Here is a 57,671-nt window from a genome sequence, read left to right on the forward strand (position 1 = left end):
CAGCCGGTGCGCCGTCGGTCGTGGCCGGAGCGGCGGCAGCCACCTCGTCCTCGTCCTCGTCGATCGAGGCATCCATGCGCTCCACCGCCTGCAGCTTCTCGTCCTTGGACAGGCGGATCAGGGTCACGCCCTGGGTGTTGCGGCCGACGCGGCTGATTTCCGAGCCACGCGTACGCACCAGGGTGCCACCATCGGAGATCAGCAGGACTTCGTCGCTGGAGCCCATCAGCACCGCGGCGACCAGCTTGCCATTGCGCTCGGTGGTCTGGATGCCGATCACACCCTGCGTGCCACGGCCCTTGCGCGGGTAGTCCGGCAGCGGGGTGCGCTTGCCGTAGCCGTTCTCGGTCGCGGTCAGGATGTACTGCACACTGGCGTCGTCGGCGCCGTCGATCACCGCATCGCCCGTGGCGGCGGCTTCCTCGACACCGTTGTCGTCCTCGTTCTCGTCCTCGATGCCACCGGCACTTTCGGCCACGATCAGGCTGACCACTTCCTCGCCGGCCGGCATCTTGATGCCACGCACGCCGGTGGCGGTACGGCCCATCGAGCGGACCTTGTCCTCACCGAAGCGCACGGTCTTGCCGTTGGAGGCGAACAGCAGGATGTCACGCTGGCCGTCGGTCAGGCCAACGCCGACCAGAGCATCGCCCTCGTCCAGGTTGATCGCGATCTTGCCGCGCGCCAGACGGAAGGCGAACTCGCCCAGCGGGGTCTTCTTGACCGTGCCGTTCTTCGTGGCGAAGAACACGAACTGGCCATCGGCGTACTCGCGCACCGGCAGCACGGCCTGCACGCGCTCGCCGGGTTCCAGCGGGATCCAGTTGATGATCGGACGGCCGCGGGCGTTGGAGCCAGCCTCGGGCAGCTGGTAGACCGGCAGCCAGAACACCTTGCCCGAACTGGTGAAGGTCAGCAGCGTGTCGTGCGTGTTGACCAGCCACAGCTGTTCGATGAAATCCTCTTCCTTGGTGGACGCTGCGCTGCGGCCGCGGCCACCACGGCGCTGGGCGCGGTACACGCTCACCGGCTGGCGCTTCACGTAGCCGGCATGCGACACGGTGACCACCACGTCTTCCGGCGCGATCAGGTCGAGGATATCCAGGTCTTCTTCGCTGTGGCGGATTTCGGTACGACGTTCGTCGCCGAACTCGGCCCTGACACTGATCAGCTCTTCACGGATCACCTGCAGCAGGCGATCGGGATCTTCCAGGATGTGGATCAGCCCGGCGATCACTTCCAGCAGCTGCTTGTATTCCTCGGTCAGGCGGTCCTGCTCCAGCCCGGTCAGGCGGTGCAGGCGCATTTCCAGGATCTGGGTGGCCTGGATCTCGGTCAGCTGGTAGCCGCCTTCGATCAGGCCCACGCCCTTGGGCAGGTCATCCGGACGCGAGGCTTCGGCACCGGCAGCGCCCAGCATCGAACCGACCAGGCCCGGCTCCCACAGGCGCGCGAGCATGCGCTCGCGGGCTTCGGTGGGGTTCGGCGAGGTCTTGATCAGCTCGATCATCTCGTCGATGTTGGCCAGCGCGACGGTCAGGCCTTCCAGCACGTGGGCACGGGCACGCGCCTTGCGCAGCTCGAATACCGTACGGCGGGTGACCACTTCGCGGCGGTGGCGGACGAACGACTCCAGCATCTGCTTGAGGTTCATCAACTGCGGGCGGCCATCGACCAGCGCCACCATGTTGATGCCGAACACCGATTCCATCTGCGTCTGCTGGTACAGGTTGTTCAGCACAACCTCGGCAGATTCACCGCGCTTGATTTCGATGTAGATGCGCATGCCGTCCTTGTCGGACTCATCGCGCAGCTCGCTGATGCCTTCGATCTTCTTTTCCTTGACCAGCTCGGCGATCTTCTCGATCAGACGCGCCTTGTTCACCTGGTAAGGAATTTCGGTGACGATGATCGACTCACGGCCGTTGTCGGCCACTTCGATATCGGCCTTGGCACGGATGCGCACACGGCCGCGGCCGGTGCGGTAGCCGGCGACGATGCCGGCGGTGCCATTGATGATGCCGGCAGTCGGGAAATCCGGGCCCGGGATGTACTCCATCAGGCCGTCGACATCGATTTCCGGATTGTCGATCAGCGCGATGCAGGCGTTGATCGATTCGGTCAGGTTGTGCGGCGGGATGTTGGTCGCCATGCCCACCGCGATACCGGCCGAACCATTGACCAGCAGGTTCGGGAACCGGGTCGGCATGACCGTCGGCTCCAGTTCCTTTTCGTCGTAGTTGGGCTGGAAATCGACGGTTTCCTTGTCGATGTCCGCCATCAGCTCATGCGCCAGGCGCGACATGCGCGCCTCGGTGTATCGCATCGCCGCAGCGGAGTCACCGTCGACCGAACCGAAGTTACCCTGGCCATCGACCAGCATGTAGCGCAGCGAGAACGGCTGTGCCAGACGCACCAGCGTGTCGTACACCGACTGATCGCCATGCGGGTGGTACTTACCGATGACGTCACCGACGATACGCGCCGACTTGAAGTAGGGCTTGTTGCTGTGCGCGTTCAACTCGTTCATCGCGAACAGCACGCGGCGATGCACCGGCTTGAGGCCGTCGCGCGCATCCGGGAGCGCGCGGCCCACGATCACGCTCATGGCGTAATCGAGATAGCTCTTGCGCATCTCGTCTTCCAGGTTGACCTGGATGATTTCCTTGGCGGTTTCTGCCATTCGGGTTCCGTTGTCTGGTAGCGGTCCAGTCCGGCGCAGCCCTCTGCGGGAGGGGGTCGCGCCGGAACCTCGATTCAACCTGTGGATACTACCACAACAGGCCGTTTTCCGCCTCCCTTTACGGGGATTTTACCGGCACAAATCAGGAACTTAGGGCCCCATGCCGCCCCTGTAGAGCCGAGCCCATGCTCGGCTGCGGCGGATTCACTGGCTGAGCCGAGCGTGGGCTCGGCTCCACAGACATCCGCGACCCTGCCCGCCTCAGCCGCCGAAGGCGGCACGCATGTTGTCAGCGGTCGGGTTCAGGATCACCCCGCGCTCGGTCACGATGGCATCGATCAGTTCACCCGGGGTGACGTCGAACACCGGGTTCCAGGCGGCAATGCCTTCGGCCACGGTGCGGGTCCCGCCCACGCCATACAGCTCGCCCGGGTCGCGCTGCTCGATCTCGATCTGGCTGCCGTCCACGGTGTCCATGTCCACGGTCGAGGACGGCGCCACCACCATGAACCTGACCCCGTGGTGGCGGGCGGCGATGGCCAGCTGGTAGGTGCCGATCTTGTTGGCGGTATCGCCATTGGCGCAGATGCGGTCTGCACCGACGATCACCCACTGCACCGCGCCGGTCTTCATCAGGTGCGAGGCGGCCGAATCGGCAATCAGGGTGGCGTCGATCCCATCCTGCTGCAGCTCCCACACGGTCAGGCGTGCACCCTGCAGCCACGGCCGGGTCTCGCCGGCGAACACGCGGGCGATGCGGTGCTGGGCCATGCCGGCACGGATCACGCCCAGTGCGGTGCCGAAGCCTGCGGTGGCCAGCGAGCCGGTGTTGCAGTGGGTCAGCACGCCGCTGCCGGCGTCGATCAGGCCCGCGCCCAGCGCGCCCATGTGGCGGTTGGCGGCCAGGTCTTCCTCCGCGATGGCCTGCGCCTCCGCTTCCAGCAGAGCCTTCCAGTCGGCGCCGGCGGCGTTCAGGCAGCGACGCATGCGCGCCAGCGCCCAGGCCAGGTTGACGGCGGTCGGGCGCGACGCGTTCAGGCGCTGCAGCGCCGGTTCCAGCTGCTGCAGCGCGTGCGCACCGTCTGCGGCCTGCACGTCACGTGCGGCCAGCACCACGCCCCAGGCCGCGGCAATGCCAATCGCCGGTGCACCACGCACGGTCAACGCGTGGATGGCGGCGGCAACCTCGTCACTGTCATGGCAGACCACATGCTCGACCACGAACGGCAGCTTGCGCTGGTCCAGCAGTTGCAGGGCATCGCCGGTCCACAGGATCGGGCGGATGTGGTCGTAACGGGCGTAGTCGATGTCGGAGGCAGTGTTCATGGGCCCATTGTAGGGCCACGCCCCGCGCGGTTGGAGCCTGCCCGGGCTCAATTCACCGAGAATTCGGCGCGGCAGCCGCCGTCCACCCAGATCCCGTTGCGGTTCCAGCCCCAGGTGTTGCCTTCCTCGCACGGGGTGCTGGACAACTGTTCGGTGACGACGGCGCCGACCGAAATGCTCGCGCCACAGAAGCGGCGCTTCTTCGACTTCGACTCGCAGGTCAGACGGCGTGGCACGTCAACAAAACGGCCGTCCTCGTCAGCCACTTCGAAATCCCCCTGGCAGCCGCGGCTGGTCCACACTTCGTTGCGCTTGTAGCCCCAGCCCTGCCCTTCCCGGCACGGCAACGCCGACAGTTGGCGCAGCAGGCGTACCGGCGCCCCATCCAGGCGCACCGGACAGCTCTGAGGACGACCGTTGGATTCGCAGCGCACCACGCGGCGAACCAGGCGTTTGCCTTCATTCGCTGCCGGAATGGGCCCCGCGGCGCGGCGCGCGCGGAACTCGGCGCGGCAACCCAGGGTGACCCAGACACCACTGCGGTCGGTGCCCCACTCGCTGCCACGGATGCAGCTGCTGTTGGAGAGCTGGCGGACAAGGTCGATGCCATTGCTGACATCGATATCGCAATGCACCCAGCCCATGTCGCGCGATTCGCAGGTCACCACTTCGCCGTCATACCCCACCTGCTGGGCAGACGCCGACGACGGCAGCCAGGCACCCCACAACGCGATGGAGTAGACCGGAGCCGCGACAACCGCAAACCACTTGACCAATGCCTTCCCCAACAGGAGTGGACGAATTCCGATGCGAGTGTCCCGCATCTGCCGTGATAAGAGCATCATCCTGCTTACCGAAGCAAGCACGGAAATGCGGCAATCCGTTCAGTCTTCGATGTTCAGAAAACCCTGAAGATCAGGCGTGGGCGAAGTCATAGGCCAGCACGTCGGCGATGCGTGGCGTGCGGTTCATCGCCATCAGCAGCCGATCGACACCCACCGCCACACCCGCGCAGGCCGGCATTGATGGGAGTGCGGCCAGCAGTGCCTCGTCCAGCGCAGGCTGCACCTGGCCGCGTTCGTGCCGGCGCTGCAGGTCACGCTGGAAGCGCGTGCGCTGCTCCTGCGCATCGTTCAGTTCGTGATAACCGTTGGCCAGTTCCACCGCGCCCAGATACAGCTCAAAACGCTCGGCCAGCGGAGGCGTGCCGGCGCGGATGCGGGCCAGCGCCGCCTGGCTGGCCGGCCAATCGTGGACCACGGTCATCACCGTGTCATCGAAGTGCGGCTGGATGTGATGGGTCATCAGCAGGTCCAGCCAGTCGTCGCGGGTCAGCCCTACCGGGTCGATGTGCACGTCGCCGAGCGCGGCGCGCAGCGCGGCTTCGTCAGCCTCGAACGGGTCCACGCCCACATGCTGCTGGAACAGTTCGCGGTAGCTCAGCACGCGCAGGGTCGCACTGCGCCCGACCAGGGCCAGTGCCTGACCGACCAGCTCGGCGGTCTCCTGCACCAGCCGGTGGTGGTCCCAGCCGACCCGATACCACTCCAGCATGGTGAATTCCGGGTTGTGGCGACCACCCGCTTCGCCGTTGCGGAACACCCGGCCCAGCTCGTAGCAGTCGCCCACACCTGCCGCCAGCAATCGCTTGAGCGGGTACTCCGGCGAGGTGCGCAGCCAACGGCGACGGCCACCGGCATCGACATGCCCGGTGAAATCGGTATGGAAGCTGTCGATGTTGGGCTCGGTGTTGCCTGCAACCGACAGGATCGGTGTTTCCACCTCCAGCACATCGCGCTCGGCGAAGAAGCGGCGCACCAGCGCATTGAGCGCAGCGCGCTGCTGCAGCGCGTGCAGCAGGGCCTCACTCACAGGATGCCCTCCGGGCGCGGGTGGTCCAGCGGCAGGGTCAGCAGATCGCGGGTGTCATCGATGTATCCGCTGGCCAGGTACAGGCGACGGGCGAGCTCGTTGTGGTGGTTCACTTCCAGGCGCAGGCGGCTGACGCCACGGCCACGCGCGCGCTGTTCGCAGATGGCCAGCGCCTGCTTGCCGCGGCCACGACCGCGCGCACGATGGCTCAGGTACAGCTCGTCCAGCAGCATGAAGTGGCCGCCCTGCTCCAGGCTGAAGCCCATCGCGATCACTGCGTAACCAACCACCTCGCCCGCCTCGTCCAGCCACAACAGCACTTCGCCGTTGCGTGGGTCGGCCAGCAGTGCATCCACGCCGCGACGCACGCGCGCGTCATCGAAGTCGATCTTGTCTTCGGCATAGAACTCGCGCATCAACGCGATCAACTGCTCTTCGTCGGCGCGGGTGGCCAAGCGGAAATCCAGCGGGGCGGTCTGCATCGGTATTCCTTTGTGTTTCATGCCGGGCGCGAGGCACCCGGCGGGGTCATCATTCGTGTTCGGCAAGGTAAGCCAGCAGGCGGTCTTCGTCCCACACGGGCACGCCCAGCGATTGCGCCTTGTCCAGCTTGGAGCCGGCCTCGGTACCGGCCACCACGAAACTGGTCTTCTTCGAAACGCTGCCGGAGACCTTGGCACCCAGCGCTTCCAGGCGCTCCTTGGCGGCATCGCGGGTGAGCTGGGCCAGGGTGCCGGTCAGCACCACGGTCTGCCCATCCAGCGGGCCGGCCACGATCTCGGCCAGCGCCGGCGCCTTGGCCAGGATCTGCTGCATCGCCTTTTCGGCCACCAGCAGCATCGCGCCATGGCCTTCGGCGTCCAGCCACGCAGCCAGACCGCGTGCGGTGTCATCGGGCAGGCCGGCGTTGACGAACTGGCCATGCTCGGCGTCGAGCACGGCCTGCGCGCCAGGCAACGCAGCCACCAGCTTCTCCGCACGCAGGCGGGTGATGCCGGGGATTTCCGACTCGACCAGCAGCTGCGCCAGATCCAGCCCTTCGCGCAGCTTGGCACTGGGCGCATGCACATCACTGATGCGCACCTGGCCGACCTGCAGCAGGTCATCGATGGCCTGCTGGTTGCCCTGCTGCTCGAAGAAATGGCCGAGCGAGCGCGCTACTTCGCCACCGATGTCCGGCACACGCTTGAACAACGGCCACGGCAGGTGGCGGATCAGCTCCAGGTCACCGAACCACTGCGCCAGCGCCTTGGCCGTGCTTTCGCCCACATGCTCGATGCCGAGCGCGAACAGCAAACGCTCCAGCGTGGCGGCACGACTGGCGTCGATCGCCGCGATCAGGTTGTCGGCCCACTTGGTGGCGATCTTCTTCGTGTTCCATTCGAAGCTGGCGGGCTGCACCAGCGCCTGCGCGCGCCAGCCCGGATCGTTGCCGTCCAGCTTGAGCACCGCATTGAGCACCGCACCACTGCCTTCGGCGGACAGATGCAGCTTCAGCGCAGCAGCCAGTGCGGAAGGGTCCTCGGCATCCAGCACAAGCTTCAGGTGCAGCAGCTGGTCACGGTTGAGCCGGTACAGGTCGGCCACACTCTTGACGATGCCGGCGTCGACCAGGGTTTCGATGTACTTGTCGCCGAGGCCATCGATATCCATCGCACGACGCGAAGCGAAATGGGCAATGGCCTCCTTGCGCTGCGCAGGGCAGGACAGCTCACCCGAACAGCGCCATGCGGCGGCACCTTCCTCGCGCACGATTTCCGAGCCGCACACCGGGCAACGCGTCGGCATCTGCCACGGCGTGGTGCCCTGCGGGCGGCGATCGAGGATGACGCTGACCACTTCCGGAATCACATCGCCGGCGCGGCGCACGATCACGCTGTCGCCCACCCGCACATCCAGGCGTGCGATCTGATCGGCGTTGTGCAGGGTGGCATTGGACACGATCACGCCGGCCACAGCCACCGGCGCCAGTCGCGCGACCGGCGTGGCGGCACCGGTGCGGCCGATCTGGATCTCGATGGCCTCCACCGTGGTGCTCTGTTCCTGCGCCGGGAACTTGTGCGCGATGGCCCAGCGCGGCGCACGCGAGACGAAGCCCATCGCCTGCTGGCCCGCGCGGTCATCGAGCTTGTAGACCACGCCATCGATATCGAACGGCAGGCCATCGCGGCGCTCACCGATATCGCGGTAGTAACCCAGCAGGCCGTCGGTGCCTTCCACCACCTTGCACAGCTCACTGACCGGGAAGCCCCAGGCACCGAGCTGGGCCAGGGTGCCCGAATGGGTGTCCGGCAGCTCGCCGCCCTGCACTTCGCCAGTGCCGTAGGCGAAGAAACTCAGCCTGCGCTGCGCACTGATCTTCGGGTCGAGCTGGCGCAGCGAACCGGCCGCCGCATTGCGCGGATTGGCCAGCACCTTGCCGCCCTGCAGGCGCGCACGTTCGTTGTAGGCCTCGAAGTCGGCACGGGCCATGTAGACCTCGCCGCGCACCTCCAGCACATCCGGCCAGTCCCTGCCGTGCAGACGCTTGGGAATGTCACCGATCTCGCGCAGGTTGGCGGTCACGTCCTCGCCGGTACTGCCATCGCCACGGGTCGCGCCGAGCACGAAATGACCATCCTCATAGCGCAGGCTGATCGCCAGGCCGTCCATCTTCGGCTCGGCCGAAAACTGCAGGCTGCGGCGGCCCAGGCGCTCATCGATGCGGCGCACGAAATCGGCCACTTCCTCGTCGCTGAAGGCATTGGACAGCGACAACATCGGTACCGCGTGGCGCACCTCCGGGAAGCGGCCGGAGGGGCGCGCACCGACCTGCTGGGTCGGGCTGTCGGCACGGGCCAGTTCCGGGTGTTCGCGCTCCAGCGCTTCCAGCTCGCGCACCATCCGGTCGTAGTCGACGTCAGGGATCTCCGGCGCGTCCAGCTCATGGTAGGCGCGGTTGGCCTGGGCGATCTGCCGGCGGAGGTCTTCGGCGCGTTCGGCGGGGCTGGGGCTCATCGGGATCCGGTGGTTCTGGGATAGCCGGGAATTCTACCGCGCCCGGCCGTCAGGCCCGGTAACGGCCCTGCCTTTTGTGGAGTCGAGCCATACTCGACTGGCGCTTCGCTCTGGCAGGCGCCAAGCACTCCCCCGCTCCAGCAGGTGCCAACCTTCTTCCCAGCTCCGGTAGGTGCAAACCATGGTTGGCACGTCTGTGATCGAGCACGGCTCGACGCTGCAAAAGCAGCTTGCCGCCCATCCCCACCAGCGCTAGCGTGCGACGGTCTGCCCTTCGGAATCCTGCCCGTGACCCTGCCTGCTTCCCGTCGACGCTTCCTGCAACTGGCCGGTGCCGGCCTCGCTGTCGCCGGCAGCGGGCTGCCGCAGCTCGGCCATGCCCAACCCGCGACAGCCGCCGCCCCTGCCGAAGGCGCGGTGCTGCTGAATTTCAACGAATGTCCCTACGGCCCCTCGCCCGCGGCCCAACAGGCGGCACGCGACAGCATCGCCGGTTGCGGCCGCTACCGTTTCGCACTGGCCGGTCAGGTGCGCGACGCCTTCATCGAACAGGCGCGCATCCCGGCCGATCATGTGCGGCTCTATCCGGGTTCCAGCGAACCGCTGAACCGTGCCGCCGTGCTGTGGACCGGCCCGCAGGCGGGACTGGTAGTCGCCGACCCGACCTTCGAGACGCTGGGCGAGGTCGCCACCGCCCACGGTGCGCACGTGCAGAAAGTGCCGCTGCGCGACAACGGCGCACATGACCTGCGTGCGATGGTCGCCGCCGCACACGCACGCCCGACAGGACTGCTGTATGTGTGCAACCCGAACAACCCCACCGGTTCGATCAGCCCGCCGGATGAGCTCGCCTGGCTGCTGGCCCACAAACCCGCATCCACCCGCGTGCTGTTGGACGAGGCCTACCTGCAGTACAGCGAACAGCCGAGCCTGATCGCACAGGTGGCGCAGCGCGATGACCTGATCGTGTTGCGTACGTTCTCCAAGCTGTATGGCATGGCCGGCCTGCGCCTGGGCGTGGCGGCCGCGCATCCCGACCGCCTTCGCGAACTGGCCAGCCTGGGCGACAACCCACTGCCGGTGCCGGCGCTGGCCGCTGCACTGGCTAGCCTGCGCGATCCGCAGTTGATTCCGCAGCGCCGCCTGCAGAATGCCAAGGTGCGGCAAGCCACCATCGCGTGGCTGGGCAAGCGTGGTTTCAGCTGCGTGCCGTCGGAAGCGAACTGCTTCGTGGTCGACGTCCAGCGCGATGGCAGCGCGTTTGCCAAGGCGATGGCCGACAAAGGCGTGGTGATCGGGCGCAGCTGGCCGATCTGGCCACAGCGCGTGCGCGTGACCGTCGGCACCGAAGAGGAGATGGCCGCGTTCCGCCATGCGTTCGCGAAGGTGGCTGGCGTCCCGGCCTGACCCTGTTGGTGGGGGCGAACCTTGGTTCGCCCCATCCACGCATGGCGTGGATCTACTGTTGTGGGTGCCGACCGTTGGTCGGCACACCGAAAAAAGCACTTACCAACGCGGGGTCTTGGTCAGCGGCGGCGCCTGGTGCTGACGGTCGTAGGCGCGCAGCTCGTCACGGATGTGCGCGATGCGCTGGCGGCCCAGGGCGTTGCGGCTGTCATCCAGCACCACGCCATCCAGCAGCTCGGCCATACGCTGCACGGTCGGCAGCATCTTCTCCCAGGCGTCCAGCGCGGTCAGCGGCGCCGGCAGGGTCAGGAAGAAGGCGATGGCCGGGGTTTCCATGGCGCGGATGTTGGCCATGTCGAAGCTGCCCGGCTTCATGATGCTGGCCATCGAGAAGATCGGGCCGCGCTCGGGGTGGCCTTCCACCAGACGGTGGAACACGTTCATGTGGCCGAACACCAGGCCGGTCTTTTCCGCCGCCACCACGATGTCCTCGCCACGCAGCTGTTCGCCGGCGCGGGCGGCCACGAACAACGAGACGATCTTGTCGAAATCCTGGGTGGCACGCTTGCCGAGGTCGCTGGCGCCCGGGTCGGTTTCGCCCAGGCCGAGTTCGGCCTGCTCGCCTTCCGTACCCATGCCCGGTTCGACGCGGCCATCGGGCACGGTGACGCCGTCTTCGCCCAGCACCGGCTCGCGGCGCTCGCCGCTGGTCGGTTCCGCGCCTTCCACGCGGCGCCCCTGGGGCTTCTTTTTCGGACGGCCAAACAGGAAGATCGCGGCGATCAACAGCAGGCCGGCGGCCAGGATGCCGATGCGCAACAGTGCCGTGTCGGACATTCGATAGGTTCTCCGGCTAGTTCATTCAGGTAACTAGGATGGCACGTCAGGCCGCGCCCGCCAATCGCGCGGCTTCTTCCAGGTCTACGCTGACCAGGCGGCTGACGCCCGGCTCGCGCATGGTCACGCCCGACAGCTGGTGCGCGGCCTCCATCGTCGCCTTGTTGTGGCTGACGAACAGGAACTGCACCTTTTCGCTCATTTCCTTGACCATGTTGGCCAGGCGGCCGACGTTGGCTTCATCCAGCGGCGCGTCCACCTCGTCCAGCAGGCAGAACGGCGCGGGATTCAGCTGGAAGATGGCGAACACCAGCGCCACCGCGGTCATCGCCTTCTCGCCGCCGGACAGCAGCGAGATGCTGGACACGCGCTTGCCCGGAGGACGCGCCATGATGGTCACACCGGTGTCGAGCAGGTCTTCACCGGTCAGTTCCAGGTAGGCGTGGCCGCCACCGAACAGGCGCGGGTACAACGCCTGCACGCCAGCGTTGACACGATCAAAGGTGTCCTTGAAACGACCGCGGGTCTCGCGGTCGATCTTGCGGATGGCGTCTTCCAGGGTTTCCAGCGCGGTGGTCAGGTCGGTGTGCTGCGAATCCAGGTAATCCGAGCGCTGCGAAGCCTCGCCGTATTCGTGGATGGCGGCCAGGTTGACCGGCTCCAGCCGGCGCATGCGGCCGTCGATCTGGTGAACGGCCTGCTCCCAGTCGCCCAGGCGGGCATCCTCGGGCAATGCGTTGAGCACGTCCTGCAGCACGAAGCCGGCCTTCTCCACCGCCGCCTGCAGGGTCTCCGCGCTGAGCACCAGCGCCTGCTGGTCCAGCTTGCGCTGCGAAATGCGCTCGCGCTGGGCCAGCGCCTGCTCGTCACGCTGGTGGCGGGTCTGTTCGTAGTTGCGCAGCTCGGCGTCGATGCCGTCCAGCAGCGTGCGCGCCTCGGTCAGCACGCGATCCGCGCGCACGCGCTCTTCCAGCGCGTTCTGGTGCTCGGCCTGCAGCGATTCGACCGGCGAATCGCCTTCATCCAGCTGCGAATGGAGTTCGCCCAGGCGCGAATCCAGCTGCCCGCGCTGGGTGCCCATGCGCTCCAATGCCTGGCTCAACGAGGCGAGCTGCGCCCGCTGTGATTCCAGGGTCAGCGCCAGCGAGTGCGAGCGCTCACGCACCGCGCGTGCAGCATCGCGCGCCAGGTCGCGGGCCTCGGTCAGCTGGCGGCGCTCGCCCTCCAGTCGCTGCCGGGTCGATTCCAGGTCGCCCATGCTGCTGACCGCGTTCTCCAACCGTGAGCGCGCTTCACGCGCCTGCTCGTTGTTGGCTTCCAGCGTTTCCTGCAACTGCTTCAGCTCACCTTCGATGCGGTCGATGCGCGTGCACGCCGCTTCCACCTTGCCCTGCTGGCCCTGCAACTGGCCCGCTAGTTCAGAGACCGCACGATGGGCCTGGTACAGCGCACGCTGCGCGTCTTCGCGCTGCTGCTCGGCGGCGTGCAGCTGCTCACGGAATCCACTCAGTTGTTCTTCCAGCTCGGCCTCGCGGTCCTGCAGCTGCTCGATCTGCTCACGCAGTTCATTGATCTCACGCTCGCGCAGCAGCGCGCCCTGCTGGGCTGCACCGGAGCGCGATACGCGCAGCCAACCCTGGCCCAGGCGCTCGCCGCTCTGGGTGATGATCGAATCGCCTTCCGGAAGGCTGCCCTGCAACGCCTTCGCTTCGGAAAGGTCCTTTGCTGCATGCAGGTGTGCCAGCAGGCGACGGATCGCTGCCGGGCCACGTACGCGGGCGGCCAGCGAGGTCGGTGCGACCTTTAGGTCCGCGCCATCGTTGGCAACCAGCGCGATGTGGCCCTCGCCCAGTTCGCCGAGGGCATCGACCAGGCTGGCCGGATCATCAACCAGCACGCCTTCGATCAACTGGCCGAGCGCGCTTTCCACCGCATTTTCCCAGCCGGCATCAACGTCCAGGCGTTCGCCGACACGCGCCGCCGAATCCAATCCACGCGCCTTCAGCCAGGCCACGGCCGCGCCCTGCTCCTGGCCCAGCACGGCCTGCTGCAGGGTTTCCAGCGAGGCCAGGCGGCCACGCAGGCCGTTGGCCTGCTTGCGCAGTTCGGCCAGTTCGTTCTGGCCATTGCGCTGCTGTTCCTGCACCGCCGCCACGCCCTGCTTGCGCAGTTCGACGTCTTCGCTCAATTCATCCAGCGCGGTCTTCTGCGTGTCGTGCTGCAGGTGCAGCTGCTCGAAGGTTTCTTCCAGCGCATCCACGTCCAGGCCGGCGCGCTCGGCGGCCAGGGCTTCACGACGCCGGTCGGCGTCAAGGATCTGCTTGTCCAGATAGTCCACGCGCGTGCGCTCGACATCGCCGGCGCGCGAGGCCTCCGAACTCTGCGAGGTGTGCTGTTCCCAGCGCTGCTGCCAGCTGGCCAGCCGGTCCTCGGCCTCGCGCAGGCTTTCCTGCTTGATCTCGCTCTCTTCCTGCAGCTCCTCCAGCTGCGGGGTGGCAGCCTCCACCGCCTCGCGCAGCACCCTCAGCTTGGCCTCGTCGCCGCTGATGTGCTGGCCCAGTTCGGCCAGCGCCTGCTGCGTTTCATCGCGCGCCTTGTGCAGGCGCTGCGACAGCTCGCGCTGGTGCTGGATCTGCTGCTCCAGGCGGGCCAGCGTGCTGCCGACCTGGTAGACCGCAGCCTGCGCGGTGTTGAGCGCGTCGGCGGCCTCTTCGCGCCGCGCACGCGAGGTCTCGATGCGGGCCTCGGCATCACGCTGGTCGGCGATCAGCTGCTGCAGCTTGGTCTCTTCCTGCGACAGGCCTTCGCGCAGCTTCGACAGGCGTCCGTCGAGACCACGGAATTCCAGCGCCTTCCACTCGGCATCCTTGACCCGGCGCTCTTCCTGCAGCGCCTGGTACTGCTCGGCCTGCTTGGCCTGGCGCTTGAGGTGTTCGAGTTGCTTGCTGATCTCGTCGCGCAGGTCGCCCAGCCGGTCCAGGTTCTCGCGGGTGTGGCGGATACGGGTCTCGGTTTCCTTGCGGCGCTCCTTGTACTTGGAGATGCCCGCCGCCTCTTCGAGGTACACGCGCAGGTCTTCCGGGCGCGCTTCGATGATCTGGCTGATCATGCCCTGCTCGATGATCGAGTAGCTGCGCGGGCCCAGGCCGGTGCCGAGGAACAGATCGGTGATGTCGCGGCGGCGGCACTTGGTGCCGTTGAGGTAATAGTTGCTGGTGCCGTCGCGGCTGACCGTGCGCTTGACCGAGATTTCGTTGAACGAGGCGTACTCGCCGGAGATCGTGTGGTCGGAGTTGTCGAAGATCAGCTCGACCGTGGCCTGCGAGACCGGCTTGCGGGCATTGGACCCGGAGAAGATCACGTCGGTCAGCGAGTCGCCACGCAGGCGGCTGGCCGAACTCTCGCCCATGACCCAGCGCACGGCGTCGATGATGTTCGACTTGCCGCAGCCATTGGGCCCCACCACGCCGGTCATGTTGGTCGGCAGGTGCAGGGTGGTCGGATCGACGAACGACTTGAAGCCGGACAGCTTGATCGTGGAAAGACGCATAGGGGTTCCGGACTGGGGCCGGCAAGCGGCCTGCGTTTACCCTCCAAGTCATTGATCCTGTTGGGATCGATGCCCGTGGAACGGGTGTGACGCCCTGAGTATACCGATGTGGCCGTGTTCTACGAATGGGCGTGGAACATTGTCCAGCCCCACCCCGCCGGCCGAGCGTGGCCCGACACCACGAAACGGAGCCATAAAACAAAACGGGCACCCTTGCGGGCGCCCGTTCTGCGGTGATTCCAGGCCTTTCGGCGTGGGATCAGGCTTCGGCGACGACGACGACCTTGACGGTGGTCTCGACGTCGGCGTGCAGGTGGATCAGCACGTCGTATTCGCCGATGTTGCGGAAGGCGCCTTCGCCCAGGATGACTTCGCTCTTGCTGACCGGCAGGCCGGCAGCGGTGAAGGCATCGGCGATTTCGCGGGCGCCGACCGAGCCGTACAGCTTGCCTTCGGTCGAAGCGTTGGCCGGGATGGTCACGCTCGCGCCTTCCAGCTTGGCCTTGCGGGCGTCAGCGTCGGCGTGGATGGCCTGGGCCTTGGCTTCGTACTCGGCGCGCTTGGCTTCGAACTCGGCCTTGTTGCTCTCGGTGGCCGGAACGGCCTTGCCCTGCGGCACGAGGAAGTTACGGCCGTAGCCGGGCTTCACGTCGACCAGGTCGCCCAGGTTGCCGAGGTTGGTAACTTTCTGCAGGAGGATCAGCTGCATGGTATTGCTCCAGATGAGTTATTCGTTAGCGAGGCGATGCCCCGCAACAAAGGCTGTCCGAATAGCTGGCACAGCGGGGGCGGCACCGGGCCGCCCCGCCGGGCATCAGACGTCGTGGTTGTCGGTGTACGGGATCAGGGCCAGGAAGCGAGCGCGCTTGACGGCGGTCGCCAGCTGGCGCTGGTACTTCGACTTGGTACCGGTGACACGGCTCGGCACGATCTTGCCGTTCTCGGTCAGGTACTGGCGCAGGGTGTTGAGATCCTTGTAGTCGATCTCCTTCACACCTTCAGCCGTGAACTTGCAGAACTTGCGGCGACGGAAGAACTTGGACATGGGAAGGCTCCTTAGGCGGCGGAAGCGGCGTCGTCGCCGGCTTCGTTGTCAGCGGTGGTGGTGGACTCGCCTTCTTCGTCGTCACGACGACGGCGCTCACCGCGCTCCGGCTTGTCACCCTTCTCGTCCTTGCTCTTCATGATCAGCGACTGCTCGGTGTCAGCCTCGTCACGCTTGATGACCAGGTTGCGCAGCACGGCGTCGTTGAAGCGGAAGCTTTCGGTCAGCTCGTTCAGCACGGCCTGGTCGGCTTCGATGTTCAGCAGCACGTAGTGGGCCTTCACCAGGTTCTGGATCGGGTACGCCAGCTGGCGGCGGCCCCAGTCTTCCAGACGGTGGATGGTGCCGTTGCCGTTCTCGACCAGCGACTTGTAGCGCTCGATCATGGCCGGGACCTGCTCGCTCTGGTCCGGGTGGACCATGAACACGATTTCGTAATGACGACTCATGTTTTTTCTACCTTTCGGATGTGGCCTTGCGGCCGGACAGCCCCCCGCCGTTGATACCGCGGTGGGGCAAGGATTCCCGCCAGGAAGGCAGGAAGCCGCGCATTATGGCGCAGATGGGGTGGCCGGGCAACCGGGGTGCCCTGGAGCTCCTGAACCGGGGTGCCCTTCACCCGTACCGACCAAGGTCGGCAACTCCCCAGGCGGCCCTCAGGCCTTGTCGGCGTCGGTGGTGAAGCTCTCGCCGCAGCCACACTCGGCGGTGGCATTCGGGTTGCTGAACGTGAAGGTCTCGCTCAGGCCGTGCTTGCCGAAGTCGATCACGGTGCCGTCCACCAGCGCCAGGCTCTTGGCATCGACGTAGATCTTCACGCCGTCCTGGTCGAACACGGTATCGCCCTCGCGCTCGTCGCGGGCCAGGTCGGTGATGTGACCCCAGCCCGAGCAACCGGTCTTGGTCACGCCGAAACGCAGGCCCAGCGCGCCGGGGGTCTGGGCGACAAAGCGCTGCACGCGCTCGAAGGCAATGGGGGTCAGGCTGACGGCCATGGGGCTACTCCAGAGGTACGGGGACATTATAAGGAGCCGTTGCCGCGAAAAATGCCTCGCAAGCAGAACGCTGCAACCGGTAAACTCCCGTGTTCACAGATCGAGTCGATCAGCAGAGGATTCAAGTCATGACGGTGGTCAGCGTTGAACATGCGCTTGCCGGGAAGATCCCGGAAGGCGGCGAAGTCACGGTACGCGGATGGGTGCGCACGGTGCGCGGTTCAGCGAATCTGGCTTTCGTGAATGTGAGCGACGGCTCCTGCTTCGCCCCGATCCAGGTCGTGGCCGGCGACGGCCTGGCCAACTTCGACGAGATCAAGCGCCTGACCAGCGGCTGCTCGGTCATTGCCACCGGCACCCTGGTGAAGTCGCAGGGCAAGGGCCAGTCGTTCGAGATCCAGGCCAGCGCACTGGAAGTGGTCGGCTGGGTCGAAGACCCGCTCACCTACCCGATCCAGCCGAAGCCGATGTCGCCGGAGTTCCTGCGCGAAGTGGCACACCTGCGCCCGCGCACCAACCTGTTCGGCGCGGTCACCCGCATCCGCAACTGCCTGGCCCAGGCCGTGCACCGTTTCTTCCACGAGAACGGCTTCAACTGGATCAGCACCCCGATCATCACCACCTCCGACGCCGAAGGCGCCGGCCAGATGTTCCGCGTGTCCACCCTGGACATGGTGAACCTGCCGCGTGACGAGAAGGGCGCGATCGATTTCAGCCGCGACTTCTTCGGCAAGGAAACCTTCCTGACCGTGTCCGGCCAGCTGAACGTCGAGGCCTACTGCCTGGCGCTGAGCAAGGTCTACACCTTCGGCCCGACCTTCCGCGCCGAGAACAGCCACACCACCCGCCATCTGGCGGAGTTCTGGATGATCGAGCCGGAAATCGCCTTCGCCGACCTGGCCGAAGACGCGCGCCTGGCCGAAGAGTTCCTGAAGTACCTGTTCCGCGCGGTGCTGAACGAGCGCAGCGACGACCTGGCCTTCATCGCCGAGCGCGTGGACAAGAACGCGATCACCAAGCTGGAAGATTTCATCAACGCGCCGTTCGAGCGCATCGACTACACCGATGCGGTCAGCCTGCTGCAGAAGTCCGGCAAGAAGTTCGACTTCCCGGTCGAATGGGGCCTGGACCTGCAGACCGAGCACGAGCGCTGGCTGACCGAGGAACACGTCGGCCGCCCGGTGGTGGTGACCAACTATCCGGAGCACATCAAGGCCTTCTACATGCGCCTGAACGACGACGGCAAGACCGTGGCCGCGATGGACGTGCTGGCCCCGGGCATCGGCGAGATCATCGGCGGCAGCCAGCGCGAAGAGCGCCTGGACGTGCTGGATGCGCGCATGGCCCAGTTCGGCCTGGATCGTGAGCACTACAGCTGGTACCGCGACTTCCGCCGCTATGGTTCGGTGCCGCACGCCGGCTTCGGCCTGGGCTTCGAACGCCTGGTGGTCTATGTCTGCGGCCTGTCCAACATCCGCGATGCGATCCCCTACCCGCGCGCCCCGGGCAGCGCGGACTTCTAAGCCCCACACGATCACGGAGGTACCGCTCCCATGACCCTGTTCTTCGCCCTCTGTTTCGTCGGCGTTGCAGTGGCCGGGTTCAGTGCCTTCGTGATCTTCTGGCCGCTGACCCTGGTGCACGTGCGCGACCGCCACCCGGCGCTCGCCGAGCGCTTCGGCAGCGGCGCCTTCCTCAAGCCCGATGCCCTGGCCTGGCTGCTGCGCCGCGACTATCGCCAGCAGCCCGACCGCTCGCTGTCCGGGCTGGCGACGCCGGCCTGGGTATCGCTGCTGACCCTGCTGGCCGGACTGGGCATGGCCGCCCTGCTCTGGCTGGCCTCGCTCTGGTAACACATCCATGAATGACATCACCGCCTCGCGCGACAGCTGGTGGCTGGCCAGCCTCGGCAACACCCTGATCTGGGCGCGGCTGCGCGTGCGCCCGGCCGGCACCGCCGAAGTGCTCGACAGCGATGGCAACACGCTGAGCTATGACAGCGAAGACACCGCCCGTTCGCAGTTGTTCGACGCCGAGTTCGTCGAGTACGACGGCCTGGACGAGGAGGACGCGCTGGTGCGCGGCTTCAGCCTGCACGAAGTGCAGCCGCCGCAGGCCGACAGTGACGAGGGTCTGCGTGGCCGCATGATCCAGTCGCTGGGCGGGCGCGCCTGACCCCTGCATGTTCACCCCGCGCGCCTTCGCCGAGACCGACCTGCTCTGGCTGGACCGCCTGCTGGCGCGCGACCCGTTCGTCACGGTGCTCACCGTCGGCAGCGATGGCCTGCCGGAGCTGACCCGGATGCCAGTGCTGTACCGGCGTGACGGCGACCAGATCGAACTGCGCGGCCACTGGGCCCGCGCCAACCCGCAGTCGCGCCACAGCGGCGCGGCCAAGGTACTGGTCGATGGCCCACACGGCTACGTCTCGGCCAGCTGGTATCCGGACAAGGAACCCGCCGCGCGGGTACCCACCTGGAACTACGCCGCTGCCGAGCTGCGTGGCCAGCTGCAGACCTTCGACGACGCTGATGCGCTGGCCGAACTGGTTGGCGCGATCAGCGACCGCTTCGAGGCCAGCGTCGGCCAGGCCTGGCAGTTCGATGCCACGCGTGCCGAACACGGCCCGGAGCTGCGCGCCATCGTCGGCTTCCGGTTCCAGGTCGAGCAGGTGCAACTGAAGCTCAAACTGAGCCAGAACCATCCCGACGCCAACCAGCGCGCGGTGATCGCCGAACTGGAACAGCTGGGCACACCCTCTTCCATCGAGTTGGCGCAGTGGATGCGCTGGCACCGCGAACAGGCCGCCCGCAGCGACTGAACGCCCAAGATTCCCGCAACGACGCAGCCGGATGGCTGCGGCGCGCCCCCACCCGACGCCAGGGACCCTTACATGAAAGACATCCACAAACTGCTGCAGAACAACCGCGACTGGGCCGACCGCATCGAAAAGGAAGACCCCGAGTTCTTCCACCAGCTGGCCAAGCAGCAGCACCCGGAATACCTGTGGATCGGCTGTTCCGACTCGCGCGTTCCGGCCAACCAGATCATCGGCATGGCGCCGGGCGAAGTATTCGTGCACCGCAACGTGGCCAACGTAGTCGCCCACACCGACCTGAACTGCCTGAGCGTGGTGCAGTACGCGGTGGACCAGCTGAAGGTGAAGCACATCCTGATCGTCGGCCACTACGGTTGCGGCGGCGTGCATGCCTGCCTGCACAACACCCGCGTCGGCCTGGCCGACAACTGGCTGCGCCACGTCGGCGACGTAATGCAGAAGCACACCGGCATCCTCGATGCGATCGACACCGATGAGCTCAAGCACGCGCGCCTGTGCGAACTGAACGTGATCGAGCAGGTTGCCAACCTGTGCCGCTCCACCATCGTGCAGGACGCCTGGGCCCGCGGCCAGAAGCTGATGGTGCACGGCTGGGTCTACAGCCTGAAGGACGGACGCGTGCGCGAGATGGGCATCGACGTCGGTTCGCAGGAAGAGCTGCAGCCCGCCTATGAAAAGGCCCTGTCCTACGTTCCGCGCAAGGGCAAGCGCGACTGATTCCCTACGGAAGACCACCATGCTCGCTTCGCCGATCAACCTGCACGCCTGGATCGAAGAACACCGCCACCTGCTGAAGCCGCCGGTGGGCAACAAGATGATCGACAATGGCGACTTCATCGTAATGGTGGTGGGCGGGCCGAATTCGCGCACCGACTATCACTACGACGAAGGTCCGGAGTGGTTCTACCAGCTCGAAGGCGAGATGGTGCTGAAGGTGCAGGAAGACGGCGCGGTGCGCGACATTCCGATCCGTGCCGGTGAGATCTTCCTGCTGCCGGCGAAGGTGCCGCACTCGCCGCGGCGCCCGCCCGGCGGTATCGGTCTGGTGGTCGAGCGCAAGCGCCTGCCGCATGAGATGGACGGCGTGATCTGGCATTGCGAACGCTGCAACCACAAGCTGCACGAAGAGTATTTCGCGCTGCTGAACATCGAGACCGATCTGCCGAAGGTGTTCGCGCGCTACCACGCCAGCCTGGAGCTGCGTACCTGCAGCCAGTGCGGGCACGTGGATCCGCTGCCGACGCCGGCGGCGGGCTGAGCCCCGAACGGTAGTCGCCCACCTTGGTGGGCGCTTGCTCGCTCCTGCCCTGGTAGATGCCCGGCGCTTGCTCGCTCCCGCTCTGGTAGATGCCCACCTTGGTGGGCACTTTCTTGTACGTGCGCCAACCAAGGTTGGCGACTACCGGATCACACGGCGCTGGTGCCGGGCCGGCTGCTACCGGGCCATGCCCCAGGCGCTACACTGGCGGTCCCGTTGCAGCCTGTTGCCCGACCATGTCCGACCTGCTCAGCCGCACCCACGCCATTGCCCTGGACGCCGCCGATGCGCTGCGCCCGCTGCGCAATGAATTCCTGATTCCGCGCCACGGTGGTGGCGAGCAGACCTACTTCGTCGGCAACTCGCTGGGCCTGCAGCCGCGTGGCGCGCAGGCGGCCGTGCAGGAAGTGATGAAGCAGTGGGGCGAGCTGGCGGTGGAAGGCCACTTCACCGGCCCCACGCAGTGGCTGTCCTACCACCGCCTGGTGAGCGCGCAGCTGGCCCGCGTGGTCGGTGCGCTGCCCAGCGAAGTGGTGGCGATGAACACGCTGAGCGTGAACCTGCACCTGATGATGGTCAGCTTCTACCGGCCCACGGCCGAGCGCCCGGTGATCCTGATGGAAGCCGGCGCATTCCCGACCGACCGCCATGCGGTGGAGGCGCAGATCCGCTTCCATGGTTTCGACCCGGCCGAGTGCCTGGTGGAAGTGCAGCCGGACGAGGTCAACGGCACGATATCGCTGGCAGCGATCGAACGCGCCATCGCCGAACACGGCCCGCGCCTGGCGCTGGTGCTGTGGCCGGGCGTGCAGTACCGCACCGGCCAGGCCTTCGACCTCGATGCGATCACCCGTGCCGCCCGCCTGCAGGGCGCACGCATCGGCTTCGACCTGGCGCACTCGGTCGGCAACCTGCCGCTGCGCCTGCATGACATCGCACCCGATTTTGCCGTGTGGTGCCATTACAAGTACCTCAACAGCGGCCCGGGCGCAGTGGCTGGCGCCTTCGTGCACGAGCGCCACCACCGCGATACCTCCCTGCCGCGCTTTGCTGGCTGGTGGGGCCATGAAGAGTCCACCCGCTTCCAGATGGCACCGCAGTTCACCCCGGCCATCGGCGCCGAAGGTTGGCAGCTGAGCAACCCGCCGATCCTCGGCCTGGCGCCGCTGCGGGCCTCGTTGGACCTGTTCGAGCGCGCCGGCATGGAGGCGCTGCGCAGCAAGTCACTGGCGCTGACCGGCATGCTCGAAGCGCTGGTGCGCGCGCGCCTGTCCAGCGTGCTGGACATCATCACCCCGGCCGAGCCGCAGCGCCGCGGCTGCCAGTTGTCGCTGCGCGTGATCGGTGGCCGCGAACGTGGCCGCGCACTGTTCGAACACCTGCGCGGCATCGGCGTGCTCGGCGACTGGCGCGAGCCCGACGTGATCCGCATCTCGCCCACGCCGCTCTACAACCGCTACCTGGACGTGCATCACTTCGTCGAGGAAGTGGAAGCCTGGGCCGGCCTCTAAGCCGGCCTCTCCCCTACTGCTGGACAGTTCGTTGATCGCACACGCTTCCCGCTCGTTGAGCATTATCGGTGCCGGCCTCGCCGGGTCCCTGCTGGCCATCCTGCTGTCACGCCAGGGCTGGCGCATCACCCTGTACGAACGCCGCGGCGATCCGCGCGTGGCCGACTACGAGAGCGGACGCTCGATCAACCTGGCGCTTGCCGAGCGTGGGCGCAACGCGCTGCGCCAGGCCGGTGTGGAAGACGAGGTCATGGCGCGCGCGGTGATGATGCGCGGCCGCATGGTGCACCCACGCGACGGCGAACCGCAGCTGCAGCGCTATGGCCGTGATGACAGCGAAGTGATCTGGTCGATCCACCGCAGCGACCTGAACACCACGCTGCTGGAACTGGCCGAACAGGCCGGCGCCACCGTGCACTTCCATCGCCGCCTGCATACCGTCGATTTCGATGCCGGCTACGCGCGCTTCATCGATGACCGCGACGACAGCCCGCACGACATCCACTTCGACACCCTGATCGGTGCCGACGGCGCGGGCTCGGCACTGCGTGCGGCGATGAACCGCCGTGCACCGCTGGGTGAGGACATTGCCTTCCTCGACCACTCCTACAAGGAGCTGGAGATCCCGCCGGCCGCCGATGGCAGCTTCCGCATCGAGCGCAATGCGTTGCACATCTGGCCGCGTGGCCACTACATGTGCATCGCCCTGCCCAACCACGAAGGCACCTTCACCGTCACCCTGTTCCTGCCCAACCAGGGCGACCCCAGCTTCGCCACCATCAACACCGGTGCGCAGGCCGAGGCGCTGTTCGCGCGCGAGTTTGCCGACACCCTGCCGCTGATCCCGAACCTGCGCGCGGACTGGGAACAGCACCCGCCAGGCCTGCTCGGAACACTCACCCTGGAACGCTGGCACCAGCAGGGCCGCGCCGTGCTGATCGGCGACGCTGCGCATGCGATGGTGCCGTTCCACGGCCAGGGCATGAACTGCGCGTTCGAGGACTGCGTTGCGCTGGCCCGTCACCTGATGGAGGCCGATGATCTGGAGGGTGCGTTCGCCGCGTTCGAAACCGAGCGCAAGCCGAATGCACGTGCCATTCAGCAGATGGCGCTGGAAAACTACCTGGAGATGCGCGACCGCGTCGCCGACCCGGCCTTCCTGCTGCAGCGTGAGCTGGAACAGGAGCTGCAGCGTCGCTGGCCGACGCGCTTCGTGCCGCACTACACCATGGTCACCTTCCTGCACACGCCGTATGCCGAAGCGCTGCGCCGCACCGAACTGCAACGCAACCTGCTGGCGGCAGCCACCGAAGGTCACGATTCACTGGACAACATCGACTGGGCCGCACTGGAAGCGCAGATCCACGCGCAGCTGCCGGTCCTGGAGGGCGCGCACTGATGGCCGACAGCTTCCTGTTCTACGACCTGGAAACCTTTGGCCAGGACCCGCGACGCACGCGCATCTCGCAGTACGCCGCGATCCGCACCGACACCGACCTCAACGAGATCGACACCCCGGTCAGCTTCTTCGTGCGCCCGGCCGATGACCTGCTGCCCTCGCCGATGGCCACCCTGGTGACCGGCATTACCCCGCAGCAGGCGCTGGCTGAAGGCATCAGCGAGGCCGAAGCCTTCGACCGCATCAACGAACAGCTGTCGCGCCCCGGCACCTGCGCGCTGGGGTACAACACGCTGCGCTTCGACGATGAATTCGTCCGTTACGGTCTGTTCCGCAACTTCCACGACCCGTACGAACGCGAGTGGCGCAACGGCAATTCGCGCTGGGACCTGCTGGACATGCTGCGGTTGATGCGCGCGATGCGCCCGGACGGCATCCAATGGCCCCTGCGCGAAGATGGCGCCACCTCGTTCAAGCTCGAACACCTGGCCGAGGCCAACCACGTGCGCGAGGGCGATGCGCACGAAGCACTGTCCGACGTGCGTGCCACCATCGGCATGGCACGGCTGTTCAAGCAATCGCAGCCGCGGCTGTGGGAGTACGCACTGAAGCTGCGCGACAAACGCTTCGTCGGCGGCCTGCTGGACGTGGCCGCGATGAAGCCGGTGCTGCACATTTCCATGCGCTACCCGGCCAGCCGCCTGTGCGCGGCACCGGTGCTGCCGCTGGCCATGCACCCGACCATCAACAACCGGGTGATCGTGTTCGACCTGGAAGGCGAGATCGACGATCTGCTGGAACTGCCGACCGACGTGATCGCACAGCGCCTGTACATGCGCGCCAGCGATCTGCCCGAAGGCGTCGCACGTGTACCGCTGAAGGAAGTGCATCTGAACAAGGTGCCGGCGCTGATCGCCTGGAACCACCTGCGCGCCGATGACCACGCGCGCCTCGGCCTGGATGTGACCGCGATCGAAGCCAAGGTGGAACGCCTGCGCGCGTTCGCCCCGCAGCTGGCCGAAAAGGCCCGGCAGGTCTACAACCAGCCCCGCGCCGCCACCGTGGCCGACGTCGATGCCTCGCTGTACGACGGCTTCCTCAGCAACGGTGACAAGCCGCTGCTTGCGCTTGCACGCACCACCGCGCCCGAGCAGCTGGCCGCGCTGGAAGGTCGCTTCCGCGACCCACGCCTGCCGGAGCTGCTGTTCCGCTACCGCGCGCGCAATCATCCCGACAGCCTCGCGCCGCCTGAACGACAGCGCTGGCAGGATTACCGCCGCCAGCGCCTGCTCGGAGACGGCGGCCTGGGCGAACTCAACCTGCCCCAGTACCAGCAGCAGCTCAATGCACTGGCCGCCGAAGCGCCCGATGACACCCGGCGCCAGGCCCTGCTGCAATCGCTGCGCGACTGGGGCCAGCACCTGCAGGAGACGCTGTGAGCACTTATTTCTCGGACGCCAGCTTCAAGTTCCTGCGCAGCCTTGCGCGGCACAACGACAAGGCCTGGTTCAACGATCACCGCCAGCAGTATGAAGACCATGTCCGGCAGCCATTCCTGCGCCTGCTGGGTGACCTGCAGCCGGCGCTGGCCGAGATCAGCGAGCACTTCCGCGCCGATACCCGCGGCGTCGGCGGCTCGCTGTTTCGCATCCATCGCGATGCGCGCTTCTCCAACGACAAATCCCCGTACAAGACCTGGCAGGGTGCACGCCTGTTCCATGAGCGCCGCCGCGAAGTGGCCGCGCCCTCGTTCTACGTGCATCTGCAGCCGGGCGAGAGCTTCGTCGGCGCCGGCCTGTGGCATCCAGAACCCGAGACGCAGCGCCGCGTGCGCCACTTCATTCTCGACAACCCCGGCAGCTGGAAGGCCGCTGCGCATGCCCCGGCGCTGCGCAAGCGCTTCGATTTCGAGGAGAGCGAGAAGCTGGTACGGCCGCCGCGCGGCTTTCCGGCAGACTTCGAGTTCATTGACGACCTCAAGCACCGCAACTGGGTGATGTGGCGCTCGCTGGACGACGCCACCATGACCGGCCCGCGCCTGCTGTCCACGCTGGGCAAGGACCTGGCGGGGCTCGGCCCGTTCGTTGACTACATGTGCGCGGCGCTGGACCTGGAGTTCTGAGCCGCATCACCTGCCGTTCACCACTGGCTGCCTTACTTGCGGCAGTCTGGACAGCATGAAGAAGCTCACTGCACTGGCTGTGCTGCTGGTCCTGGCCTTGGCTGCGTGGTGGTTCGGCGGCCCGTACATGACCGTGCACGGCCTGTCCAAGGCCATCGAAGAACGTGACACGGCGCGACTGCAACGCTATGTCGATTTCCCTCGCGTGCGCAGCAGCCTGCGCGCGCAGCTCAACGACTATCTGGTCCGCCAGGCCGGCCCGGATGTAGCGGCCAGCCCGTTCGGCGCCCTGCTCTACGGGCTGGGCGACCAGCTCGGTGGTGCGGCGGTGGAGACGATGGTGACCCCGACCGGCATCGGCGCGATGCTGCAGGGCCACGTGCTGTGGAAGCGCGGCCGCAATGAACTGCAGGGCGGTGATGCCTTCGGCGCGACCGAGCCGGCACGGCCATTGAAGAACGCCGAGCATCACTTCGAAGCGCTGGACCGCTTCGTGATCGACGTCGATCGCGGCCCCGACCAGCCGCCGATGAAGGTGGTGCTGGAACCGCAGGGCCTGCGCTGGAAGGTGGTGGACCTGCAGTTGGGGATGTCGGGCAGCCCGTGACGGGTCATGCCCTTCGACGGCGCTGCTTTCGGTAGGTGCCCACCTTGGTGGGCATGGATCCAGGACGGCGCCAACCAAGGTTGGCGACTACCGCGGTACAGCGCTCTGGTAGATGCCCACCTTGGTGGGCGCCGATGCATGGCAGCGCCAACCAAGGTTGGCAACTATCAGGCCCTACCCCTCGTTGGCGACACCATGCGGCACATGGCCGGCGGCCACATGCTCGCGGGCGCTGTCGATGTTGTGCTGCGAATCATCGAAGAAGATGTCGGCGCCGAACGCCTGCAGGAACGGTCCCTTGTGGCGGCCACCGAGGAACAGCGCTTCGTCCAGGCGCACGCCCCACTCACGCAGGGTGCGGATCACCCGCTCATGCGCCGGCGCCGAACGCGCGGTGACCAGCGCGGTGCGGATCGGTGCACTCTCGCCGGCCGGGAACACTTCCTGCAGCGTGTGCAGCGCCGACAGGAAGCCGCGGAACGGGCCGCCGCTGAGGGGTTCGCGGGCACGCTCGCGTTCATGGCGGCCAAACGCTTCCACGCCCTGCTCGCGCGAAATGCGCTCACTCTCATCGCCGAAGATCACCGCGTCACCGTCAAAGGCGATGCGCAGCTGGCCGGCCGGGCGACCGGTATCGATCTGGTCGGCCGCTGCCGCAGCGGTCTCGCCCGGCGGCTTGGGCAGGATGGTCGCCGCCGCGATGCCATGGCGCAGCGCGCTGCGCACCGATTCCGGGTTGGCCGACAGGAACAGGTCAGTGCCGAACGGCTTCACGTACGGCCAGGTCGGCTCGCCGGCGGTGAACGTCGCACGGATGATGCCCAGGCCGTAATGCTGGATCGAGTTGAAGATGCGCAGGCCGGTATCGGCCGAGTTGCGCGACAGCAGGATCACCTCGACCCGCGGGTTCTCCGGGCTGGCGCCCTGGTTCAGCGCCAGCAGCTTGCGCACCACCGGGAAGGCCACGCCGGGGCCGAGGATGTCGTCCTCATGCTGGCGCTGGAATTCGGCATAGGCCGCCACGCCATCGCTCTCGAACAGCGCGTGGCTTTCCTCGAGGTCGAACAGCGCGCGCGAGGTCACCGCGACGGTCAGCAAACGGGGGGAGTTGTCGCCCATCGGTGGGGGTCCTTCAAGCGGTCGGCAGGGCCGGCCGCCTATTGTCCTCAAAAAACGAACTGTTCGCTCAGGATCCGGTCTTCCAGGTTGTGTTCCGGGTCGAACAGCAGGGTCACGCGGCGGTCCTTCGACTCGCGGATGGTCACTTCGACCACGTCGCGGGTCTCGTGCGAATCAGCGGTCACGCTGATCGGGCGCTTGTAGGGATCGAGCACGCGGAAGCGCACTTCGGTGTCGGCCTTGAGGATCGCCCCGCGCCAGCGTCGCGGCCGGTACGGGGCCAGCGGCGTCAGCGCGATGGTATGCGAGCCCAGCGGCAGCACCGGGCCATGCGCGGAATAGTTGTAGGCGGTGCTGCCGGCCGGAGTAGCCACCAGCACGCCATCGCCGATCAGTTCGGCCACGCGTTCCTGGCCGTTCAGGTCGATGCCGATATGCGCGGCCTGACGGGTCTGGCGCAACAGCGAGACGTCGTTGTAGGCCAGCGAGCCGGTACTGGTGCCCGATTCGGTTAGTGCCACCATCTCCAGCGGACGCAGGTTGGCCGGTTCAGCACGGGCGATGCGCGCCTGCACGTCATCGTCGCCGCGGTACTGGTTCATCAGGAAACCGACCGTGCCCAGCTTCATGCCGAACACCGGCTTGCCCAGGTGCCCATGCCGGTGCAGGGTCTGCAGCATGAAACCATCGCCGCCCAGTGGGCACAGTACATCGGCCTGCTCGGGCGTGTAGTCGCCATAGCGCGACACCATGGCCGCGCGGGCCATCTGCGCGGGCTCGGTGGTGCTGGCCAGGAAAGCGATGCGGGGGGTGTCGCTCATCGGTGGATCCGGGTGGGTTTGATGGAGAGCATAACCGAGCGCCGGGAGTTGGACCCCGTGGGGCGGATGACCGGCATATCCGCCGGGACACGCCGTAAACCCATCCCTGGGGGCTCCATCGCGCCATCCATGGCGCTCACGGTCCCGGCGGATATGCCGGTCATCCACTTGGCAGATTCACGGCCGGCGTCGGGTCAGGTGGTCGCAAAGATCAAGGGCAGAAACAGAACGGCCCCGCTTTCGCGGGGCCGTTCCGGTTCACGCATGCCAGGCGTGGCCCGGCTCTACATCACTCACGCGCCGTGTGCCGCCAGCTGGCCCAGGCGCTGGACTGCGACCGAAACGGTCGGGTAGTCCAGGGTCTTCTGCTCGGCCAGTTCGGCCAGCATCGCCAGGGTGAAGCGCAGGCTGTTGTCGTCACGGCCCATCCAGGCTGCGACCTTGGCCTCCGCGCTGCTGCCCTTGGTGCCCAGCACCTGGCCGGCCAGGTTGCGGTGGTTGGCCGCCAGCTCGTCGCGCAGCACGCCACGTGCCACGGCGTGCCAACGACCGTTGACCTCCAGCGCATCGACCTGCTCGAACAGCCACGGCAGCTGCAGGGCATCGCCCAGGCGGAAGTGGACCTTGGACACGTCCACCGGCTTCAGCTTGCGGGTGCGGGCCAGTTCGATGATGTCGAACGCCGGCTCCAGGAAGTGCAGTTCGGCCAGCTGCTGCGCCAGCGCGGACGGCAGGCCCTTTTCCTTCCACTCGGCCACCAGGGATTCGTAGGTCGGACGCTGCGAATCCGGCAGCACACCCGAGGCAACGCGGATGTCGTTGAACGGGCCCTGGTAGCGGTTGACCGCTTCGGTGATGCCCGGCATCGCGCCCGGGCGCGACAGCAGCCAGCGCACGAACGAACGCTGCAGCTTCCAGATCACTTCCAGTGCGTCGATCTGCACCGACTCCGGCACCTTGCCGTCGAGGGCATCGATCTGCGCCCACAGCGCGCGCGCATCCAGCGTTTCGCGGCTGATGGTGTAGGCCTTGGCGACCTCGGCGATGGAACGGCCGGTGTCTTCCTGCATGCGCATCAGGAAGGTGGCGCCCATGCGGTTGATGGTCTGGTTGGTCACGGCCGTGGCGATGATTTCGCGCTTCAGGCGGTGACGCTCCATCGCGTCGGCGTACTTCTTCTGCAGCGGGGTCGGGAAGTAGCGCTGCAGCTCCTTGGACAGGTACGGATCTTCCGGGATGTCCGAATCCAGCAGCTGGGCGAACGCCACCAGCTTGGAATAGGACAGCAGCACCGACAGTTCCGGACGGGTCAGGCCCTGGCCGCGCGCCTTGCGCTGGGACAGCTCGGCGTCGGACGGCAGGAACTCGATCTGGCGATCGAGCAGGCCCTGCTGTTCCAGGGTACGGATGAAGTGCTGCTTGGAACCCAGGCGCTTGACCGCCATCCGCTCCATCAGGCTCAGCGCCTGGTTCTGGCGGTAGTTGTCATTGAGCACCAGCTCGGCGACTTCATCGGTCATCGAGGCCAGCAGCTTGTTGCGCTGCTCGACGGTCAGCTTCTTGGCCCGCACCACATCGTTGAGCAGGATCTTGATGTTGACTTCGTGGTCGGAGGTGTCGACACCGGCCGAGTTGTCGATGAAGTCGGTGTTGAGCAGCACGCCGGCCTGGGCGGCTTCGATGCGGCCCAGCTGGGTCATGCCCAGGTTGCCGCCCTCGCCCACCACCTTGCAGCGCAGCTCGCCACCGTTCACGCGCAGCGCGTTGTTGGCGCGGTCGCCGACATCGCTGTGCTGCTCGCTGGCAGCCTTCACGTAGGTACCGATGCCGCCGTTCCACAGCAGATCGACCGGTGCCTTCAGGATCGCGCTCATCAGATCGTTCGGCGACAGCGCCTTGACGTTGTCATCCAGGCCCAGCGCTTCACGCACCTGCGGGGTGATCTCGATCGACTTCAGGCTGCGCGGGTACACGCCGCCGCCCTTGCTGATCAACTTGGCGTCGTAGTCCGCCCAGCTCGAACGCGGCACGGTGAACAGGCGCTCACGTTCGACGAACGTGGTGGCCGCATCCGGGTTCGGGTCCAGGAAGATGTGGCGGTGGTCGAAGGCAGCGACCAGGCGGATGTGGCGCGACAGCAGCATGCCGTTGCCGAACACGTCGCCGGACATGTCGCCGACGCCGACCGCAGTGAAGTCCTGGGTCTGGCTGTCACGGCCCAACGCACGGAAGTGGCGCTTGACCGACTCCCACGCACCACGTGCGGTGATGCCCATGCCCTTGTGGTCGTAACCCACCGAACCACCGGAGGCGAATGCATCGCCCATCCAGAAGCCGTGCGCGATGGCCAGGCCGTTGGCGATGTCGGAGAAGGTCGCGGTGCCCTTGTCGGCGGCCACCACCAGGTACGGATCGTCCATGTCGTGGCGCACGACATCCACCGGCGGCACGATCTTGTTGTTGACGATGTTGTCGGTGATGTCCAGCAGGCCCTGGATGAACAGCTTGTAGCAGGCCACGCCGTTGGCGAAGATCGCGTCGCGGTCACCGTTCACCGGCGGGGTCTTGGCGAAGAAGCCGCCCTTCGCGCCAACCGGCACGATGACGGTGTTCTTGACCATCTGTGCCTTGACCAGGCCCAGCACTTCGGTACGGAAGTCTTCGCGACGATCCGACCAGCGCAGGCCACCACGGGCGACCGCGCCGAAGCGCAGGTGGGTACCTTCCACGCGCGGGCCGTAGACGAAGATTTCGCGGTACGGGCGCGGCTTCGGCAGGTCCGGCACCAGCGCCGAATCGAACTTGAAGCTGATGACATGGCCGTGCTGGCCGTTGGCATCGGTCTGGTAGTAGCTGGTACGCAGGGTCGCGTCGATCACGCCCATGAACGAGCGCAGGATGCGGTCCTCGTCCAGGCTGGACACGCGGTCCATCAGCTTCAGCAGCGCATCGCGCGCGGCCTGCATCTGCGCGTCGCGGTCACCCTTGCGGGCGTCGACCACGGTCTTGAGCACCTTCAGGGTGGCGTCGTCGCCAGCAGCCAGCACATCGAAGTGGGCCTTCAGCTGGGCCTGGCCGGCGGCGATGTCGTCCTTGCTCTCGTGGCCGGTAGCCGGATCGAAGCGCGCCTCGAACAGCTCGACCAGCAGGCGGGCCAGCAGCGGGTAGCGCGCGAAGGTGCCTTCCACGTAGGCCTGCGAGAACGGCACGCCGGTCTGCAGCAGGTACTTGCAGTAGCCGCGCAGCATGGCGACCTGGCGCCAGTGCAGGCCGGCAGCCAGCACCAGGCGGTTGAAGCCGTCGTTCTCGGCATCGCCATGCCAGACGCGGGCAAAGGTCTCGCCGAAGGCTTCATCGACGCTGGCGGCATCGATCGCGCCGGCGGTCGATTCGACCTCGAAGTCCTGCACGTACACCGGGGCATTGTCGACCGACAGGCGGTACGGACGCTCGGCGATCACGCGCAGGCCCATGTTTTCCATCATCGGCAGCGCGTCCGACAGCGGAATGTCGTCCAGCTGGCGGTACAGCTTCAGGCGCAGGCCATCACCGCTTTCGCGCGGCACGGCCTGCAGGCTCAGGCGCAGGTCGTCCGGGCCGGTCAGGGCGTCGAGCTGGCTGACATCGTTGGCGGCAACGGCGGTGCTGTTGTCTTCGATGTAGCCGGCCGGCAATGCCTTGCCGATACGGGCGGCGATGCGCAGGCCTTCGGTTTCGCCATGGCGGGCCACCAGCGCTTCACGCAGGTCGTCCTGCCAGTTGCGCAGCACCTGGGCCAGCTTCTGCTCCAGTTCGGCGGTATCGACGTCGAGCATTTCACCCGGCTTCGGGCGCACGATCAGGTGCACCTGGGCCAGCGGCGATTCGCCCAGCACCACCGAGCTGTCGACGTACTCGCCGTGCAGCGCGTCTTTCAGCATCGCTTCGATGCGCAGGCGCACGTCGGTGTTGAAGCGCTCGCGCGGCAGGTAGACCAGCGCGGAGATGAAACGGCTGTACTTGTCGCGACGCAGGAACAGGCGGCTTCGCACACGCTCCTGCAGGCCCAGCACGCCCATCGCGGTACGCAACAGTTCGTCCTCGCTGGACTGGAACAGTTCTTCGCGCGGCAGGGTTTCCAGGATGTGGCGCAGGGCCTTGCCGCTGTGGCTGGCCGGGGCCAGGCCCGACTGCTTCATCACGTGCTCGTGGCGCTGGCGCACCAGCGGGATTTCCCACGGGCGACGGTTGTAGGCGCTGGAGGTGAACAGGCCGAGGAAGCGCTGCTCGCCGATGATCTTGCCCTTGGCGTCGAATTCCAGCACGCCGATGTAGTCCATGTAGCCGGCGCGGTGCACGCGCGAACGGGCATTGGTCTTGGTCAGGATCAGCGCGTCCTTCAGACCGGACGTGGCGTTCAGGCCCTGCGCGGCCAGCGTCTTGACCGGACGGGCGGCGGACTTGTCCTTGCCGCGCATCAGGCCCAGGCCGGTGTCGTTCAGCGGCGCCAGCACTTCTTCCTTGCCCTGCTTCTCCACGCGGTACTCGCGGTAGCCGAAGAAGGTGAAGTGGTTGTCGGCGGCCCAGCGCAGGAATTCCTGTGCTTCCTTGCGCGAGGCTGCGTCGACCGGCAGCTGGCGGCTGCCCAGGTCGTCGGCCAGTGCCAGCGCCTTGTCCTTCATCGGCTGCCAGTCGCGCACGATCGCACGCACTTCGTCCAACGCCTTGTTGATGGCCTGCTCGATGGCCGCCATGGCTTCGGCCGGCTGGCGGTCGATTTCCAGCAGCATCACCGACTCGGCATCACCCTCGCCGACCTTGACCAGCTTGCCGGCCTTGTCGCGGGTGAAGCGCAGCACCGGATGGCCCAGCACGTGGACACCCACGCCCTGTTCGGCCAGCGACATGGTGACGGTGTCGACCAGGAACGGCATGTCGTCGTTGACGATCTGCAGCACGGTGTGCGGCGATTCCCAACCGTTGGCCTTCGCGGTCGGATTGAACACGCGGACGTTGGCCTTGCCGGCCTTGCGGGCACGGGCGAATTCCAGCGTCTCAGCCGCGAGAGCGGCCCACTCTTCAGCGCTGTGATGCGGAAACTCGTCCGACTCCATGCGCTTGTAGAAGTCAGTGGCGAAGGCCACCGCTTCGGCCTGTGCGGCCGCGGGGTAACGCTTGCGCAATGCCGTGTACACCGGCTCCAGGGAGAAACCAGCGGTCACTGCGACCTCCGCTTCTGCTGGTTTGGTCTTGTTTTTCACGGTCTTGGCTGCGGTTTTTTGCGGTTTCATGGCAGAGCGATGCGCTTGCTCAGTTGGGAAAATGAAATTGTAGCCCTACCGCATGAAAAGGCCTTGCTGCAGGACGGAATAAGTAGATTCGGGTTTGCTGCGGTTTAGACGCCTATTCAGTTCGCACCGGTATGGTGCTGGCGCCCGCTTCAGCACTGCCGACAGGATCGGCAAAGCGTGTTACCGGAAGACACACGCGGCGACCCGGATTCGATTCCACAATCCTGAACTGGACGGTATAGTCCACCGCGTGAACCCGGCCTACCTCCCCGTTGCCTTCGACGCACGCGATGAGCGCGTGTTCGATGCCGTGCGCGAGCTGCTGGCCCAACAGGGCATGCAGATGAGCATGGACGCGGTGGCCCAGCACGCCGGCTGCTCCAAGCAGACCCTGTACTCGCGCTATGGCAGCAAGCAGGAACTGCTGCGGCGGGTGATGCAGCGCCATGTAGGCCACGCCACCGGCGCCATGGTTCGTGCACTCCGCAGTGACGACCTGCGTGCCAGCCTGCTCCAGTTCGCCATCGACTTCCTGGAGCATTTCAACCAACCGCACGTGGGCCAGGCCTGTCGGCTGATCGCCGCCGATGCGTCCCAGTTTCCCGAAGAGGCGCGTACGCTGTACCGGCATGGCGCCGGCGCGCTGACGCTTCATCTTGCTGAATGGATTGAAACCGTTTGCATGCAAGGCCAGCTCCGGCATGACGACCCGCACTTCATGGCCGAACTGCTGCTGAGCATGATCGCCGGTCAGGATTTCGACAAACAGCGCTTCCACACCCCCCATCGTGATGACGCGCTGCTGCGTCGGCGCTGGGCAGAGTTCTCCGTCGACAGCTTCCTGCGCGCGTTCGCGCCACAGCCGTCGGCGGCCCCGTCTACAAACCAACCCCGGAGTTCCTCCTGATGATCGCCCCACTCCGCACCCTTGCCTTGACGTGCGCCGTTGCTGTCGCTCTGGCTGCCTGCAAGAAGCCGGAACAGCAGACGCCCCCGCCGCCGGAGGTGGGCGTGATCGACGCCAAGCCGCAGACCCTGCCGCTGCAGCGTGAGCTGGTCGGCCGCCTGTCGCCGTTCCGCAGCGCCGACGTGCGCGCGCGCGTGCCGGGCGTGCTGCTCAAGCGCGTCTACCAGGAGGGCTCACAGGTCAAGCAGGGCCAGCCCCTGTTCCTGATCGACCCGGCGCCGCTGCGTGCCTCGCTCAATGCCTCCGAGGCCCAGCTGGCCTCGGCCCGCGCAACCTACGCCAACGCCAAGGTCGCCGCCGACCGCGCGCGTTCGCTGGCCCCGCAGCAGTTCGTCTCCAAGTCCGACCTGGACAACGCCGAATCGGCCGAGCGCACCGCGCTGGCTGCGGTCAAGCAGGCCGAAGCGGCAGTGACCTCCTCGCGCATCAACCTGGGCTACACCGAAGTGACGGCGCCGATCAGCGGCGTGGCCAACAAGCAGCAGGTTACCGAGGGTGCGCTGGTCGGCCAGGGCGATGTGACCCTGCTGACCACCGTCGACCAGCTCGACCCGCTGTACGTCAACTTCTCGCTGAGCGTGGATGAGCTGACCCAGCTGCGCGCCCAGCAGGCCAAGGGTGCGCTGGCCCTGTCCGGCGATGGCAAGGCCACGGTCAACGTCAAGCTGGCCGACGGCAGCACCTACAGTGAGCCGGGCACGCTGGACTTCTCCTCCACCACGGTCGACCCGGCCACCGGCGCGGTGTCGCTGCGTGCGCTGCTGCCGAACCCGCAGCAGATCCTGCTGCCGGGCGCCTTCGTCAGCTTCCAGGCCAACCTGGGCGAGCGCAACAACGCCTACCTGGTGCCGCAGCAGGCCCTGCTGCGCGATACCACCGGCGGTTACGTGATGGTGGTCGGTGCAGACGGCAAGGTCGTGCGCAAGAACGTCAAGACCGATGGCGCACAGAACGGCAACTGGCTGGTCAGCGACGGCCTGGCCGCCGGTGACAAGGTGATCGTGGCCGGCGTGCAGAAGGTCAAGGAAGGCGCACCGGCGGTGGCCAAGCCGTGGACCCCGGGGCAGGACGCCAACGGCAAGCCTGCCGCAGGCGGCGCCGCTCCTGCGGGCGCGGCACCGGCCGCAGGCAAGGCACCGGCCGACGCGGCCAAGCCCGAGCAGGCCGATGCGGCCAAGCCGGCCGCCACCGATTCGAACAAGCAGTAACGGGAACCTTCCGTCATGCCTAAATTTTTCATCGAACATCCAGTCTTCGCCTGGGTGGTTGCGATCCTGATCTCGCTCAGCGGCGTGATCGCGATCCTCAACCTGGGCGTGGAGTCCTATCCCAACATCGCCCCGCCGCAGGTCACCGTCTCGGCGACCTACCCGGGCGCCAGCGCGGATACCACCGAAAAATCGGTCACCCAGGTGATCGAGCAGCAGCTGACCGGTATCGATCACCTGTTGTACTTCAGCTCTTCGTCCGCCTCCAACGGCCGCGCGCAGATCACCCTGACCTTCGAAACCGGTACCGATCCGGACATCGCGCAGGTGCAGGTGCAGAACAAGGTGTCGCTGGCCACGCCACGGCTGCCTTCGGAAGTGACCCAGCAGGGCGTGGTGGTGGCCAAGGCCAACGCCGGCTTCCTGATGGTGATCGCGCTGCAGTCCGACACGCCGGCCATCAACCGTGATGCCCTGAACGACATCGTCGGTTCACGCGTGCTCGATCAGGTCTCGCGCATCCCCGGCGTCGGCAGCACCCAGCAGTTCGGTTCCGAATACGCCATGAACATCTGGCTGAACCCGGAAAAGATGCAGGGTTATGGCCTGTCGGCCAGCCAGGTGCTGGCCGCGGTTCGTGCGCAGAACGTGCAGTTCGCCGCCGGTGCGCTGGGTTCGGACCCGTCGCCGGAAGGCCAGCACTTCACCGCCACGGTCTCGGCCGAAGGCCGCTTCAGCTCGCCGCAGGAATTCGAGAACATCATCCTGCGCGCCAACGCTGACGGCTCGCGCGTGCTGCTGAAGGACATCGCCCGCGTTGCATTCGGTGCCAACAACTACGGCTTCGACACCCAGTACAACGGCAAGCCGACCGGCGCCTTCGCCATCCAGCTGCTGCCGGGCGCCAACGCCTTGAACGTGGCCGATGCGGTGCGCGGCAAGATGGACGAGCTGCAGCCCAGCTTCCCGTCCGGCGTGACCTGGTTCTCGCCGTACGACAGCACCACCTTCGTCAAGATCTCGATCCAGGAAGTGGTCAAGACACTGTTTGAAGCAGTGTTCCTGGTGTTCCTGGTGATGCTGATCTTCCTGCAGAACTTCCGCGCCACCCTCATCCCGACCCTGGTCATCCCGGTGGCCCTGCTCGGCACCTTCCTGGGCATGTGGATGATCGGCTTCACGATCAACCAGCTGACCCTGTTCGCGATGGTGCTGGCGATCGGCATCGTGGTCGATGATGCGATCGTGGTGATCGAGAACGTCGAACGCATCATGACCGAGGAAGGCCTGGCGCCGAAGCCGGCCACGCAGAAGGCGATGACCCAGATCACCGGCGCGGTGGTGGCGATCACCGTCGTGCTGGCGGCGGTGTTCATCCCGTCCGCCCTGCAGGGCGGCGCCGCCGGTGAGATCTACAAGCAGTTCGCCCTGACCATCGCCATCTCGATGGCGTTCTCGGCGTTCCTGGCGCTGGGCTTCACCCCGGCGCTGTGCGCGACCTTCCTCAAGCCGACGCACAACGACAACCCGAACATCGTCTACCGCACCTTCAACAAGTACTACGACAAGATCAGCCACACCTATGTGGGCCATATCACCTCGGCGGTGCGCCATGCGCCGCGCTGGATGATCCTGTTCGTGGTGCTGACCGCACTGTGCGGCTTCCTGTTCACCCGCATGCCGGGCAGCTTCCTGCCGGAAGAAGACCAGGGCTATGCGCTGGCGATCGTGCAGCTGCCGCCGGGATCGACCAAGGGCCAGACCAACGAAGTGTTCGGCCAGATGCGCGGCATCCTGGAAAAGCAGGATGGCTATGAGGGCATGCTGCAGGTGGCCGGCTTCAGCTTCGTCGGTTCCGGCGAGAACGTCGGCATGGGCTTCATCCGCTTGAAGCCGTGGGAGGAACGCAAGTTCACCGCGCCCGAGTTCATCCAGAACATGAACGGCGCGTTCTATGGCATCAAGGAAGCGCAGATCTTCGTGGTCAACCTGCCCACCGTGCAGGGCCTTGGCCAGTTCGGCGGCTTCGACATGTGGCTGCAGGACCGTAGCGGTGCCGGTTACGAGCAGCTGACCCAGGCCCGCAACATCCTGCTGGGCCAGGCCGCACAGAAGCCGGACCACCTGGTTGGCGTGCGCCCGAACGGCCTGGAAAATGCCCCGCAGCTGCAACTGCATGTGGACCGCGTGCAGGCGCAGTCGATGGGCATGTCGGTGTCGGACGTGTACAGCACCATCCAGCTGATGCTGGCCCCGGTGTACGTCAACGATTTCTTCTACGAAGGCCGCATCAAGCGCGTGACCATGCAGGCCGATGGTCCGTACCGCACCGGCCAGGAATCGCTGAAGAGCTTCTACAGCCCGTCCAGCCTGACCAAGAACGCCGATGGCACCAATTCGATGATCCCGCTGAACACGGTGGTCAAGTCCGAATGGGTGTCGGCACCGCCGTCGCTGAGCCGCTACAACGGCTACTCGGCGATCAACATCGTCGGCTCGCAGGCCCCGGGTACCAGCTCGGGCGAGGCGATGCAGACCATGGAGAGCATCGTCAACGACGACCTGCCGGCCGGCTTCGGCTACGACTGGTCAGGCATGTCCTACCAGGAAATCCTGGCCGGCAACGCCGCGACGCTGCTGCTGGTGCTGTCCATCGTGGTGGTGTTCCTGTGCCTGGCCGCCCTGTATGAGAGCTGGTCGATCCCGGTCGCGGTGCTGTTGGTGGTACCACTGGGTGTGCTCGGCGCCCTCGGCCTTTCGATGCTGCGCGGCCTGCCCAACGATCTGTTCTTCAAGATCGGTCTGATCACCGTGATCGGCCTGGCGGCGAAGAACGCGATCCTGATCGTGGAGTTCGCGGTGGAGCAGCGCGCAGCAGGCAAGAACCTGCGCGACGCCACCATCGAGGCGGCTCGCCTGCGTTTCCGCCCGATCCTGATGACGTCGTTCGCGTTCATCATGGGCGTGATCCCGATGGCGATCTCCACCGGTGCCGGCGCCAATTCCCGCCACGCCATCGGTACCGGCGTGATCGGCGGCATGCTGTTCGCGACCCTGCTCGGCCTGCTGATGATCCCGGTGTTCTTCGTGGTCGTGCGCCGCATGCTGGGCGACAAGCTGGATGAACCGTCGAAGGAGTTCATGGAACGCCAGCGCGACGCAGATACTGCACACCGTCCGGATCGTTGATCCAGCGGTGAGTTGAAACGAGAAAGGCCCCGGAGCGATCCGGGGCCTTTTTTGCAGGTTTCTGTAGAGCCGAGCCCATGCTCGGCTGCTTTTGCCCGAGCCGAGCATGGGCTCGGCTCTACAGAAAGCGCAGGCCACGGCGCATCCACGCATGGCGTGGATCTACTGGCCGCGAAAGCCGAGCATGAGCTCGGCTCTACGGCAAGCTCCAACCCCTCAGCGCAACAGCGCGACCGCCACGCACACCACTACGAGTGCCAGCGCAGCCCATTGCATCGGCACAAAGAAGAAATGATGGGGTGCGGCCTCGCCCTTCTGCCGGGGCGCACGGTTGAACCACAGGCCCAGCATTACGTTTACCGCCGCGCCAATGCCTGCACCCAACAGAACCTGCGTCAGCGGAGTGTTGCCCCTGGAGCCTTCATGCGGGAAGAAGTACGCCAGCAGCAGGATGGCTGCAATCGGCGTCACCAGCGTCATGAATCCCCAACCACGATAGATCATCATTGCAGACCGCGTAATAAACGGCCTGTATTGGAACAGATCGGGTATCGCCCGGCCAAGAAGACCGTGTAGATCCACGCATGGCGTGGATCTACCGGCCGCGCCGCCGTTGCAGCGGCGCGGCTGGTCGAACTCAACGCAGCCCGGTCTCGTTGCGGGCGATCACCAGGCGCTGGATTTCCGACGTGCCTTCGTAGATCTCGGTGATCTTGGCATCACGGAAGTAGCGCTCCAGCGGCATTTCCTTGGAGTACCCCATGCCACCGTGGATCTGCACGGCCTGGTGGGTGATCCACATCGCCGCTTCCGAAGCGGTCAGCTTGGCAACGGCCGCTTCCGTGCTGAAGCGCTTGCCCTGGCCCTTCACCCACGCCGCGCGCAGGGTCAGCAGCAGTGCTGCGTCCAGCTTGCACTTCATGTCGGCAATCTTGGCCTGGGTCATCTGGAAGGTGCCGATGGCCGCGCCGAACGCCTTGCGCTCCTTCACGTATTCCAGGGTCGCTTCATAGGCAGCACGGGCGATGCCGATGGCCTGCGAAGCGATGCCGATGCGGCCGGCATCGAGCACGCTCATGGCGATCTTGAAGCCCTCGCCTTCCTGGCCCAGCACGTCTTCGGCCTGCGCCACGTAATCGTTGAACTCGATCTCGCAGGTGGCCGAGGCACGGATGCCCAGCTTCGGTTCGGTCTTGCCGCGACCGAAGCCCGCCTTGTCGGTATCGATGAGGAAGGCGGTGATGCCGCGCGCGCCCTTGTCCGGCTCGCTCATCGCGAACAGCACGATGTACTTGGCCACCGGGCCGGAGGTGATCCAGCTCTTCTTGCCGTTGATGACGAAGGTGCCGTCGGCCTGCTTCACCGCGCGGCAGCGCATGGCCGTGGCGTCCGAACCGGACTGCGGCTCGGTCAGCGCAAACGCGCCGATGGCCTCGCCCTCGGCGATGGCACGCACGTACTTCTGCTTCTGTTCCTCGGTACCGTGGGTGAGGATGCCATTGCAGAACAGCGAGTTGTTGACCGACATGATGGTCGAGTGGGCAGCGTCGGCGGCAGCGACCTCCACCATCGCCAGCACGTACGCAACCGGGTCCATGCCCGCGCCACCGTATTCGGTCGGCACTTCGATGCCCATCAGGCCGTTCTCGCCCAGCAGGCGGATGTTGTCCAGCGGGAACTCGCCGGTGCGGTCATGGTGCTCCGCGCTCGGGGCGATCTTTTCCTGCGCGATGCGCCGCGCAACGTCCTGCAACATCAACTGCTCTTCAGTAAAGCTGAAATCCACAACACCCTCCCGGGTACATGATGTTATGGGCCGCGCACGGCGCGCCCAGGTGCCCCGATTGTACCGGGGCCCGGGGAATTCCGTACGCCAGCGACTTGACCGCGGCAGGCGCTCTCGGCGAATATATCTCTATATCGCGATAGGTAGATATTTATGGATCTTGAAGACTGGTCGACACGCCTGAAGGTGTTCGCCGATGCGACCCGCGTGCGCCTGCTGGCGCTGCTGGAGCAGGAGGAACTGACCGTGGCCGAACTGTCAGCGATCACCCGCCTGGCACAGCCGCGCGTCTCCACCCACCTGGCGCGCCTGAAGGAAGCCGGCCTGGTTCGCGACCGCCGTGCCGGCGTGTCAGCCTATTACCGCTTCGACGAGGCCCAGCTGGACCCGGCGCAGCGTGCATTGTGGCATGCCCTGAGCAACGGAAGCGACGACCCGCTGCTGCGGCAGGACGCCGAACGTGTTGCCGCCGTGCTGGCCCACCGCGCCTCCGACCAGAACTGGGCCGACAGCGTGGCCGGCGACATGGAGCGCCACTACTCCCCTGGCCGTACCTGGGAAGCGCTGGCGCGTACCGCGCTGCCGCTGCTGGAAACCGGCGACGTGCTGGACATCGCCTCCGGCGACGGCGTGCTGGCCGAACTCGTCGCCCCGCATGCCAAGCGCTACATCTGCATCGATACCAGCGCGCGCGTGGTTGCCGCCGCCAGCGAGCGCCTGCGCCGCCTGCCCAATGTGGAAGTGCGCGAGGGCGACATGCATGCGCTGCCGTTCAAGGACGGCAGCTTCGACCTGGTGGTGCTGATGCACGCGCTGACCTACGCCAGCAAGCCGGCGCAGGCGGTAACCGAAGCCGCGCGCGTGCTGCGCCCGGGCGGGCGCCTGCTGCTGTGCAGCCTGGCCCGCCATGAGCACAAGGCGGCAGTGGAGGCCTACGGCCACGTCAACCTCGGCTTCAGCGACAAGGAGCTGCGCAAGTTCGTCGACAAGGCCGGCCTGCAGGTATCAAGTCTGGAGACGGTTACCCGCGAGAAGCGCCCGCCGCACTTTGAAGTGATTTCGCTGATCGCCAACAAGCCCTGAGCCCGAGAACGCCATGTCCGCCCTGCCCTGGTTGCATCCTGATCGTGTCAATGCCCTGCTCGACGCCCTGCGCCAGCGGATCCTGATCATCGACGGCGCGATGGGGACGATGATCCAGCGCCATGGGCTGCAGGAAGACGATTACCGAGGCGAGCGCTTCGCCGATGGTTACGACCACGCCCATGGCCCCGGCTGCGACCACGGCACACCGGAAGGTCACGATCTCAAAGGCAACAACGATCTGCTGCTGTTGACCCGGCCGCAGGTCATTGCCGACATCCATACCGCCTATCTCGAAGCCGGTGCGGATCTGGTCGAGACCAACACCTTCAACGCCACCTCGGTCAGTCAGGCCGACTACCACCTCGAACACCTGGTCTATGAACTGAACAAGGCGGGCGCTGCGGTAGCTCGTGCCTGCTGCGATGCCGCCACTGCGAGCACGCCGGACAAACCGCGCTTCGTCATCGGCGTGCTTGGCCCGACCAGCCGTACGGCCTCGATCAGCCCCGACGTCAATGACCCCGGCTTCCGCAACACCAGCTTCGACGAACTGCGCGACACCTACCGCGAAGCCATCGACGGCCTGATCGACGGCGGTACCGACACGATCATGGTCGAGACCATCTTCGACACGCTCAATGCCAAGGCCGCGCTGTATGCCATTGAAGAAGCCTTCGACGCACGCGGTGCGCGGCTGCCGATCATGATTTCCGGCACCATCACCGATGCCTCCGGTCGCACCCTGTCCGGCCAGACCGCCGAGGCCTTCCATGCGTCACTGGCACATGCGCGCCCGTTGTCCATCGGGCTGAACTGCGCATTGGGCGCGGAAGCGATGCGGCCGCACGTGGAAACCCTGTCGCAGGTGTCGGACTGTCATGTCAGCGCGCATCCAAACGCGGGCCTGCCCAATGCCTTTGGCGAGTACGACGAAACGCCCGAAGAAATGGCCACCACCCTGCGAGGTTTTGCCGAGGATGGCCTGTTGAACCTGGTCGGCGGCTGCTGCGGCTCCACGCCCGACCATATCCGCGCGATCGCCCAGGCCGTGGCCGGGCTGCCGCCGCGCGCCCTGCCCGGTTCCCAGGAGCAGCAGGCCGCATGAGCACCTCGCCCTACACCCGCCTGTCCGGCCTGGAGCCGCTGGTCATCACCCCGGACCTGTTGTTCATCAACGTCGGCGAACGCACCAACGTCACCGGCAGCGCGCAGTTCCGCAAACTGATCAAGGAAGGCCGCTACGAAGAAGCGGTGGACGTGGCCCGCCAGCAGGTCGCCAGCGGTGCGCAGATCCTCGACGTCAACATGGACGAGGGCCTGATCGATTCGGAAGCGGCGATGACCCGCTACCTCAACCTGATCATGTCCGAACCGGACATCGCCCGCATCCCTGTGATGGTCGACTCCTCGAAGTGGAGCGTGATCGAGGCCGGCCTGAAGTGCCTGCAGGGCAAGAGCGTGGTCAACTCGATCTCGCTGAAGGAAGGCGAGGCGCTGTTCCGCGAACACGCGCGCAAGGTGCTGCGCTATGGCGCCGCCGCGGTGGTCATGGCCTTCGATGAAGCCGGGCAGGCCGATACCTGCGCGCGCAAGGTCGAGATCTGCACCCGCGCCTACCGCATCCTTGTCGACGAGATCGGTTTCCCGCCGCAGGACATCATCTTCGACCCGAACATCTTCGCCGTCGCGACCGGTATCGAAGAGCACGACAACTATGCAGTGGATTTCATCGAAGCCACCCGCATCATCAAGCAGACGCTGCCGCACTGCCATGTCTCCGGTGGCGTCTCCAACGTCTCGTTCTCGTTCCGTGGCAACGAAACGGTGCGCCAGGCCATCCACTCGGTGTTCCTGTACCACGCCATCGCCGCCGGCATGGACATGGGTATCGTCAACGCCGGCGCGATGCCGATCTACGACGAACTGGAACCGGAACTGCGGGAGCGCGTGGAGGATGTGATCCTCAACCGACGCAGCGATGCCACCGAGCGCCTGCTGGAAATCGCCGAGCGTTACAAGGGCAGGAAAGGCGCGGCGAAGACCGAAGACCTGGCCTGGCGCGAGAAGCCGGTGGCGCAGCGCTTGGCGCATGCGCTGGTGCACGGCCTGGATGCCTTCGTGGAAGAAGACACCGAACTGGCCCGGCAGGCCTCCAGCCGCCCGCTGGACGTGATCGAAGGCCCGTTGATGGATGGCATGAACGTGGTCGGCGACCTGTTCGGCGCCGGCAAGATGTTCCTGCCACAGGTGGTCAAGTCCGCGCGGGTGATGAAGAAGGCCGTGGCCTACCTCCTCCCATACATCGAGGCGGAGAAGGCGCGCAGCGGCGACACCGCCAAGAGCAACGGCAAGATCATCATGGCCACGGTGAAGGGCGATGTGCATGACATCGGCAAGAACATCGTCGGCGTGGTCCTGGCCTGCAACAACTTCGAGGTCGTCGATCTTGGCGTGATGGTGCCGGCACAGAAAATCCTCGATGCCGCCCGCGAACACAACGCCGACCTGATCGGCCTGTCTGGACTGATCACTCCATCGCTGGAGGAGATGAGCCACGTCGCCCGCGAGATGCAGCGCCAGGGCTTCGAGCTGCCGCTGCTGATCGGTGGCGCCACTACCTCGCGTGCGCATACCGCGCTGAAGATCGACCCGCATTACAAGGCGCCCACGGTGTGGGTGAAGGATGCCTCGCGCGCGGTCGGAGTGGCCCAGTCGCTGATCTCGCGTGACCTGCGCGATGCCTTCGTGGCCGCCAACGAGGCCGACTATGCCGAGATCCGCGCCCGCCACCGAAACCGTGGCGACGCCAAGCGCCTGGTCACGCTGGAACATGCACGCGGGCAGAAATTCCAGGGAGGATGGGACAGCTACACGCCGCCGGCACCGAACCAGCCCGGCCTGCACGTATTCGACGACTACCCGCTGGCCGAACTGGTCGACTACATCGACTGGACGCCCTTCTTCCAGGCCTGGGAACTGGCCGGCAAGTTTCCGGCCATCCTCACCGACGAGATCGTCGGCACCCAGGCCAGCGACCTGTACAAAGATGCCCGCGCGATGCTCGAGCGCATCGTCGGCGAGAAATGGCTGACCGCCAAGGCCGTGTTCGGCCTGTGGCCGGCCAACAGCGTCGGCGACGACGTGCGCGTGCAGCATCCGCAGGGCGAGACCACCCTGCACTTCCTGCGCCAGCAGGTGGACAAGCCGGCCGAGCGCCCGGATTTCTGCCTGGCCGATTTCATCGCGCCGGCCGACACCGGCAAGCAGGACTGGATCGGCGCCTTTGCCGTCACTGCCGGTATCGGCATCGACGCGCATGTGGCGCGCTTCGAAGCCGACCACGACGACTACAACGCGATCCTGCTGAAGGCACTGGCCGACCGCTTCGCCGAAGCGCTGGCCGAACGCCTGCACCAGCGCGTGCGGACCGACTTCTGGGGCCATGAGCAGGCCGAGACGCTGGACAACGAAGCCCTGATCGACGAGCAGTACCGCGGCATCCGTCCGGCCCCCGGTTACCCGGCCTGTCCGGAGCACAGCGAGAAGCGCCGGCTGTTCGACCTGCTGCAGGCCGAAGCCAACGCCGGCATGGAGCTGACCGAGAGTTTCGCGATGCTGCCCACGGCCGCGGTGTCGGGCTACTACTTCAGCCATCCGCAGAGCCAGTACTTCGTGGTGGGACGACTCAGCCGCGAACAGGTCAGCGACTACGCCCGCCGCAAAGGCGTGGACCGCGCCCAGGCCGAGCGCTGGCTGGCCTCCAACCTGGACTACGATCCCGAATGACACAGAAAGGGGACGGAGGGGATCAAGTCGTTTTGGGCACAAACGACTTGATCCCCTCCGTCCCCTTTTTGCTTCATCATTCCGCGATGACCGTTCCCGTTGCCCGTCTTTCCAGCTTCTATCTGTTCTATTACGCGGCGCTGGGCGCGTTCACTCCGTACTGGAGCCTGTTTTTGACCGCGCGCGGCATGAGCGTGACCGCCATCAGCGTGATGATGGGTCTTTGGTATGCCACCCGCGTGATCGCGCCCAGCACCTGGACCTCACTGGCGGCGGCCTCGCCACGACCGATCCGCCTGCTGCGCATCGGTTGCGTCCTGACCCTGGTCAGCTTCGCAGCGTTCCTGCTTCCCTTGCCGCAGCCGTGGATGTATCCGGCGATGGTGGTGTTCTGCTTCTTCTACAACGCGGTGATGCCGCAGTTCGAGTCGATCACTCTCACCCACCTGGGCAGCGACAGCCATCGCTACGGATTGATCCGGGTCTGGGGCTCGCTCGGATTCATCGCCGTCGTGACCCTGTTCGGGTGGCTGATCGAGGGCGACGGCACCACCAGCCACGCCGGGCTGCTGCCGTGGATGATGCTGCCGCTGTTCGCCCTGATGGTGGTGTCCGCCTTCAGCAACCACTACGCACGCGGCGTCGGCAAGGCTGAAGGCGATGCCAGCGGATTCTGGCAGATCGTGCGGCGGCCACCGGTGCTGGCGTTCTTCCTTGCCGCCTTCATGGAACAGCTCTCGTTCGGGCCGTACTACACGTTCTTCTCGGTCTACATGGACCACCATGGCTACCGCACGTCCACGCTCGGCCTGCTGTGGACCATCGGCGTGGTGTTCGAGGTCGGCGTGTTCTTCACCATCGGCCGCTTCTTCCGCCGCTACGACGCCAGCTGGATGCTGTTGATCGCACTGGTGAGCTCCTGCCTGCGCTGGGCCGTCACCGCCCTGTTCCCGCAGAACCTGCCAGTGATGCTGGTCGCGCAGAGCGCGCATGCGCTGGGATTCGCCGCCTTCTTCGCAGCGGCAATGCAGATGCTGGCGACCTACTTCCCGGGCCGCCTCAATGGCCATGGGCAAGGCCTGCTGTACGGCTTCTCGTCCGGTGTCGGCGGCGTGCTGGGCGCGCTCATTGCCGGCCAGCTGTGGAAGATCGATGACGGCCGAACGGCCTTCCTTGCCGGCAGCGGCTTCGCGTTGGTCGGCGCCGTGCTGTGCTTCTTCGCGCTGAGCCTGCCGCTGATCCGCGCACGCCGCAGCAGCATGCATGCCCCGTAACGAAAACGCCGGGCAGTGCCCGGCGTTTCGATCATCCTGCTGGCCTGATTACCAGACCAGGTCGTCCGGCACCTGGTACTGCGGGTCGGCGTAGGGATCTTCCTCGGCCGGCGCATTCGGATCGACCTTCAGCGCCACCGATGCGGCGAACACCGCCTCGGACTGTGCCAGCACCTCGGCAGTCACCAGCAGGTAACGGCCATTGAGCTGGACCACGCCCAGCTCACCGGCATTGAGCGCGGTCAGCTGTTCGGCCGTCACGTAGATGCGCTTGATCTTGCCGCCATACGGGAAGTGGCGGGCAATGTCCGCCGCTTCGGCATTGAGGCTCTTGTCCTTCAGCAGTTCTTCCAGCTTGGCCTTCGCCTCGCGACGCACGCGCGCCTCTTCCTGCTTCAGGCGCTCGGTCTCGATGCGCTCCTCCTTCTCCCGCTGCGCACGGATGGCATAGGCCTTGGCCAGATCCATCTCTTCGGCGCTGCGCGGCTTGCGCGGGCCCTGCTGGCCCTGGCCACGCTGGCCACCGGGCTTGCCCGGACCACCATGGCCCTGCCCACGGCGCTCGCCGGGCTTGTGCTCGCCCTTGCCTGCGCCCTGCGGCTTTCCATTGCCATTGCCACCCTTGCCCTGCGGGCGGCCGTCACGGCGGGGGCCATCATTCTTGCGCTCGGGCTTGGGCGCCGGCTTGAAGCCCAGGCCCATCAGCTGGTCGCGGAGGGTATCGCTCATAGGATTCGGATCAGTAGTGCGGCGGCGGCGGTTCGCTCGCCGGATCGGAAGAATTCAGTGCGTTGCGGACCTTGCCCAGGTCTTCAAGCAGCACGCGCAGCACGTCGGCGTTGCGCATGCCCTGCATGCGGGCGTCGGCCAACGCATCGCTCAGCTCGGCCAGCGCCTGCTCCTGGAAGGACACGCGCATTTCCAGCTCGACCAGGCGCGCTTCCAGCGCCTGCTCGCGTTCGGACGGTAGATCAGACATGCAGCGAGCGCCCCCGGCCGATGCCGTAGTAGGCCAGGCCTGCGGCTTCCACTTCCGCCGGCTCGTACAGGTTGCGCCCGTCGAACACCGCCGCATCCTTCAGCTGCTCGCGCAGCTTCTGGAAATCGGGGCTGCGGAACTGCTTCCACTCGGTAACCACCACCAGCGCGTCGGCGCCCTGCAGTGCTTCATCGGCACTGTTGCAGAACACCAGGTCATCGCGCTCACCGAAGATGCGCTGCGATTCGTGCATCGCTTCCGGATCGTAGGCACGCACCGTCGCACCAGCTTCCCACAGCTGCGCCAGCAGGCGGCGGCTGGAGGCCTCGCGCATGTCGTCGGTGTTCGGCTTGAACGCCAGGCCCCACACGGCAAAGGTCTTGCCGCGCACGCCTTCGTCTTCGCCCTTGTCGTAATGGCGCTGGATGAGGGCGAACAGATGGCCCTTCTGCGCGTCATTGACCGCTTCCACCGCGTTCAGCAGCTTCGGCTCGAGGCCATACTGCTGGGCGGTGCGGGCCAGCGCCTGCACGTCCTTGGGGAAGCACGAGCCGCCGTAGCCGGCGCCCGGATAGATGAAGTGCCAGCCGATGCGCGGGTCCGAACCGATGCCCTGGCGGACCTGCTCGACGTCGGCACCGACGCGTTCGGCAATGTTGGCGATTTCATTCATGAACGAAATCTTGGTCGCCAGCATCGCATTGGCCGCGTACTTGGTCAGCTCCGCCGAACGCACGTCCATTTCCACCACACGGTCATGGTTGCGGTTGAACGGCGCATACAGGCGGCGCATCACCGCCACCGACTCTTCATTGGCCGCACCGATGATGATGCGGTCCGGCCGCATGCAGTCCGCAACCGCATCGCCTTCCTTCAGGAATTCCGGGTTGGACACCACGTCAAACGCGATGTCCGCGCCACGCGTGGCCAGCTCTTCGGCAATGGCGGCACGCACCTTGTCCGCGGTGCCGACCGGCACCGTCGACTTGTTCACCACCACGGTCGGCACGCTCATGTGCCGACCGATGGTACGGGCAACGGCAAGCACGTATTGAAGATCGGCACTGCCATCCTCGTCCGGCGGCGTGCCGACGGCGATGAACACCACCTGGCCATGATCGATGGCGGCCGCGGCATCGGTGGTGAACGCCAGCCGCGTTGCGGCATGGTTGGCCTTCACCATCGGCTCCAGGCCGGGTTCATAGATCGGGATGATGCCCTGGTTGAGGCCATCCACCTTGGCCTGGTCGATATCGACACAGACCACCTGATGACCAACATCGGCCAGGCAGGTACCGGTCACCAGTCCAACGTAACCGGTACCAAAAATCGCAACGCGCATATCCGTATTCGCTCCTGGATGACTTACGGCAGAACGCCCAGCAGCTCGACGTCGAACGTCAGGGTCGCATTCGGGCCGATCGGGCCACCCGGGGTGCCGTTTTCGCCATAGGCCAGGTTGCCGGGGATCCAGAAGCGGTACTTCGAACCGACCGGCATCAGCGCGACGCCTTCGGTCCAGCCCTTGATCACCTGGTCCAGACCGAACTCGGCCGGCTGACGACCATAGGAGCTGTCGAAGACGGTGCCGTTGAGCAGCTTGCCTTCGTAGTTCACGCGCACCTTGCTGCTCGGCAGCGGACGCTCGCCGCTGCCCGGGCGGATGACCTGGTACTGCAGGCCCGACGCGGTGGTCACCACGCCCGGCTGGGTCTTGTTCTTGGCCATGAACGCATTGCCTTCCTCACGGTTGGTCTGCGCCGCGGCGGCAGCCTTGGCCTGCATTTCGGCCTGCTTGCTGCCCATGAAGGCCTGAATGGTGGCGGTCGCGTCAGCTTCCGTCATCTTCGGCTGGCCCTTGCTCAGGCCGGTGCTGATCGCGTCAAACAGCGAGGCGACGTCGATGTCGTCCTTCAACTGCGCCAGCGACGGACCCACCGAGTACGAACCAATCATCTGCGACACCTTGACGCGGTCGACCTTCGCCGGCTGCGAGCCCGGTGCCACGCCCGGCACCTGCTGGCCGCTGCGGGCCATCACGACCTGGCGCAGCGCGGCATCGGTGGCCTTGGCCTGTTCCTGGGTGATCTGCGGCTGCAGGCCTTCGAACGAGCGCTCGACGGCGGTGCGCAGGGCGGCAACGTCGATCTCATCGGCGATCGGGGTGAACGACTTGGCCACGTCCAGGCCGATGGCGTAGCCGAGCTTCTGCTTGGGGGAATTCAAGGTTGCGGTCTCCTTGGCGGCTGCGGGGGCAGCCGGTTGTTGCGACAGAGCGACACCCGAAGTGCCCATCGCCAGAATCAGAACCGACGCCGCGGCGCCGCGCATTCCCATCTTCATTCGCTGCATTCCTGGAAGTGTCTGGGCGCCGACGTCGGCGCGAAAAGGAACATTGTCGCACGCATGCCGTCGATGTCGAGGCATGCGTGCCGGATATCAATGCGTGGCCGCTGCGGCCAGCGCCTTGTCGATAGCCGCGGTCAGCTGCGGATCGTCCGGCGTCACCTTGCTGGCGAACTGGGCGATGACCTTGCCATCGCGGCCGACCAGGTACTTGTGGAAGTTCCAGCCCGGCGCCACGCCGGTGGCCGCGGTCAGGCGCTGGTACAGCGGCGTAGCCTCCGCGCCGATCACATGCACCTTCTCGAACATCGGGAACTTGACGCCGTAGGTCAGGGTGCAGAAGTCCTGGATCTGCTTCTCATCACCCGGTTCCTGGCCCTTGAAGTCGTTGGACGGGAAGCCCAGCACCGCGAAACCCCGGCCGGCATAGCGCTTCTGCAGCGCCTCCAGCCCCTCGTACTGCGGGGTGTAGCCGCATTTGCTGGCGGTGTTGACCACCAGCAGCACCTGACCGTGGTAGCGCTGCTGCAGGTTGACCTGCTGCTTGCTGGCCAGCGGCCGGTAGTCCAGGTCGAGCAGATCGGCGGCCAGCGCACTGGTGGAACCGGCGATGCCGGCCACCAACAAGGCCAGCAGGGACAGACCGCGCAGGCGGCGCGGGGAAACGGTCGACAGGGGCATCAGGAGTGGTCCGCGGTAGCCATTCACAAGGCCCGGCCACTGCCGGCCGGGAATCGGCCGAACTATAGCACCGGGCTCCGGCGCCCCTGATGGCATCGGCCCAGCAGGGCTTTGCGCGGCGTGGCGGATGCGCTGCACGGGCGCGATCGGCGGTGCCGGGATGACATAGCATGGACATCACTGAATGGAAGGTGGGTGCGGATTGCCCGCTGCGACAGCTTTATTTCTCTTTTAAATCAATTGAATAAAGGGATATTTCAGCAATCTGACCGCCCCCTGCCATCAGTTGGGGACGGCAGGGGTTGCACGTAGGCGTGCCGGTGTTATAGTTGCATACAACACCAGTCACCTGAGACAGGGGGAAGCCATGAACGTCCGGATCCGTCGCAACCTCACCGCACCCGCGGCCGCTGCTGTTTCGACCCTGATCGTGCTGGCCTGGTTGGCCGCGCCCAGTCTCTCCGACTCCGCTGACAGTGCGCAGGACGCGACCGCCTCTCCGGCAGGGAACGCCAACCCCTCCTCCCCCCCTCCCCCGCGTCGGCTGCACAGCTCCCTGTCCATGCCGTATTTCTCGTTCGCCCAGCCGCTGACCCCACGGAGCTGAATATGAGCGACATCCAGTGGAGCGACGGCGCTCCCATCTACCGTCAGTTGAAGGAGCGCGTGATCGCCATGATGCTCGACGGAATCCTCAAGCCGGGCGATGCCCTGCCTTCGGTGCGCCAGGTGGCCGCCGACTATCAACTCAACCCCATCACCGTTTCGCGCGCTTACCAGGAACTGGCCGACGAAGGCCTGGTCGAGAAGCGCCGCGGCCTGGGCATGTTCATGACCGAGCAGGCGGCCACGCAGCTGCGCAGCAGCGAGCGCGACCGTTTCCTCAACGAAGAATGGCCGGCCGTGCTGGAGCGCATCCAGCGCCTGGGCCTGAGCCTTGATGAATTGCTGCCCCAGGGGAAAGTCTGATGAATAGCACTGCAAGTGAATCGGTCATCACCGCCCGCGGCCTGCGCAAGGCCTACAAGACCACCGTCGCCCTCGACAACGCCAGCTTCAGCATTCCGAGTGGGCGCATCGTCGGCCTGATCGGCCCCAACGGCGCCGGCAAGACCACCGCATTGAAGGCCATCCTTGGCCTGACCTCGGTGGAAGGCGACCTGAGCGTGCTCGGCCGCGACCCACGGCTGCATCGCGACGAACTGATGAAGGACATCTGCTTCATCGCCGACGTCGCCGTGCTGCCGCGCTGGCTGAAGGTCCGCGAAGCGATCGATTTCGTCGCCGGCGTCCACCCGCGCTTCGACCGCGCCCGTTGTGAGCGCTTCCTGGCCAACACCAAGTTGCAGCCGAAGCAGCGTGTACGCGAACTGTCCAAGGGCATGATCGTGCAGCTGCACCTGGCGCTGGTGATGGCCATCGATGCCCGCGTCCTGGTGCTTGACGAGCCCACCCTGGGCCTGGACATCCTCTATCGCAAGGAGTTCTACCAGCGCCTGCTGGAAGACTACTTCGACGAACAGAAGACCATCATCGTCACCACCCACCAGGTGGAAGAGATCGAGCACATCCTCAGCGACGTGATGTTCATCCGTGATGGCCGCATCGTGCTCGATGCGGAAATGGACGAGGTCGGCCAGCGCTACACCGAGCTGCTGGTCAATGCCGACCAGCTCGAAACGGCCCGCGCGTTGAAGCCGATCGACGAGCGCAGCCTGGCGTTCGGCAAGACCGTGATGCTGTTCGATGGCGTGCCGCGCACCCAGCTCTCCACCCTCGGCGAGACCCGCAGCCCGGGCCTGGCCGACCTGTTCGTCGCCATCATGAAGGGGACCTACGCATGAACGCCGTCAACCACCCCGTCAGCCCGTTGGGCACCCTGCGCTGGCTGCTCAAGCGCGAGTACTGGGAGAACCGCGGCGGTTTCCTGTATGCCCCGCTGATCGCCGGCCTGATCTCGCTGGTGATGAGCACCGTGGGCATCGCCTTCGGCCTGTTCGCGCTGAACCGCGCAGCGCGCAACGGCGCCCTGCATGTCGATGGCGAAAGCGTGAACGTCAATGGCCTGGACCTGGCACTGCTCACCCGCAACATCAACGGCAAGGATCTGGCCGATCTCGGCAATGGCCTGGACCTGACCCTGGTGCTCAGCTCGGCGTGGCCGTTCCTGGTACTGGCCTTCGTCGTGTTCTTCTACTGCCTGGGCGCCCTGTACGACGATCGCCGCGACCGCAGCATCCTGTTCTGGAAGTCGTTGCCGCTGTCGGATACCCAGACCGTGCTGTCCAAGGTGATCAGCGCACTGATCGTGGCACCGTTGATCGCGGTCATCGCCGGCATCATCACCATGTTCGGCTTCATGTTGATCATCAGTGTCGTCGCGCTGATGCACGGCGGCAGCCCGATGGCGCTGATCTGGGGTCCGGCCAGCCCGTTGACCCTGGCCGCAGGCCACCTGGCCTGGATTCCGGTCTATGCCCTGTGGGCGCTGCCCACCGCCGGCTGGCTGCTGCTGTGCTCGGCCTGGGCCAAGAGCAAGCCGTTCCTGTGGGCGGTGATGCTGCCGCTGTTTGCCGGTGTCATCGTCAGCACCACCAAGATCATGCCGCTGTTCGGCCTGACCACCGGCTGGTTCTGGCAGAACATCGTCGGCCGCCTGCTGCTGGGCGGTGTCCCTGGCATGGACCTGCTGTATCGGCTCAGCGCCGGTGAAGGTTCGCGCCGCGACCTGGACTCGGTGGTCAGCCTGATGTCCCCGGCTTCACAGTTGAAGTCGCTGGCGATGCCGGAACTGTGGATCGGTGCGGCCGTCGGTGCAGTGTTCATCTTCCTTGCCATCCGCCTGCGCAAGCGCGCCGGCGAGATCTGATCCCATCCATCCGGAGGCACCACCCATGCGTTCCCTGCTCGCCTGTTCCGCGTTGTTGCTGTTGCCGTTGTCGGCGCTGGCCGCCGATGCTCCGAACTGCAAGTTCACTGCCGCCCGCACGCTGAAGCTGGACGTGACCGGTGCCAGAACGGTGGTGTTCGAGGTCAACCAGCATGACCTGAAGGTGGTCGCCAGCGCCGGCGGCGGTCAGCTGGAAGGGCGTGCCTGTGCCTCCAGCCAGGAATGGCTGGACCAGCTGGTGCTGGACCAGCGCAAGGTGGGCGACAAGCTGGTGGTGAGCCTGCGCCGCGACGGCCGCCAAAGCGGCATCAGCCTGGGCAACAGCTACGCATGGCTGGATATCCGCGGCAGCGTGCCGGACAACCTGCCGCTGCAGTTCAAGGTCGGCTCGGGCGATGCCAGCGTGGAAAACGCACAGTCGCTCAGCGTGGACGTCGGCTCCGGTGACGCCGTGGCCCGCGGTACCCGCGGCAGCATCCACGCTGCGGTGGGTTCCGGCGACCTCAACATCGATGGCGGCAGCTCCCTGAACCTGCTGTCGCTGGGTTCCGGCGATGTCACCGTACGCAACATCAGCGGCGACGCCAGCACCGGTACCGTCGGCTCCGGTGACCTGAAGATCACCGATGTGCGTGGCAACGCGCGGCTGGATACCGTGGGTTCGGGTGATATCGAGTTCAAGCGGGTGAAGGGCAGCGTCGAGGTGGGCGTGGTCGGCTCCGGCGGCATCGACCTGGCCGACATCGGCGGCAATGTGCACGTCCGCAGCCACGGCTCGGGCGACATCCAGGTCGACGGCGTTGGCGGCAGCCTGACCGTCGACCACAGCGGCAGCGGTGACGTCGATCATCGCAATGTCAGCGGCAAGGTCACCCTGCCGCGCAGCAAGTAATCCACTTCCAGACACCTCCAGGGGACCACCATGAACCTGCTGCGCCTGTTGCCCGCTGTGCTGCTGTCCCTGCCGCTTATCGCCTGCGGCGGCACCTCGTCCTCGTCCGACAAGACCGTCGGCAAGAGCGTCTCCGAAGCCACCAGTGGCGTCGGCCAGACCGTCAAGGAAGCCATGGACGATGCCCGCAAGGACATCGCCCAGGGCAACATCAAGATCTCGGCCGACAAGCAGCCACGCGCGGAAATCAGCCCGGATGGCCGCCTGCTGATCGCGGGAAAGGAGGTCACCGTCAACGACACCCAGCGCCGCCACCTGCAGGAGTACCGTGGCCACGTGGTCGCCATCGCGATGGATGGCATGGACGTCGGCCTGGCCGGCGCCAAGCTGGGAGCCAACGCGGCCGGTGAAGCACTGAAGGGCATCTTCAGCGGCGACAGCGAAGGTGTCGAGAAGCGCATCAACGCCGAAGCCGCGAAGATCGAGGCCCAGGCCAAGCGCATCTGTGAACGCCTGCCGGCGATGCTGGCCAGCCAGCAGGCACTGGCGCGCGAGCTGCCGGCCTTCAAGCCGTACGCAACGATGGACCAGAGCGACGTGGACGACTGCGGCAAGAACAACTCGGTCACGTTCTCCAAGTGAGACAAATCGACGCACCGGACCGGCAGCGGCCTTCCGTTGCCGGTCGCACTGCGTTGGCGGGCTTACAATGGGGCCCCCGGACGTGCCCGAACCGAATGTCATGAAGAAGCTGTTTCTGCTGCTGACCGCCCTGCTCTGCCTCGGCCTGGTCGGCTGTGACCAGGAGTACCGCAACCACCGCGCCGAGCGCGGCAAGCCCAAGATTTCCGTCAGCGAAGGCATGGTCACCGTGCGTCGCCCGCCGGCACCGAACATCATCATCCTCGCCGACGGCACGATGAAGATGGACGAGATCCAGATTCCGCTGGACGACGCACAGAAGCAGATGCTGCAGACCATGTTCGGCAAGCTGCAGGTGCTTCGCCAGAACACCCTGGTGGCCGCGCCGGCCGATCCCAACATGCAGCCGGTGAAGATCCAGCCGCCGGAGGGCATGGAAGTGATTCCGGCGGATCTGATCCAGCGCATCCCGGAGTTCAAGGATTACACCGACACCTTCGGCAACATCGTGGCCGACCGTCGCTGAAGAAAAACGCCGCCCAAGGGCGGCGTTCTTCGTTTCCCTAGAGCCGAGCCCATGCTCGACTCCGGAACAACAGTCGAGCGTGGCTCGACTCTATAACCGGCAGATCAACCGCCACCACCGCCGCCGGCGTGGATGCCACCAGCGGTCAGCGCGGCCGGGTCCAGCAGGCGCCGCAGCTCGGCTTCGGCCAACCCGCTGTCCTCCAGTGCCACGTCCAGCACCGGGCGCTGTTCCTTGTAGGCACGCTTGGCAATCGCCGCAGCCTTCTCATAGCCGATGATCGGGTTCAGTGCGGTGACCAGGATCGGATTACGCGCCAGTGCCTCGGCCACGCGGTCCTCACGCACCTTCAACCCGGCGATCGCGCTGTCCGCCAGCAGGGTGGACACGTTGGCGAGCAGGCCGATGCCATCGAGCAGGTTCACGGCGATCAGCGGCAATGTGACGTTGAGCTGGAAATTACCGGTCTGGCCGGCCACGGTGATCGCGGTGTGGTGGCCGATCACCTGCGCACAGGCCATCACGGTCGCTTCCGGAATCACCGGATTGACCTTGCCCGGCATGATCGAGCTGCCCGGCTGCAGCGCCGGCAGTTCGATCTCGCCCAGCCCGGCCAGCGGCCCGGCGTTCATCCAGCGAAGATCATTGGCGATCTTGATCAGCGCCACCGCCAGTGCATTGAGCTGACCCGACAGCTCCACTGCATCGTCCTGCGCGGCCAGGCCTTCGAACTTGTTCTCGGCGCTGTCGAACTTGAAGCCCGTCTGCTGCTTCAGCGCCTTGGCCACCTGTGCACCAAAGCGCGGATCGGCATTGATGCCGGTGCCGATGGCGGTGCCGCCCAGCGGCAGGCGGCGCACGCGCTTGAGGCTGTCTTCGATGCGCTCCTGGGCCGAGGCCAACTGTGCAGACCACGCGCCGAACTCCTGCTCGAAGGTGAGCGGCATCGCGTCCATCAGGTGGGTACGGCCGGTCTTGACCACCTTGCGCAGGCTGCGGCCCTTCTTGTCCAGGGTCCTGCGCAGGTGCACCAGCGCCGGCAGCAGCTGCTCATGCGTCGCCAACACTGCCGACACGCGCAGCGCAGTTGGAATCACGTCGTTGGAGCTCTGCCCCTGGTTGACGTGGTCATTGGGGTGCACGGGGGTCTTGCCCGCCTTGCCGGCACGGTTGGCCAGCGTGGCGATGACCTCATTGGCATTCATGTTCGACGACGTGCCAGAACCGGTCTGGTAGACATCGATCGGGAAGTGCGCATCCCAGTTGCCGGCGGCCACTTCGGCGGCAGCGGTCTGGATGGCCTTGGCCACGGTCTTCGGCAGGTGGCCCAGCTCTGCGTTTACGCCGGCGGCAGCGCCCTTGACCAGGCCCAGGGCACGGATGAAACCGCGCGGCATGCGCTGGCCCGACACTGGGAAATTCTGCACGGCACGCTGGGTCTGGGCGCCCCACAGGGCGTCCGCAGGCACCTGCAGCTCGCCCATGCTGTCGTGTTCGATTCTGAAACCCTTGCTTGCAGCTTTGCTCATTGCATCAACTCCGCACTACTTCAGTTGGGGAAAGGGAAGCGGCGGCTGGCAGGGTGTCGCTTCCCGGGCTGGCGGCTGCGCCAACGATACTCCCTTGCCCGCAGCGTGGGATGACGAGGGCGGGCCAGATCGTTCTGTCTGCACGGCCGTTGTGCACGCGCAAGGGTAGTGCCGGCCGCTGGCCGGCAACCACGCCCGGCCTACGCTTCCATGGATTGCCGGCCAGCGGCCG

General features: G+C 66.1%; 48 protein-coding genes. 25 read left to right on the forward strand and 23 right to left on the reverse strand.

Annotation, left to right across the window (positions count from 1 at the left end):
- The 6 genes from gyrA to ligA form a co-directional block, all read right to left on the reverse strand.
- A partial coding sequence (gene gyrA / locus N5J73_RS12430; protein WP_279941007.1) for a DNA gyrase subunit A occupies positions 1-2,683 on the reverse strand: 2,683 nt, incomplete at its 3' end.
- A 261-nt stretch (positions 2,684-2,944) separates the two neighbouring features.
- On the reverse strand, positions 2,945-4,009 hold the full coding sequence (gene mtnA, locus N5J73_RS12435; protein WP_049445610.1) for an S-methyl-5-thioribose-1-phosphate isomerase: 1,065 nt from the start codon (positions 4,007-4,009) through the stop codon (positions 2,945-2,947).
- Positions 4,010-4,056: 47 nt separating this feature from the next.
- Complete coding sequence (locus tag N5J73_RS12440) at positions 4,057-4,785, reverse strand: DUF3011 domain-containing protein (RefSeq protein ID WP_049445611.1); 729 nt, start codon at positions 4,783-4,785, stop codon at positions 4,057-4,059.
- Positions 4,786-4,924: 139 nt separating this feature from the next.
- Positions 4,925-5,881, reverse strand: coding sequence for an EF-P lysine aminoacylase EpmA (epmA, locus tag N5J73_RS12445; protein ID WP_049445613.1), 957 nt, complete (start codon positions 5,879-5,881; stop codon positions 4,925-4,927).
- Positions 5,878-6,363: a GNAT family N-acetyltransferase gene (locus tag N5J73_RS12450; protein WP_049445614.1), complete on the reverse strand. Its 486-nt coding sequence runs from the start codon at positions 6,361-6,363 to the stop codon at positions 5,878-5,880. The genes epmA and N5J73_RS12450 overlap by 4 nt, the downstream gene beginning before the upstream one ends.
- Before the next feature lie 49 nt (positions 6,364-6,412).
- Positions 6,413-8,884, reverse strand: a complete 2,472-nt coding sequence (ligA, locus tag N5J73_RS12455; RefSeq protein WP_192840562.1) for an NAD-dependent DNA ligase LigA — start codon at positions 8,882-8,884, stop codon at positions 6,413-6,415.
- Between the two features lie 282 nt (positions 8,885-9,166).
- On the opposite strand from ligA, the gene N5J73_RS12460 reads away from it, so the two are divergent.
- Complete coding sequence (locus tag N5J73_RS12460) at positions 9,167-10,285, forward strand: pyridoxal phosphate-dependent aminotransferase (protein ID WP_049445619.1); 1,119 nt, start codon at positions 9,167-9,169, stop codon at positions 10,283-10,285.
- A gap of 99 nt (positions 10,286-10,384) precedes the next feature.
- Here the strand turns inward: N5J73_RS12460 and zipA are convergent, their stop codons facing one another.
- From zipA to N5J73_RS12490, 6 genes are all read right to left on the reverse strand, one after another.
- Positions 10,385-11,122 (reverse strand): cell division protein ZipA, encoded by a 738-nt coding sequence (gene zipA, locus N5J73_RS12465; protein WP_049445620.1) that lies wholly within the window; start codon positions 11,120-11,122, stop codon positions 10,385-10,387.
- A gap of 46 nt (positions 11,123-11,168) precedes the next feature.
- Positions 11,169-14,672: a chromosome segregation protein SMC gene (smc, locus tag N5J73_RS12470; protein WP_049445622.1), complete on the reverse strand. Its 3,504-nt coding sequence runs from the start codon at positions 14,670-14,672 to the stop codon at positions 11,169-11,171.
- Positions 14,673-14,931: 259 nt separating this feature from the next.
- Entirely contained in the window at positions 14,932-15,381 is a 450-nt protein-coding gene (gene rplI / locus N5J73_RS12475) for a 50S ribosomal protein L9 (protein ID WP_049408589.1), read from the reverse strand.
- A gap of 105 nt (positions 15,382-15,486) precedes the next feature.
- Positions 15,487-15,717 (reverse strand): 30S ribosomal protein S18, encoded by a 231-nt coding sequence (gene rpsR, locus N5J73_RS12480; RefSeq protein ID WP_002804494.1) that lies wholly within the window; start codon positions 15,715-15,717, stop codon positions 15,487-15,489.
- Positions 15,718-15,728: 11 nt separating this feature from the next.
- Positions 15,729-16,166, reverse strand: a complete 438-nt coding sequence (gene rpsF, locus N5J73_RS12485; RefSeq protein ID WP_049445625.1) for a 30S ribosomal protein S6 — start codon at positions 16,164-16,166, stop codon at positions 15,729-15,731.
- Between the two features lie 207 nt (positions 16,167-16,373).
- A complete protein-coding gene (locus N5J73_RS12490) occupies positions 16,374-16,712 on the reverse strand; it encodes an iron-sulfur cluster assembly accessory protein (RefSeq protein WP_006376495.1) in 339 nt (112 codons plus the stop codon).
- A 128-nt stretch (positions 16,713-16,840) separates the two neighbouring features.
- Between N5J73_RS12490 and asnS the strand changes: the two genes are divergently transcribed.
- From asnS to N5J73_RS12545, 11 genes are all read left to right on the forward strand, one after another.
- Positions 16,841-18,235 (forward strand): asparagine--tRNA ligase, encoded by a 1,395-nt coding sequence (gene asnS / locus N5J73_RS12495; RefSeq protein WP_049445627.1) that lies wholly within the window; start codon positions 16,841-16,843, stop codon positions 18,233-18,235.
- Between the two features lie 30 nt (positions 18,236-18,265).
- Positions 18,266-18,565 (forward strand): hypothetical protein, encoded by a 300-nt coding sequence (locus N5J73_RS12500; RefSeq protein WP_005417403.1) that lies wholly within the window; start codon positions 18,266-18,268, stop codon positions 18,563-18,565.
- Between the two features lie 7 nt (positions 18,566-18,572).
- On the forward strand, positions 18,573-18,887 hold the full coding sequence (locus tag N5J73_RS12505; protein WP_006453002.1) for a hypothetical protein: 315 nt from the start codon (positions 18,573-18,575) through the stop codon (positions 18,885-18,887).
- 7 nt (positions 18,888-18,894) lie between these two features.
- Positions 18,895-19,533: an FMN-binding negative transcriptional regulator gene (locus tag N5J73_RS12510; RefSeq protein WP_049445630.1), complete on the forward strand. Its 639-nt coding sequence runs from the start codon at positions 18,895-18,897 to the stop codon at positions 19,531-19,533.
- 72 nt (positions 19,534-19,605) lie between these two features.
- Positions 19,606-20,268, forward strand: a complete 663-nt coding sequence (can, locus tag N5J73_RS12515) for a carbonate dehydratase (protein WP_049445632.1) — start codon at positions 19,606-19,608, stop codon at positions 20,266-20,268.
- A gap of 19 nt (positions 20,269-20,287) precedes the next feature.
- Positions 20,288-20,809 carry a 3-hydroxyanthranilate 3,4-dioxygenase gene (locus N5J73_RS12520; RefSeq protein ID WP_049445634.1) on the forward strand — a complete coding sequence of 174 codons (522 nt, stop codon included), beginning with the start codon at positions 20,288-20,290 and terminating at the stop codon, positions 20,807-20,809.
- Positions 20,810-21,045: 236 nt separating this feature from the next.
- Positions 21,046-22,320: a kynureninase gene (gene kynU, locus N5J73_RS12525; protein ID WP_049445637.1), complete on the forward strand. Its 1,275-nt coding sequence runs from the start codon at positions 21,046-21,048 to the stop codon at positions 22,318-22,320.
- Positions 22,321-22,351: 31 nt separating this feature from the next.
- Positions 22,352-23,719, forward strand: coding sequence for an NAD(P)/FAD-dependent oxidoreductase (locus N5J73_RS12530; protein WP_049445639.1), 1,368 nt, complete (start codon positions 22,352-22,354; stop codon positions 23,717-23,719).
- Complete coding sequence (sbcB, locus tag N5J73_RS12535) at positions 23,719-25,158, forward strand: exodeoxyribonuclease I (protein WP_279941013.1); 1,440 nt, start codon at positions 23,719-23,721, stop codon at positions 25,156-25,158. Before N5J73_RS12530 ends, sbcB begins: the two co-directional genes overlap by 1 nt.
- Positions 25,155-25,841 (forward strand): DUF2461 domain-containing protein, encoded by a 687-nt coding sequence (locus N5J73_RS12540; RefSeq protein ID WP_049445642.1) that lies wholly within the window; start codon positions 25,155-25,157, stop codon positions 25,839-25,841. Before sbcB ends, N5J73_RS12540 begins: the two co-directional genes overlap by 4 nt.
- Before the next feature lie 55 nt (positions 25,842-25,896).
- Positions 25,897-26,448 (forward strand): DUF2939 domain-containing protein, encoded by a 552-nt coding sequence (locus tag N5J73_RS12545; RefSeq protein WP_049445644.1) that lies wholly within the window; start codon positions 25,897-25,899, stop codon positions 26,446-26,448.
- A 174-nt stretch (positions 26,449-26,622) separates the two neighbouring features.
- Here N5J73_RS12545 and N5J73_RS12550 read toward each other — a convergent pair whose 3' ends face one another.
- The 3 genes from N5J73_RS12550 to N5J73_RS12560 form a co-directional block, all read right to left on the reverse strand.
- A complete protein-coding gene (locus tag N5J73_RS12550) occupies positions 26,623-27,567 on the reverse strand; it encodes a 5'-nucleotidase (RefSeq protein ID WP_005410242.1) in 945 nt (314 codons plus the stop codon).
- 47 nt (positions 27,568-27,614) lie between these two features.
- Positions 27,615-28,388: an NAD kinase gene (locus N5J73_RS12555; RefSeq protein WP_049445646.1), complete on the reverse strand. Its 774-nt coding sequence runs from the start codon at positions 28,386-28,388 to the stop codon at positions 27,615-27,617.
- Positions 28,389-28,681: 293 nt separating this feature from the next.
- A complete protein-coding gene (locus N5J73_RS12560) occupies positions 28,682-33,658 on the reverse strand; it encodes an NAD-glutamate dehydrogenase domain-containing protein (RefSeq protein WP_164078581.1) in 4,977 nt (1,658 codons plus the stop codon).
- A gap of 250 nt (positions 33,659-33,908) precedes the next feature.
- On the opposite strand from N5J73_RS12560, the gene N5J73_RS12565 reads away from it, so the two are divergent.
- Genes N5J73_RS12565 through N5J73_RS12575 form a run of 3 tightly spaced genes read left to right on the forward strand, consistent with a single transcriptional unit; the run spans position 33,909 to position 39,022 of the window.
- Positions 33,909-34,565, forward strand: coding sequence for a TetR/AcrR family transcriptional regulator (locus N5J73_RS12565; protein WP_049445650.1), 657 nt, complete (start codon positions 33,909-33,911; stop codon positions 34,563-34,565).
- On the forward strand, positions 34,565-35,833 hold the full coding sequence (locus N5J73_RS12570) for an efflux RND transporter periplasmic adaptor subunit (RefSeq protein ID WP_049445653.1): 1,269 nt from the start codon (positions 34,565-34,567) through the stop codon (positions 35,831-35,833). The genes N5J73_RS12565 and N5J73_RS12570 overlap by 1 nt, the downstream gene beginning before the upstream one ends.
- 15 nt (positions 35,834-35,848) lie before the next feature.
- Entirely contained in the window at positions 35,849-39,022 is a 3,174-nt protein-coding gene (locus tag N5J73_RS12575; protein ID WP_049445655.1) for a multidrug efflux RND transporter permease subunit, read from the forward strand.
- A gap of 216 nt (positions 39,023-39,238) precedes the next feature.
- Here the strand turns inward: N5J73_RS12575 and N5J73_RS12580 are convergent, their stop codons facing one another.
- Positions 39,239-39,526 carry a hypothetical protein gene (locus N5J73_RS12580; protein ID WP_049445657.1) on the reverse strand — a complete coding sequence of 96 codons (288 nt, stop codon included), beginning with the start codon at positions 39,524-39,526 and terminating at the stop codon, positions 39,239-39,241.
- A 133-nt stretch (positions 39,527-39,659) separates the two neighbouring features.
- Positions 39,660-40,808, reverse strand: a complete 1,149-nt coding sequence (locus N5J73_RS12585) for an acyl-CoA dehydrogenase family protein (RefSeq protein WP_019337352.1) — start codon at positions 40,806-40,808, stop codon at positions 39,660-39,662.
- 153 nt (positions 40,809-40,961) lie between these two features.
- On the opposite strand from N5J73_RS12585, the gene N5J73_RS12590 reads away from it, so the two are divergent.
- The 4 genes from N5J73_RS12590 to N5J73_RS12605 all read left to right on the forward strand — a co-directional run bounded on the left by N5J73_RS12590 (position 40,962) and on the right by N5J73_RS12605 (position 46,954).
- A complete protein-coding gene (locus N5J73_RS12590; RefSeq protein ID WP_014037755.1) occupies positions 40,962-41,891 on the forward strand; it encodes a metalloregulator ArsR/SmtB family transcription factor in 930 nt (309 codons plus the stop codon).
- A gap of 13 nt (positions 41,892-41,904) precedes the next feature.
- On the forward strand, positions 41,905-42,999 hold the full coding sequence (locus N5J73_RS12595; RefSeq protein ID WP_049445659.1) for a homocysteine S-methyltransferase family protein: 1,095 nt from the start codon (positions 41,905-41,907) through the stop codon (positions 42,997-42,999).
- Positions 42,996-45,680, forward strand: coding sequence for a methionine synthase (metH, locus tag N5J73_RS12600; RefSeq protein WP_088479704.1), 2,685 nt, complete (start codon positions 42,996-42,998; stop codon positions 45,678-45,680). The genes N5J73_RS12595 and metH overlap by 4 nt, the downstream gene beginning before the upstream one ends.
- Positions 45,681-45,766: 86 nt before the next feature.
- Positions 45,767-46,954 carry an MFS transporter gene (locus N5J73_RS12605; RefSeq protein ID WP_049445663.1) on the forward strand — a complete coding sequence of 396 codons (1,188 nt, stop codon included), beginning with the start codon at positions 45,767-45,769 and terminating at the stop codon, positions 46,952-46,954.
- 48 nt (positions 46,955-47,002) lie between these two features.
- Here N5J73_RS12605 and N5J73_RS12610 read toward each other — a convergent pair whose 3' ends face one another.
- The 5 genes from N5J73_RS12610 to N5J73_RS12630 form a co-directional block, all read right to left on the reverse strand.
- Entirely contained in the window at positions 47,003-47,683 is a 681-nt protein-coding gene (locus N5J73_RS12610; RefSeq protein ID WP_049445665.1) for a DUF2058 family protein, read from the reverse strand.
- Positions 47,684-47,693: 10 nt separating this feature from the next.
- The gene (locus N5J73_RS12615; protein ID WP_049445667.1) at positions 47,694-47,933 is read right to left on the reverse strand and encodes a SlyX family protein; all 240 of its coding nucleotides are present in this window, start codon (positions 47,931-47,933) and stop codon (positions 47,694-47,696) included.
- The gene (locus N5J73_RS12620; RefSeq protein WP_049445668.1) at positions 47,926-49,275 is read right to left on the reverse strand and encodes a UDP-glucose/GDP-mannose dehydrogenase family protein; all 1,350 of its coding nucleotides are present in this window, start codon (positions 49,273-49,275) and stop codon (positions 47,926-47,928) included. Before N5J73_RS12620 ends, N5J73_RS12615 begins: the two co-directional genes overlap by 8 nt.
- Before the next feature lie 23 nt (positions 49,276-49,298).
- Positions 49,299-50,276, reverse strand: a complete 978-nt coding sequence (locus N5J73_RS12625) for an FKBP-type peptidyl-prolyl cis-trans isomerase (RefSeq protein ID WP_049445670.1) — start codon at positions 50,274-50,276, stop codon at positions 49,299-49,301.
- Between the two features lie 96 nt (positions 50,277-50,372).
- Positions 50,373-50,960 carry a glutathione peroxidase gene (locus tag N5J73_RS12630; RefSeq protein ID WP_049445672.1) on the reverse strand — a complete coding sequence of 196 codons (588 nt, stop codon included), beginning with the start codon at positions 50,958-50,960 and terminating at the stop codon, positions 50,373-50,375.
- 609 nt (positions 50,961-51,569) lie between these two features.
- Here N5J73_RS12630 and N5J73_RS12635 point away from each other — a divergent pair.
- From N5J73_RS12635 to N5J73_RS12660, 6 genes are all read left to right on the forward strand, one after another.
- Positions 51,570-51,929 carry a GntR family transcriptional regulator gene (locus tag N5J73_RS12635; RefSeq protein WP_006453095.1) on the forward strand — a complete coding sequence of 120 codons (360 nt, stop codon included), beginning with the start codon at positions 51,570-51,572 and terminating at the stop codon, positions 51,927-51,929.
- A complete protein-coding gene (locus N5J73_RS12640) occupies positions 51,929-52,804 on the forward strand; it encodes an ABC transporter ATP-binding protein (protein WP_049445676.1) in 876 nt (291 codons plus the stop codon). Before N5J73_RS12635 ends, N5J73_RS12640 begins: the two co-directional genes overlap by 1 nt.
- A complete protein-coding gene (locus N5J73_RS12645) occupies positions 52,801-53,829 on the forward strand; it encodes an ABC-2 transporter permease (RefSeq protein WP_049445678.1) in 1,029 nt (342 codons plus the stop codon). Before N5J73_RS12640 ends, N5J73_RS12645 begins: the two co-directional genes overlap by 4 nt.
- Before the next feature lie 25 nt (positions 53,830-53,854).
- On the forward strand, positions 53,855-54,742 hold the full coding sequence (locus tag N5J73_RS12650) for a DUF2807 domain-containing protein (protein ID WP_049445680.1): 888 nt from the start codon (positions 53,855-53,857) through the stop codon (positions 54,740-54,742).
- A 30-nt stretch (positions 54,743-54,772) separates the two neighbouring features.
- The gene (locus N5J73_RS12655; protein ID WP_049445682.1) at positions 54,773-55,384 is read left to right on the forward strand and encodes a DUF2884 family protein; all 612 of its coding nucleotides are present in this window, start codon (positions 54,773-54,775) and stop codon (positions 55,382-55,384) included.
- Between the two features lie 100 nt (positions 55,385-55,484).
- Positions 55,485-55,910 carry a hypothetical protein gene (locus N5J73_RS12660; RefSeq protein WP_049445685.1) on the forward strand — a complete coding sequence of 142 codons (426 nt, stop codon included), beginning with the start codon at positions 55,485-55,487 and terminating at the stop codon, positions 55,908-55,910.
- Between the two features lie 104 nt (positions 55,911-56,014).
- Here the strand turns inward: N5J73_RS12660 and N5J73_RS12665 are convergent, their stop codons facing one another.
- Positions 56,015-57,439 (reverse strand): class II fumarate hydratase, encoded by a 1,425-nt coding sequence (locus tag N5J73_RS12665; RefSeq protein ID WP_049445687.1) that lies wholly within the window; start codon positions 57,437-57,439, stop codon positions 56,015-56,017.
- Between the last annotated feature and the right edge of the window lie 232 nt (positions 57,440-57,671).

The organism is Stenotrophomonas sp. GD03654 (assembly GCF_029845105.1).
In the GTDB taxonomy this organism is placed as follows: Bacteria; Pseudomonadota; Gammaproteobacteria; order Xanthomonadales; family Xanthomonadaceae; genus Stenotrophomonas; species Stenotrophomonas africana.

Excerpts from the sequence above, each read along its gene's own strand:
- rpsR (WP_002804494.1), bottom strand. The coding sequence starts at position 15,717 with ATGTCCAAGTTCTTCCGTCGCCGCAAGTTCTGCAAGTTCACGGCTGAA.
- N5J73_RS12580 (WP_049445657.1), bottom strand. The coding sequence starts at position 39,526 with ATGATCTATCGTGGTTGGGGATTCATGACGCTGGTGACGCCGATTGCA.
- N5J73_RS12645 (WP_049445678.1), top strand. The coding sequence starts at position 52,801 with ATGAACGCCGTCAACCACCCCGTCAGCCCGTTGGGCACCCTGCGCTGG.
- N5J73_RS12635 (WP_006453095.1), top strand. The coding sequence starts at position 51,570 with ATGAGCGACATCCAGTGGAGCGACGGCGCTCCCATCTACCGTCAGTTG.
- N5J73_RS12510 (WP_049445630.1), top strand. The coding sequence starts at position 18,895 with ATGTTCACCCCGCGCGCCTTCGCCGAGACCGACCTGCTCTGGCTGGAC.
- N5J73_RS12450 (WP_049445614.1), bottom strand. The coding sequence starts at position 6,363 with ATGCAGACCGCCCCGCTGGATTTCCGCTTGGCCACCCGCGCCGACGAA.
- kynU (WP_049445637.1), top strand. The coding sequence starts at position 21,046 with ATGTCCGACCTGCTCAGCCGCACCCACGCCATTGCCCTGGACGCCGCC.
- N5J73_RS12615 (WP_049445667.1), bottom strand. The coding sequence starts at position 47,933 with ATGTCTGATCTACCGTCCGAACGCGAGCAGGCGCTGGAAGCGCGCCTG.
- N5J73_RS12650 (WP_049445680.1), top strand. The coding sequence starts at position 53,855 with ATGCGTTCCCTGCTCGCCTGTTCCGCGTTGTTGCTGTTGCCGTTGTCG.
- N5J73_RS12625 (WP_049445670.1), bottom strand. The coding sequence starts at position 50,276 with ATGAAGATGGGAATGCGCGGCGCCGCGGCGTCGGTTCTGATTCTGGCG.
- N5J73_RS12655 (WP_049445682.1), top strand. The coding sequence starts at position 54,773 with ATGAACCTGCTGCGCCTGTTGCCCGCTGTGCTGCTGTCCCTGCCGCTT.
- N5J73_RS12490 (WP_006376495.1), bottom strand. The coding sequence starts at position 16,712 with ATGGCCGTCAGCCTGACCCCCATTGCCTTCGAGCGCGTGCAGCGCTTT.
- N5J73_RS12505 (WP_006453002.1), top strand. The coding sequence starts at position 18,573 with ATGAATGACATCACCGCCTCGCGCGACAGCTGGTGGCTGGCCAGCCTC.
- N5J73_RS12605 (WP_049445663.1), top strand. The coding sequence starts at position 45,767 with ATGACCGTTCCCGTTGCCCGTCTTTCCAGCTTCTATCTGTTCTATTAC.
- N5J73_RS12550 (WP_005410242.1), bottom strand. The coding sequence starts at position 27,567 with ATGGGCGACAACTCCCCCCGTTTGCTGACCGTCGCGGTGACCTCGCGC.
- rplI (WP_049408589.1), bottom strand. The coding sequence starts at position 15,381 with ATGCAGCTGATCCTCCTGCAGAAAGTTACCAACCTCGGCAACCTGGGC.
- sbcB (WP_279941013.1), top strand. The coding sequence starts at position 23,719 with ATGGCCGACAGCTTCCTGTTCTACGACCTGGAAACCTTTGGCCAGGAC.
- N5J73_RS12610 (WP_049445665.1), bottom strand. The coding sequence starts at position 47,683 with ATGAGCGATACCCTCCGCGACCAGCTGATGGGCCTGGGCTTCAAGCCG.
- N5J73_RS12520 (WP_049445634.1), top strand. The coding sequence starts at position 20,288 with ATGCTCGCTTCGCCGATCAACCTGCACGCCTGGATCGAAGAACACCGC.
- mtnA (WP_049445610.1), bottom strand. The coding sequence starts at position 4,009 with ATGAACACTGCCTCCGACATCGACTACGCCCGTTACGACCACATCCGC.
- metH (WP_088479704.1), top strand. The coding sequence starts at position 42,996 with ATGAGCACCTCGCCCTACACCCGCCTGTCCGGCCTGGAGCCGCTGGTC.
- N5J73_RS12660 (WP_049445685.1), top strand. The coding sequence starts at position 55,485 with ATGAAGAAGCTGTTTCTGCTGCTGACCGCCCTGCTCTGCCTCGGCCTG.
- can (WP_049445632.1), top strand. The coding sequence starts at position 19,606 with ATGAAAGACATCCACAAACTGCTGCAGAACAACCGCGACTGGGCCGAC.
- N5J73_RS12595 (WP_049445659.1), top strand. The coding sequence starts at position 41,905 with ATGTCCGCCCTGCCCTGGTTGCATCCTGATCGTGTCAATGCCCTGCTC.
- N5J73_RS12620 (WP_049445668.1), bottom strand. The coding sequence starts at position 49,275 with ATGCGCGTTGCGATTTTTGGTACCGGTTACGTTGGACTGGTGACCGGT.
- N5J73_RS12590 (WP_014037755.1), top strand. The coding sequence starts at position 40,962 with ATGGATCTTGAAGACTGGTCGACACGCCTGAAGGTGTTCGCCGATGCG.
- rpsF (WP_049445625.1), bottom strand. The coding sequence starts at position 16,166 with ATGAGTCGTCATTACGAAATCGTGTTCATGGTCCACCCGGACCAGAGC.
- N5J73_RS12560 (WP_164078581.1), bottom strand. The coding sequence starts at position 33,658 with ATGAAACCGCAAAAAACCGCAGCCAAGACCGTGAAAAACAAGACCAAA.
- N5J73_RS12575 (WP_049445655.1), top strand. The coding sequence starts at position 35,849 with ATGCCTAAATTTTTCATCGAACATCCAGTCTTCGCCTGGGTGGTTGCG.
- smc (WP_049445622.1), bottom strand. The coding sequence starts at position 14,672 with ATGCGTCTTTCCACGATCAAGCTGTCCGGCTTCAAGTCGTTCGTCGAT.
- asnS (WP_049445627.1), top strand. The coding sequence starts at position 16,841 with ATGACGGTGGTCAGCGTTGAACATGCGCTTGCCGGGAAGATCCCGGAA.
- N5J73_RS12555 (WP_049445646.1), bottom strand. The coding sequence starts at position 28,388 with ATGAGCGACACCCCCCGCATCGCTTTCCTGGCCAGCACCACCGAGCCC.
- N5J73_RS12665 (WP_049445687.1), bottom strand. The coding sequence starts at position 57,439 with ATGAGCAAAGCTGCAAGCAAGGGTTTCAGAATCGAACACGACAGCATG.
- N5J73_RS12500 (WP_005417403.1), top strand. The coding sequence starts at position 18,266 with ATGACCCTGTTCTTCGCCCTCTGTTTCGTCGGCGTTGCAGTGGCCGGG.
- N5J73_RS12545 (WP_049445644.1), top strand. The coding sequence starts at position 25,897 with ATGAAGAAGCTCACTGCACTGGCTGTGCTGCTGGTCCTGGCCTTGGCT.
- N5J73_RS12640 (WP_049445676.1), top strand. The coding sequence starts at position 51,929 with ATGAATAGCACTGCAAGTGAATCGGTCATCACCGCCCGCGGCCTGCGC.
- zipA (WP_049445620.1), bottom strand. The coding sequence starts at position 11,122 with ATGTCCGACACGGCACTGTTGCGCATCGGCATCCTGGCCGCCGGCCTG.
- N5J73_RS12570 (WP_049445653.1), top strand. The coding sequence starts at position 34,565 with ATGATCGCCCCACTCCGCACCCTTGCCTTGACGTGCGCCGTTGCTGTC.
- N5J73_RS12630 (WP_049445672.1), bottom strand. The coding sequence starts at position 50,960 with ATGCCCCTGTCGACCGTTTCCCCGCGCCGCCTGCGCGGTCTGTCCCTG.